Annotated in this window: 48 protein-coding genes (1 of these 48 only partly in view); 23 read left to right on the top strand and 25 right to left on the bottom strand. The window is 51.1% G+C overall.

Annotation, left to right across the window (positions count from 1 at the left end):
* Positions 1-27 precede the first annotated feature (27 nt).
* The gene (locus tag AC6I8J_RS21750) at positions 28-501 is read right to left on the bottom strand and encodes a WbuC family cupin fold metalloprotein (protein ID WP_222925700.1); all 474 of its coding nucleotides are present in this window, start codon (positions 499-501) and stop codon (positions 28-30) included.
* 323 nt (positions 502-824) lie between these two features.
* Between AC6I8J_RS21750 and AC6I8J_RS21745 the strand changes: the two genes are divergently transcribed.
* Positions 825-1,049: a FeoA domain-containing protein gene (locus tag AC6I8J_RS21745; protein ID WP_222925701.1), complete on the top strand. Its 225-nt coding sequence runs from the start codon at positions 825-827 to the stop codon at positions 1,047-1,049.
* Entirely contained in the window at positions 1,049-3,376 is a 2,328-nt protein-coding gene (gene feoB / locus AC6I8J_RS21740) for a Fe(2+) transporter permease subunit FeoB (protein WP_253418483.1), read from the top strand. The genes AC6I8J_RS21745 and feoB overlap by 1 nt, the downstream gene beginning before the upstream one ends.
* A gap of 114 nt (positions 3,377-3,490) precedes the next feature.
* Here feoB and AC6I8J_RS21735 read toward each other — a convergent pair whose 3' ends face one another.
* Positions 3,491-4,522: an alpha/beta hydrolase fold domain-containing protein gene (locus AC6I8J_RS21735; RefSeq protein ID WP_497825876.1), complete on the bottom strand. Its 1,032-nt coding sequence runs from the start codon at positions 4,520-4,522 to the stop codon at positions 3,491-3,493.
* Positions 4,523-4,843: 321 nt separating this feature from the next.
* Here AC6I8J_RS21735 and AC6I8J_RS21730 point away from each other — a divergent pair, with 321 nt between their 5' ends.
* The gene (locus AC6I8J_RS21730; protein WP_285088921.1) at positions 4,844-5,341 is read left to right on the top strand and encodes an amidohydrolase family protein; all 498 of its coding nucleotides are present in this window, start codon (positions 4,844-4,846) and stop codon (positions 5,339-5,341) included.
* A gap of 349 nt (positions 5,342-5,690) precedes the next feature.
* Here AC6I8J_RS21730 and AC6I8J_RS21725 read toward each other — a convergent pair whose 3' ends face one another.
* The gene (locus AC6I8J_RS21725) at positions 5,691-6,728 is read right to left on the bottom strand and encodes a tyrosine-type recombinase/integrase (RefSeq protein WP_253418477.1); all 1,038 of its coding nucleotides are present in this window, start codon (positions 6,726-6,728) and stop codon (positions 5,691-5,693) included.
* 936 nt (positions 6,729-7,664) lie between these two features.
* Between AC6I8J_RS21725 and AC6I8J_RS21720 the strand changes: the two genes are divergently transcribed.
* Positions 7,665-8,135 (top strand): SgcJ/EcaC family oxidoreductase, encoded by a 471-nt coding sequence (locus AC6I8J_RS21720; protein ID WP_161736457.1) that lies wholly within the window; start codon positions 7,665-7,667, stop codon positions 8,133-8,135.
* 304 nt (positions 8,136-8,439) lie between these two features.
* Here the strand turns inward: AC6I8J_RS21720 and AC6I8J_RS21715 are convergent, their stop codons facing one another.
* The 5 genes from AC6I8J_RS21715 to ssuD all read right to left on the bottom strand — a co-directional run bounded on the left by AC6I8J_RS21715 (position 8,440) and on the right by ssuD (position 15,459).
* Positions 8,440-9,651: an acyl-CoA dehydrogenase family protein gene (locus AC6I8J_RS21715; protein ID WP_253418475.1), complete on the bottom strand. Its 1,212-nt coding sequence runs from the start codon at positions 9,649-9,651 to the stop codon at positions 8,440-8,442.
* Entirely contained in the window at positions 9,644-11,104 is a 1,461-nt protein-coding gene (locus AC6I8J_RS21710) for an MFS transporter (protein WP_161736464.1), read from the bottom strand. Before AC6I8J_RS21710 ends, AC6I8J_RS21715 begins: the two co-directional genes overlap by 8 nt.
* Positions 11,105-11,366: 262 nt before the next feature.
* A complete protein-coding gene (locus AC6I8J_RS21705) occupies positions 11,367-12,779 on the bottom strand; it encodes an LLM class flavin-dependent oxidoreductase (protein ID WP_222925706.1) in 1,413 nt (470 codons plus the stop codon).
* 68 nt (positions 12,780-12,847) lie between these two features.
* Positions 12,848-14,260: an FAD/NAD(P)-binding protein gene (locus AC6I8J_RS21700; RefSeq protein WP_497825875.1), complete on the bottom strand. Its 1,413-nt coding sequence runs from the start codon at positions 14,258-14,260 to the stop codon at positions 12,848-12,850.
* Positions 14,261-14,286: 26 nt separating this feature from the next.
* Positions 14,287-15,459, bottom strand: coding sequence for an FMNH2-dependent alkanesulfonate monooxygenase (ssuD, locus tag AC6I8J_RS21695; RefSeq protein WP_497825874.1), 1,173 nt, complete (start codon positions 15,457-15,459; stop codon positions 14,287-14,289).
* Between the two features lie 274 nt (positions 15,460-15,733).
* Here ssuD and AC6I8J_RS21690 point away from each other — a divergent pair, with 274 nt between their 5' ends.
* The 4 genes from AC6I8J_RS21690 to AC6I8J_RS21675 all read left to right on the top strand — a co-directional run bounded on the left by AC6I8J_RS21690 (position 15,734) and on the right by AC6I8J_RS21675 (position 20,701).
* Entirely contained in the window at positions 15,734-17,623 is a 1,890-nt protein-coding gene (locus tag AC6I8J_RS21690; protein WP_497825873.1) for a sigma-54-dependent Fis family transcriptional regulator, read from the top strand.
* A 95-nt stretch (positions 17,624-17,718) separates the two neighbouring features.
* Positions 17,719-18,666 carry a sulfonate ABC transporter substrate-binding protein gene (locus tag AC6I8J_RS21685; RefSeq protein WP_497825872.1) on the top strand — a complete coding sequence of 316 codons (948 nt, stop codon included), beginning with the start codon at positions 17,719-17,721 and terminating at the stop codon, positions 18,664-18,666.
* 357 nt (positions 18,667-19,023) lie between these two features.
* Positions 19,024-20,157 carry a glutathione-independent formaldehyde dehydrogenase gene (locus AC6I8J_RS21680; RefSeq protein ID WP_497825871.1) on the top strand — a complete coding sequence of 378 codons (1,134 nt, stop codon included), beginning with the start codon at positions 19,024-19,026 and terminating at the stop codon, positions 20,155-20,157.
* A gap of 337 nt (positions 20,158-20,494) precedes the next feature.
* Positions 20,495-20,701 (top strand): type II toxin-antitoxin system Phd/YefM family antitoxin, encoded by a 207-nt coding sequence (locus tag AC6I8J_RS21675; RefSeq protein ID WP_253418652.1) that lies wholly within the window; start codon positions 20,495-20,497, stop codon positions 20,699-20,701.
* 144 nt (positions 20,702-20,845) lie between these two features.
* On the opposite strand, the gene AC6I8J_RS21670 is transcribed toward AC6I8J_RS21675, so the two are convergent.
* Positions 20,846-21,040: a HigA family addiction module antitoxin gene (locus AC6I8J_RS21670; protein ID WP_309568533.1), complete on the bottom strand. Its 195-nt coding sequence runs from the start codon at positions 21,038-21,040 to the stop codon at positions 20,846-20,848.
* 270 nt (positions 21,041-21,310) lie between these two features.
* Between AC6I8J_RS21670 and AC6I8J_RS21665 the strand changes: the two genes are divergently transcribed.
* On the top strand, positions 21,311-22,006 hold the full coding sequence (locus AC6I8J_RS21665; RefSeq protein WP_161736626.1) for a haloacid dehalogenase type II: 696 nt from the start codon (positions 21,311-21,313) through the stop codon (positions 22,004-22,006).
* 37 nt (positions 22,007-22,043) lie between these two features.
* Here AC6I8J_RS21665 and AC6I8J_RS21660 read toward each other — a convergent pair whose 3' ends face one another.
* The 8 genes from AC6I8J_RS21660 to arnB form a co-directional block, all read right to left on the bottom strand.
* Positions 22,044-23,573, bottom strand: coding sequence for a Fic family protein (locus AC6I8J_RS21660; protein ID WP_497825870.1), 1,530 nt, complete (start codon positions 23,571-23,573; stop codon positions 22,044-22,046).
* Positions 23,574-23,719: 146 nt separating this feature from the next.
* On the bottom strand, positions 23,720-24,085 hold the full coding sequence (gene arnF / locus AC6I8J_RS21655; protein WP_161736624.1) for a 4-amino-4-deoxy-L-arabinose-phosphoundecaprenol flippase subunit ArnF: 366 nt from the start codon (positions 24,083-24,085) through the stop codon (positions 23,720-23,722).
* The gene (arnE, locus tag AC6I8J_RS21650; protein WP_222925711.1) at positions 24,082-24,402 is read right to left on the bottom strand and encodes a 4-amino-4-deoxy-L-arabinose-phosphoundecaprenol flippase subunit ArnE; all 321 of its coding nucleotides are present in this window, start codon (positions 24,400-24,402) and stop codon (positions 24,082-24,084) included. The genes arnF and arnE overlap by 4 nt, the downstream gene beginning before the upstream one ends.
* Entirely contained in the window at positions 24,402-26,069 is a 1,668-nt protein-coding gene (gene arnT, locus AC6I8J_RS21645) for a lipid IV(A) 4-amino-4-deoxy-L-arabinosyltransferase (protein ID WP_161736622.1), read from the bottom strand. Before arnT ends, arnE begins: the two co-directional genes overlap by 1 nt.
* Entirely contained in the window at positions 26,069-26,971 is a 903-nt protein-coding gene (gene arnD / locus AC6I8J_RS21640; RefSeq protein ID WP_161736621.1) for a 4-deoxy-4-formamido-L-arabinose-phosphoundecaprenol deformylase, read from the bottom strand. The genes arnT and arnD overlap by 1 nt, the downstream gene beginning before the upstream one ends.
* Complete coding sequence (gene arnA, locus AC6I8J_RS21635; RefSeq protein WP_161736620.1) at positions 26,971-28,950, bottom strand: bifunctional UDP-4-amino-4-deoxy-L-arabinose formyltransferase/UDP-glucuronic acid oxidase ArnA; 1,980 nt, start codon at positions 28,948-28,950, stop codon at positions 26,971-26,973. The genes arnD and arnA overlap by 1 nt, the downstream gene beginning before the upstream one ends.
* Positions 28,947-29,930 carry an undecaprenyl-phosphate 4-deoxy-4-formamido-L-arabinose transferase gene (gene arnC, locus AC6I8J_RS21630; protein ID WP_497825869.1) on the bottom strand — a complete coding sequence of 328 codons (984 nt, stop codon included), beginning with the start codon at positions 29,928-29,930 and terminating at the stop codon, positions 28,947-28,949. Before arnC ends, arnA begins: the two co-directional genes overlap by 4 nt.
* 1 nt (position 29,931) lies before the next feature.
* Positions 29,932-31,068, bottom strand: a complete 1,137-nt coding sequence (gene arnB / locus AC6I8J_RS21625; RefSeq protein ID WP_285088938.1) for a UDP-4-amino-4-deoxy-L-arabinose aminotransferase — start codon at positions 31,066-31,068, stop codon at positions 29,932-29,934.
* Between the two features lie 693 nt (positions 31,069-31,761).
* Here arnB and AC6I8J_RS21620 point away from each other — a divergent pair.
* Positions 31,762-32,340, top strand: a complete 579-nt coding sequence (locus tag AC6I8J_RS21620; protein ID WP_222925720.1) for a YceI family protein — start codon at positions 31,762-31,764, stop codon at positions 32,338-32,340.
* 26 nt (positions 32,341-32,366) lie between these two features.
* Here AC6I8J_RS21620 and AC6I8J_RS21615 read toward each other — a convergent pair whose 3' ends face one another.
* The 4 genes from AC6I8J_RS21615 to AC6I8J_RS21600 form a co-directional block, all read right to left on the bottom strand.
* Positions 32,367-33,152: an anti-sigma factor family protein gene (locus AC6I8J_RS21615; protein ID WP_161736617.1), complete on the bottom strand. Its 786-nt coding sequence runs from the start codon at positions 33,150-33,152 to the stop codon at positions 32,367-32,369.
* Positions 33,149-33,625 carry a sigma-70 family RNA polymerase sigma factor gene (locus AC6I8J_RS21610; RefSeq protein WP_497825884.1) on the bottom strand — a complete coding sequence of 159 codons (477 nt, stop codon included), beginning with the start codon at positions 33,623-33,625 and terminating at the stop codon, positions 33,149-33,151. Before AC6I8J_RS21610 ends, AC6I8J_RS21615 begins: the two co-directional genes overlap by 4 nt.
* 60 nt (positions 33,626-33,685) lie before the next feature.
* Positions 33,686-34,222: a tetratricopeptide repeat protein gene (locus tag AC6I8J_RS21605; protein ID WP_497825883.1), complete on the bottom strand. Its 537-nt coding sequence runs from the start codon at positions 34,220-34,222 to the stop codon at positions 33,686-33,688.
* 143 nt (positions 34,223-34,365) lie between these two features.
* A complete protein-coding gene (locus AC6I8J_RS21600; protein ID WP_497825868.1) occupies positions 34,366-35,379 on the bottom strand; it encodes a Gfo/Idh/MocA family protein in 1,014 nt (337 codons plus the stop codon).
* Positions 35,380-35,486: 107 nt separating this feature from the next.
* Here AC6I8J_RS21600 and AC6I8J_RS21595 point away from each other — a divergent pair, with 107 nt between their 5' ends.
* The 3 genes from AC6I8J_RS21595 to AC6I8J_RS21585 all read left to right on the top strand — a co-directional run bounded on the left by AC6I8J_RS21595 (position 35,487) and on the right by AC6I8J_RS21585 (position 38,006).
* Positions 35,487-36,497 carry a LacI family DNA-binding transcriptional regulator gene (locus AC6I8J_RS21595; RefSeq protein ID WP_161736614.1) on the top strand — a complete coding sequence of 337 codons (1,011 nt, stop codon included), beginning with the start codon at positions 35,487-35,489 and terminating at the stop codon, positions 36,495-36,497.
* 628 nt (positions 36,498-37,125) lie between these two features.
* Complete coding sequence (locus AC6I8J_RS21590; RefSeq protein ID WP_222925648.1) at positions 37,126-37,557, top strand: PACE efflux transporter; 432 nt, start codon at positions 37,126-37,128, stop codon at positions 37,555-37,557.
* A gap of 245 nt (positions 37,558-37,802) precedes the next feature.
* Positions 37,803-38,006, top strand: a complete 204-nt coding sequence (locus tag AC6I8J_RS21585; protein WP_150015823.1) for an Hha/YmoA family nucleoid-associated regulatory protein — start codon at positions 37,803-37,805, stop codon at positions 38,004-38,006.
* 188 nt (positions 38,007-38,194) lie between these two features.
* Here AC6I8J_RS21585 and AC6I8J_RS21580 read toward each other — a convergent pair whose 3' ends face one another.
* Positions 38,195-42,328 carry a S6 family peptidase gene (locus tag AC6I8J_RS21580; RefSeq protein ID WP_497825867.1) on the bottom strand — a complete coding sequence of 1,378 codons (4,134 nt, stop codon included), beginning with the start codon at positions 42,326-42,328 and terminating at the stop codon, positions 38,195-38,197.
* Positions 42,329-43,020: 692 nt separating this feature from the next.
* Positions 43,021-43,269, bottom strand: coding sequence for a putative hemolysin (locus AC6I8J_RS21575; protein WP_161736942.1), 249 nt, complete (start codon positions 43,267-43,269; stop codon positions 43,021-43,023).
* A 619-nt stretch (positions 43,270-43,888) separates the two neighbouring features.
* Between AC6I8J_RS21575 and AC6I8J_RS21570 the strand changes: the two genes are divergently transcribed.
* On the top strand, positions 43,889-46,816 hold the full coding sequence (locus AC6I8J_RS21570; RefSeq protein ID WP_497825866.1) for an autotransporter outer membrane beta-barrel domain-containing protein: 2,928 nt from the start codon (positions 43,889-43,891) through the stop codon (positions 46,814-46,816).
* A 40-nt stretch (positions 46,817-46,856) separates the two neighbouring features.
* The gene (locus AC6I8J_RS21565) at positions 46,857-47,171 is read left to right on the top strand and encodes a NirD/YgiW/YdeI family stress tolerance protein (protein WP_222925650.1); all 315 of its coding nucleotides are present in this window, start codon (positions 46,857-46,859) and stop codon (positions 47,169-47,171) included.
* Positions 47,172-47,718: 547 nt separating this feature from the next.
* Here the strand turns inward: AC6I8J_RS21565 and AC6I8J_RS21560 are convergent.
* Together AC6I8J_RS21560 and AC6I8J_RS21555 are read right to left on the bottom strand one after the other, a co-directional pair.
* The gene (locus AC6I8J_RS21560; protein WP_161736945.1) at positions 47,719-48,354 is read right to left on the bottom strand and encodes a helix-turn-helix transcriptional regulator; all 636 of its coding nucleotides are present in this window, start codon (positions 48,352-48,354) and stop codon (positions 47,719-47,721) included.
* Positions 48,355-48,390: 36 nt separating this feature from the next.
* A complete protein-coding gene (locus AC6I8J_RS21555; protein WP_161736946.1) occupies positions 48,391-48,981 on the bottom strand; it encodes a helix-turn-helix domain-containing protein in 591 nt (196 codons plus the stop codon).
* A gap of 1,047 nt (positions 48,982-50,028) precedes the next feature.
* Between AC6I8J_RS21555 and AC6I8J_RS21550 the strand changes: the two genes are divergently transcribed.
* The 8 genes from AC6I8J_RS21550 to AC6I8J_RS21515 all read left to right on the top strand — a co-directional run.
* Positions 50,029-50,346: a hypothetical protein gene (locus tag AC6I8J_RS21550; RefSeq protein ID WP_161736960.1), complete on the top strand. Its 318-nt coding sequence runs from the start codon at positions 50,029-50,031 to the stop codon at positions 50,344-50,346.
* 9 nt (positions 50,347-50,355) lie between these two features.
* Positions 50,356-50,577 (top strand): hypothetical protein, encoded by a 222-nt coding sequence (locus AC6I8J_RS21545; RefSeq protein ID WP_161736961.1) that lies wholly within the window; start codon positions 50,356-50,358, stop codon positions 50,575-50,577.
* Between the two features lie 104 nt (positions 50,578-50,681).
* On the top strand, positions 50,682-51,212 hold the full coding sequence (locus AC6I8J_RS21540; RefSeq protein WP_161736962.1) for a fimbrial protein: 531 nt from the start codon (positions 50,682-50,684) through the stop codon (positions 51,210-51,212).
* Positions 51,213-51,273: 61 nt separating this feature from the next.
* The gene (locus AC6I8J_RS21535) at positions 51,274-52,011 is read left to right on the top strand and encodes a fimbrial biogenesis chaperone (protein ID WP_161736963.1); all 738 of its coding nucleotides are present in this window, start codon (positions 51,274-51,276) and stop codon (positions 52,009-52,011) included.
* A 26-nt stretch (positions 52,012-52,037) separates the two neighbouring features.
* The gene (locus AC6I8J_RS21530; protein WP_497825865.1) at positions 52,038-54,623 is read left to right on the top strand and encodes a fimbria/pilus outer membrane usher protein; all 2,586 of its coding nucleotides are present in this window, start codon (positions 52,038-52,040) and stop codon (positions 54,621-54,623) included.
* A gap of 12 nt (positions 54,624-54,635) precedes the next feature.
* Positions 54,636-55,697 (top strand): fimbrial protein, encoded by a 1,062-nt coding sequence (locus AC6I8J_RS21525; protein WP_161736965.1) that lies wholly within the window; start codon positions 54,636-54,638, stop codon positions 55,695-55,697.
* A gap of 56 nt (positions 55,698-55,753) precedes the next feature.
* Positions 55,754-56,416, top strand: coding sequence for a response regulator (locus AC6I8J_RS21520; protein WP_260059703.1), 663 nt, complete (start codon positions 55,754-55,756; stop codon positions 56,414-56,416).
* A gap of 39 nt (positions 56,417-56,455) precedes the next feature.
* On the top strand, positions 56,456-57,671 hold the 5' portion of the coding sequence (locus AC6I8J_RS21515; RefSeq protein ID WP_161736323.1) for a TolC family outer membrane protein. Its footprint extends 107 nt past the window's final position; the window shows 1,216 of its 1,323 coding nt (coding positions 1-1,216); the start codon lies at positions 56,456-56,458; the stop codon falls past the right edge of the window.

Below are 57,671 nucleotides of genomic sequence, written 5' to 3'. Positions count from 1 at the left end.
TACCGTCTACTCCGCGTAAAACAATAATTATCGGATAAAAGAATCCCCTACTTGTGCCTGAGCATACCATTCCATTAACTCCCCAGCACCCGGCTCATTTTCGGCGGGTGCCCATGGTGCTGAGTCTTGTTCAGTCACAGGCTGGTAACCTCCGTGTTTAACCTCAAAAATAACGCCACCTTTATCCATCGATAACACCGCATGCCAGGTGCCGGCTTCCGTTTCCATGACCTTGCCCCCCTCTCCTAACATCACCCGTTGGGTCACATACCCATTTTCATCAAAATGTAATACCTGAAACCGCCCACAGAGCGAGGTCAGCAATTCAAAAGTATGCGGATGTCGGTGAGGGCGGACATAAGTGCCCGGCTCCATCGCGATGGCCAGCCGCTGCACCGGATCGCTCAATTCAGGGTGTAAATTACGATTGGCTCGTAAGCGAGGGGATTTCGCAGCCTCTTCGCTGAGATGCCGGAGGTCAGTAACAGTAATTTGTTTCATATAAGCCTTCTGGATTTTGGACAACTTACGACAATCAGGTTGCCGTAAGGCTTTTGCCATTCTCAACGGATGAATAACCTCTGCATTCGCGGAGCAGATTGTTGTCGGGATTATAGATGCTGCTCAAAGCTATAAAACTGACGATGAGAGTTCTCACAAACATCGCCTGTATCGCGTGATACCAGGTTACAGAAAGATGTTCTCTGTTTCCTAAACGAAAGCCATTCAGAGCACTTTTCCACTGTCTGCCTGAAGCCAGATCAAAAACCGAAACGCTTATCATTTATAGAATGAGTGTCTCTTACTCAAAGGCAGAGCGTGGTATGGCAATTAACATGGGCAGTACCTACCGAATTCTTGGTTATAAGCCATCAGTAAATTTCGCCTGGCGCCAGAAATTACTGACAATGGGCATGCTTCCAGGTGCTGTTATCGAAATCATTCGAGTAGCGCCAATGGGCGATCCGGTTCATATTCGTACCCGCCGTGTCAGCCTGGCGGTGCGACAGCGTGATCTGGCCGACATCATTCTGGAGGAAATCGCCTGATGAAAAAGATCACCATCGGATTGATAGGCAATCCCAACACCGGCAAAACCACACTGTTTAATCAGCTGACCGGTGCCCGCCAGCGGGTCGGTAACTGGGCGGGTGTCACGGTTGAACGTAAAGAGGGACAGTTCTTTACTGCACAGTCTGACGTCCGGCTCATCGATCTGCCCGGCACTCGCTCGCTGACTACGCTATCCGCTGAAAGCTCGATTGATGAGAGCATCGCCTGTCAGTATCTTTATCAGGATCATGCCGATGTAGTGATCAACGTCGTCGATGCTTCCAGTCTGGAAAGTAACCTGTTCCTGACCTTTCAACTGCTTGAGCTTGGCGTACCCTGTATTGTCGCTCTGAACATGCAGGATATTGCCGCAAGCCAGAACATCACTATTGATGCCGCAGCGTTGTCAGCCCGCCTGGGATGTCCGGTGGTTTCACTGACTTCAACCAAAGGCGACGGTATCGCTCAGCTAAAAACACTGATTGACCAGCCACATATTTATCGCGCTCCAGAGAAGGTGCCATATCCGGCCGCGATTGAAACCGCGATTGAGCAGCTCAGCCTGCAGATGTCCGGGTCTCTGACCCCGCAGAAAAGGTACTGGCTGGCATTGCAGTTGCTTGAAGGCGATATCAACAGCCAGAAACTTTGCCCGGAACTACTTCCAACCTTGCCTGAGATTATGGCGCGAGCGGGTGGCGATACGGGCGTGCAGATAGCCGATTATCGCTATCGTGCCATTAATGCGGTTTGTACGGCCGTCAGTAACATTCATCAGGCTATCCCGGCCAGTCTTACCCGCAGGATTGATAACATTGTGCTGGACCGCTGGCTGGGCATTCCGATATTCCTGGCCGTGATGTATGTGATGTTTGTTCTCTCGATTAATATCGGCGCGGCATTGCAGCCGCTGTTCGACGGCAGTTCGGTGGCGATATTCATTCATGGCGCACAATGGCTGGGATATGTCTGCCACTTCCCGGTTTGGCTGACGGTTTTTCTGGCGCAGGGGCTGGGTGCCGGTATCAATACCGTGCTGCCAATCATTCCACAGATTGGCCTGATGTTTCTGTTCCTCTCTTTCCTTGAGGATTCAGGCTATATGGCGCGCGCCGCCTTTGTGATGGATCGGCTGATGCAGTCACTGGGCCTGCCGGGAAAATCCTTTGTGCCACTGATTGTCGGCTTTGGTTGTAATGTGCCGGCGGTGATGGGTACAAGAACGCTCGACACGCCGCGTGAGCGTCTGCTTACGGTACTGATTGCGCCTTTTATGTCCTGCGGCGCGCGGCTGGCAATCTTTGCGGTGTTCGCCGCAGCATTCTTTGATGCTCACAGTTCCAGCCTGGTATTTTCACTCTATCTGCTGGGCATTGTAGTGGCGATTGCGACCGGACTGGTGCTCAAGCATACCCTGCTGGGTGGCGAAGCTTCACCGTTTATCATGGAATTGCCGGTCTATCACCGGCCTCATCTTAAAAGCCTGCTGCTGCAGACCTGGCAACGGCTGAAAATGTTTGTGGTGCGTGCCGGTCAGGTCATTATCCTGGTGAGTATGCTGATTGGTGTGCTGAGCAGCTTTGCATTCAACGGCCAGCTGGTTGATGACATAAACCACTCTGCGCTGGCGGCGACCAGCAAAGCAATCACGCCCGTGCTTTTGCCAATCGGGGTGACGCAGGATAACTGGCAGGCGACAGTGGGGCTGGTGAGCGGCATTATGGCAAAAGAGGTCGTGGTCGGTACGCTCAACAGTCTTTACACCACGGAGGCGATTCAGCGCAGCGTGTTTGACCCGCAGGCTTTTAACCTGGCAGATGAACTAAAAGAGGCGCTGACGGAAACCTGGGCGGGCCTGACCGCTGCATTCAGAATTGATGCACTGGCGCATCCCCTCGATGCCAGTAAAGGCGATGGTGAGATGGCATCCGGTTCTATGAGTGTGATGGCTACCAAATTTGGCAACGGCTTTGCCGCTTACAGCTACTTAATCTTTGTTCTGCTCTACGTTCCCTGCGTCTCAGTCATGGGCGCGATCGCCCGCGAGGCCGGGAAAAAATGGATGATGTTCTCATTCTGCTGGGGGCTTAACATCGCCTATACCATAGCGACATTCTTTTATCAGACCGTCACGTTTAACGAGCATCCTGTATTCAGTGCAGTCTGCCTGATAAGCGTTCTGTTGCTGAATGGAATCATCCTGCTGACACTGCGTAAAGCGGGAAATAGGGTGCTGGCAATACCGGTTATGCCTGATGAGGAAAAGATGGGGTGTCACGGCTGCCATGGAAATTGTGATAAACAGAAAAGCTACGCGCAGTGATCGCAAAACCAGACTGGTACGCTGAGGGACCATCAAGACGATTACATACAGGCGCGTGAAAGGACTGTGCTCCTTGCCTGTGCAGGTTGACAGGCAAGGAGACATCACCCTGAGTCAGAGGCTGGCATCAGGATCTGCTGCTGACTGGCTCTTTGATTTGACTGGCTCACCCAGCACCTGCCGGAACCAGTGAGTCACTCTGGTAATAACCTCAGGCTGATACCAGCGGTAATCACCATGTTCAGCCCCTTCGATCAACACGTAATCAGCACGATTACCCGCTTTTTTAAGGGCGTTATAAAGATTTGCACTTTGTTCAGGAGAGACCAGCGTATCGCTGCTGCCATGCATAATTAAAAATGGCGGTTTAACGCCTTTCAGGTGACCCACTGGACTCGCATAAAGCGCTTTCTCAGGCTCATCGGTCACTGATGCCCCGGCGAATTCGCGGAACGCCGCACCATTAATCAGCAGCGCTTCGGTGACGGCAGGGGATTGATGCACTTTTTGTATCGCATCCGGAAAGCCTTCTCCGATGCTACACAAATCAGAAATGCCATACAGCGTGGCCACAGCCTGTACATCTGAAGACTGGTCAGTGAAATCGCCTTTATCAAACGATTTATCCCCATTGGTGGTTCCCATCATCTGGGCGAGCCATCCCCCCGCCGAATCACCCAGAACCCCTATACGCGCCGGATCGATACCATACTCAGAGGCATGCTGGCGCAGAAATCGGACTGCCGCCTTAGCATCAACAACCGGCGCCGGAAAAATATCAGGAATAGTGCGATATTCAGCTGCGGCGACCACAAAACCCGCCTCTGCCAAGGCCAGCCGCATTGCAATAAACTTGTCACGTTCCGCTGACAGGAAACCCCCGCCGGGAAAATAGATAATCGCTGGTTTCAGATCATTGGTTCGTGGCACCAGCAGTGACATGTGCAATTGCCTGACAGAACGCACGCTTTTCACCTGGTGGTAAACCAGATCTCCAATATTGTCGATCTCGTCCTGACGGGTGTTAACCTGGAGAATCTCAGCACCCTGAGCATGACCTGGAAGCTGATCCTGACCGGATGCGATGGCTGTAGTAGCGACTGAAAGCATAACGACTCCCGACATTAAGAGGTGCCAGTTTCTCATATTTTTTGTCCTGTAATCGTTTAAATGTTAATGGGATGCTTTGTGTAAGTGTCAGAATAAAGATTCTGGCTTATCAGACATTAGAAACAATGTGAATAAATTATTATTAACAGACTAAACCTGCGTTAATTTTAACGTCAGGCATCATTGATGATAAGGATAAGACAACCACAAAACGGATTAATTTCAGTAATTAAGCAATATTTCCAGGTTAATAATGTCATCGCATTTTTAGTATCGGCCATCCTTATCATTTCACCTATCATTCCCGCGCTGAAAAGATAAGACGGATTTTATTAAAGATACTAAATGGAGGTGTAAATGAAACTTACGTTTATGGCATTGTTGTCTCTTTTCTCCTGTTGTGTAGCCGCGGAAACGGTTGGATACCGGGCTGAAATCGTCTATTTTAAAGCCGTTCCAGCAAAAGAAAAAGAAGCTAACGTGCACTATGAAGATGGCTATCTTATTGTTAAAGATGGCTATATTTTAAAATCAGGTGATTATGCGACCATAAAGGACCAGCCTGTCGACCAGCTGATTAATTACAGCGGAAAAATTATCACACCCGGATTCGTGGATACGCATGTTCATTATCCTCAAATCACCATGATCAGTGAATATGGTAAACAGCTTAATGGCTGGCTCAATACCTATACCTTTCCAACCGAAATAAAATTCCGCAATCATCACTATGCGCAACAACAGGCATCTGAATTTCTTGATCAGCTTGTCAACAATGGCACCACCACGGCACTGGTGTTTGCAACCAGTTCGCCAGCCTCCGTTGATGCATTTTTTGAGCAGGCAATAAAATGAAGTGATTGATAGCGTGAAGTCACGTCTTCAGGTGCAGAAAAGGCCGAGGGGCAGCGGCCTTTTCAATAATAATCAGCAGAAGACATCATCGCCGGTATAGACCGCTAACCGCCAGTACAAGGGTCATCACTGACCGCAATAATCCACGCATTACTGACTAAAAGGTCTGATTTTTTGACAGAGTCGCAGCAAGTTGTAAGGGAGTAAAAAGAAATCAATCATATCAGCGGGATGAACGCGTCGGAGGACCGGCACCCTCTCATTCAGTACCGGCTTACACACAGGCTGTCCACTTTTTCTGTGGATAACTTGAGCCCGAATCATGGGCGTTTCGTTTTTTATCATTCTATCAGCCAGCAACATCCGGGGCCGCGTGCTGCTCCATAAATTCCACCATCGCACCTTTATGCGCATCCACATGACGGATATAACGCATCAGTGTCTCCGGTTTTTTCCAGGTGCCTTCCTGCATGATCCGGGCGATAGGATAGCCTTTATCAGCCATATCCTGAGCTGCGCCCACCCTGGCGCTGTGGCCGCTCCATCCGGTATAACGATTTTTGTTAGCCTTCACTGCGCCGCCTTTTCCAGCAGTATGCCATGCACGGTCAAAGATCTGTTCCAGTGCCCGTGTGCTTATCGGCTTTGCTGAAATCATTGCCCGGCCAGATCGGTGTACAGCAGTAAACAGAAAGGCATCAGGCTGGCCGGATAGCCCGGCTGCATCGATCCACTCTTCCAGACGCTGAGTTGAACGGGCACTGAGCGCCTTGATCAATCCGCCGGTCTGCACAATCGTTTTTGTCCACGCCACATCCAGTATGATACGACCATCACCGGCACGCATCACATCACGCACCCGCAACCGTGACAGTTCACTGATACGCAGTAGCGTTGCATAGGCGACATGCAAAAAAGCCAAATCACGAAGTGCCTGAAGGTTATCAGAACCTGACCACTGTTTATCCAGTGCCATCAGGTCGGACAGCCTGAAAGGCACGGCCTGGCCAGCGCGCTCACCCTCCATCACGGCCACACGATTTATCTTCTTCATCGTACGATAAACCAGTGGCGAGAGATTGGGCACCGGCAACCCGGCGTTACGGTGTAACATCGAGATTAACGCAGCGTGTGAAGTGATCGTCGAGGAGGCACGGCCGCTTTCAGCCAGAAAAGAAAGATAGTCGCGCAAATCCTCTGCACTCATTGGCAGGAAAGTACGCTGATTATCTTCTGACCACTGATTGCAGATTCGCATGACGCTAAGCAGCTGTCGCCAGGTATTGGGGGAAAATGCCTCTTTGTCCTGAACGAACTGCCTGAGCCGTTCGGTGATATCACTATTCCGGGTCACCGTCAGATGGGTTAACGGCACTATCTCGCTCATTTTTGCTCACTTATCAGTCAGAAAACGCGATGATCGCGCTACGTGAATTCTGAGAATTCATCAGGGGGATAACCGGTCAGAATTTACGTAGCGTTGCCATTTTGCAGGGTGATCTTTGCTGCTCTATATCATAACCCGACGACTTTCCTGTGTCATGACTTCGTATAAGAACAATTATACGAAGCCAGGTTAAGGTGCCGGATTCAGCCCGGTTTTGACCTGATTGACAGACGCTCAAATGGGTAGGGCAGTGAGACGTCCGGAACAACAGCCCACCCTGGGTTGATGAAGAAGCGGTTATTTCTGGCAAGGCATAAAATGAATAATTGAAGGAAAGTCTGAATAATGATTCAGTGAAATGGTGAAATAGTGACCTGATAAATACAATTTGATTAAAGTCAGCACTTCCAGTGCGCGGAGTATGGCGAAAAGGAAAGAACGTGAAGTGAAATTAACAGACCATTGAAGGTTGAAACTTTTATTATGTAAGCAGCCAGTTTAATTTAAAGATAATTGAAGGACCCTAAATGAAAATACTGTCTACCAGATCCGTTTTAGAACGCTTTGCTTACTGAATTTCTGGAATGGAATCTCCACATGCTAACCCGGCTATCATCCTATGAACAGTTCTTATTCACGTTCTCCGGGAGCATATCTGCATCCTGAATCAGAATAAAAAACTAAATACTGACTTCGCAAAGATTTAAATATCAACTATTGGCGATTATACGTTATCTTCCAGCCTGAATAAAAAGCAACGTTGATGCTTTATGTCAGATAATTTATCGGATGAGACTGATAATTAACTTATTATCGAAAATTAATTTCTGGCAAGGTAACGGGCATTTCTTCCTGATGCGTTATTAAATTTTTCATGACTGCGTCTGAGTTAAGTCACAGAACGCTGTCATGACCAGGATAAAAAGAGGATATCTCATGAAAAAAACGTTATTGTCACTGTGCCTATTTGGCCTGTCCTGCGCACCGGCTATCACGCTGGCTCAACAGCCTGTGACCTGTGTTAAAGCATCTGAACAGGATGTTGCCAGCCTGTTTGATACCTGGAATAATACGCTGGCAACCGGCGATGCCACTAAAGTCTCTGAATTATATGTCAGCGATGCCGTGCTGCTGCCAACTATTTCAAACCATGTGCGCCTGACAGACCAGGAACGTATTGATTACTTTAAAGACTTCCTGAAAAAAGGCCCGAGCGGTAAAATTGATTCCCGCACCATCCGAATCGGCTGTAATAAAGCGATTGATGCCGGCGTTTATACTTTTACCTTCAAAGATAATTCGCACGTCACAGCACGTTATACTTTCACCTATGTCTGGGATGGCAAGGGCTGGAAGATCTCCACTCACCACTCTTCAGCTATGCCAGAGCCAGTAAGCCAGCCTTAACAACCGGTGTGGCAGGATGAAAACCAGCTTCACAATGCGAAGCTGGTTTTATTAATTCCGCCATTTCAGAATTTTAGATAACTGCCGATTTTTCCTGGCAAAAAATTATTTCATGGTGTAATCCCTTAAAAAAATTTCACACCTGAATTCTTGTGATTACCTTATAAGGCTCATTGGTACTAAAACACGTAACCCCATTATCATGGTTCGGTTAACATTAATAAATGTTATCGCCAGACGGCGCTCGACTGCATTATCAGCCTGAACACCGCCGCTGCGTCATATTCATCTATCATCAATATGCTTAATCACCGTTGCCGATCTGCCAGATAAATGTCGGATCGTTGCCATTTACCTCCCAGTCACCCACATTGCGGATTTTGTAGATCACCGGGTTGTGTGATGACACTGTGCGGGCGTTGCGCCAGTGCCGATCCAGCGCCTTGCTGACGCGGGTATCGGACGCGCCCAGCGCATTGAAGAACTCCGTGGCAGCTCGCGTCACTAGCTCCACCGCGACTACCTGCGCCCGGGCGGACTCCACCTCTGCCTGAACGTTCGCCGCGTGAAGCTCCGCTTCATTCGCACCGCTCAGTTGCAGTTCAAATGCCCGTTGCAGTGAGTGGGTCGACCGATCAACGGCGGCTTCAACGGCCCAGATCCAGCTGCTGATCTGACCGACCACCTGCAGCACCTGCACATCCTGCTTAACCTGAGGCGCATTGCCGTGGCTGTACATCCGTTTACGCTGCGCGACCCCCTGTGACGCATCGCGTACTACGGCCCGGCCTATACCCGCCAGCGTGGCTAATAACACATGCTGATAAAATGCGGTCTGATAGCGAAAGCGCTCACTGAAATCATAAACATGCGGCTGCTCCACGCGGGCATGATGAAAGCGTGTGGTGCCACTGCCGGTCAGCCGCTGCCCGAAACCATCCCAGTCATCATCACGTTCCACCTCTTTCTGATGCGTGTTCACCAGCGCGATGACGTCGCGGCCGTTGTCAGTCCGCTGTGCATAGACATCAATCCAGTCCGCATAGAGCGTGCCGGTGCTGTAAAACTTCTCACCGCTGATCCGCCATTCTCCCTCTGCCGGTGAGACCTGGGTGTTGACCTCACCCAGCTTAACCGCTCCGATTTCACTCCAGCCACTGCCCACCAGCTCACCATCTACGAAACGGCGGAACCAGCGCCGCCGCTCTTCACTTTCTGGCTGGTTCAGGCGATCCTCAATAAAAGCGAAGTGCGCACGCAGCGCCTGTGGCAGATTCGAATCCGCTTCAGCCAGCGCGGTCAGCAGGGAAAAGAGCTGCGGCAGCGAGACGCCGAATCCGCCTTCTTCTTTAGGGATACGCAGGGTGCCAAACCGCGCCTCCTTCAGCCAGCGGATCGGCTCATGCAGCAGAGTACGGTTGATTTCACGCGCGGCGGCACCTTCAGCAATACGGTTGAAGAGGGGCCGGAAATGTTCGGTCAGCGCGGCAAATTCAGTATGGGTTAAGTCAGACATGTTCTTCTCCTGTTGCAGGTTGTTCATCAATGTCCTGTCGGGTCGGTTCAAACCGGATAATCAACAGGAAAATAATGGGGATAAGGGCGGCGAGAGAGACGATCCAGAACATGTTGGTGCCATAACGGGCCTGCAGAATGGGCAGGATAAATAGCGCCAGCGCACTGCCGATGCCGGAGAGCGAGCGACTAAAGCCCACGCCGGTTGCACGAATGTGGGTCGGATAGGATAGCGCCGGATAGATCATCAACTGCGCGCCGGGTCCAAATCCTTCGGCGAACAGCCAGAGTCCCAGCATCAGTACGGCAAATACCACGCCGATAGTCGCCTGCGGATGACCGATCAGCGCCAGCGAGATTAGCGCGATAAACTGCAGCGCAAAACCCGCAATCGCCACATGCCTGGAGGGAAATTTCCATGCCAGTCGCATCCCCAGCAGACCGCCGGTAAAGGCGAACAGCGCGTTCAGCCCCAGTGAGGCCGAGATGGTTTCAAACACGCCCGCGCCCAGAAATTGCGCCAGGATAGAGGGCAGGAAGAAAGCAATGGCGGTGTACTCAAAGGCGATACAGACGTTCATTACTGCGCTGACGATGGTGCGTTCAAGGTATGGCTTCTGAAACAGCACGCGGAAACTCACCTTCGGGGCCGCTTTCACGGTTTCGGTTTTTTCGGGCTGCTCTTCATGCGCAATAATGCCGTAGGAGTCGCGCAGGATACGAACTGCTCCGCTCAGGTCTCCCTGATTGGCTGCCCACAGCGGTGACTCATTCATAAACTTGCTGCGTACCGCGATAATGAGCAGGGCCGGTACCGCGCCAAACAACAGCGAGGCGCGCCACAACCAGTCGATGTGTTCTGCAGGTAGCAGGAAATAGAGCGCAAAAATAATAAAGAAGCAGGCAGATGACGCGGCATACCACATCGGGCACCAGGCGGCGAGGCGCGACGCTTTGTTCCCTTTGCCGGAGAATTTAGAGAACTCCGCCAGGTAGGCCATGGCAACCGGCAGATCGATTCCTACCCCGATTCCCATCAGAAAACGCGCGCCAATCAATACCCAGACGTTGGGCGCCAGACCCGCAGCTATCGCAGAGACCACAAAGAACAGCATGTCCGCCATAAACACCGAGTAGCGGCCATATTTATCGGTCAGCCAGCCGCCAACCAGGTTACCGACGATGGTGCCGATCATAATTGAAGAGGTCACCAGTCCGGTCAGCACCGGGGTTAAGCCAAACTCTTTCACCACATCGTCAATACCATAAGAGAGCGTGGTGAGATCGTAGGCATCAAGAAATACACCGCCCAGCGCCAGGAACACAATCCAGCGGGCGTAGCTGTTTTTCTCGGTATTACTGTTGATCAGCCGGGCTACATCACTCACCGAACGAACCGGCGTGGAGTGGGGCGGCGGGGCGGTCAGGGTGTTGTCAATCTCTAATGTACTCATCATATCCTCGTTATTATATTCAGCAGGTAACGAGGGTTTTATAGGCATTCCCGGCTCAGTAAACAACCAACAAATAACGATAACTATTTCAGTATATTCAATAAGTTAATCATTAAAACACGACCACGACAGACGCCGGATGAATAGCAGGATTCATCCGGTACGAATTAAAGCATTACTCTTTTCCTGACCTGAAATCGGCGCTTTTCTCAGCCGTTAATAAATCTGTTAAGCGATGACTGAGACTATTAACCGGCAGATTTCATCCTGATATTTCAGCGCTATTTACCCGAGTTTCTGCGTCAGCGTTACGACGATAACCGGCACCCGGGTGCGGCAACGCCAGCCGCGGCCCCTGGCCAAATAACTTTTCACGCAGCGTACCGGGCTGATACTCCTGCTTGTAGACGCCACGCTTTTGCAGTTCCGGCACCAGCAGTTCCACCACGTCAGTAAAGGTTTCGTGCGTCACGGCGTAGGCGAGGTTAAAACCATCGACGTCTGTCTCTTCGACCCAGCTTTGCAGCTCATCGGCCACCGTTTCGGCGCTGCCCACCAGCAGCGGACCAAATCCGCCAATGCCCACCCAGTCTGCCAGACCCTGCACCGTCCATTGGCGGTTGGGGTCGGCGGTCGAGAAGGTCTCAACCGCCGACTGAATCGCATTGGTGTGCAGATGTTTTAGCACCTGATCCGGCTGATACTGCCCGAAATCGATACCGGTCCAGCCTGAGATCAGCGCCAGCGCGCCTTCGTAACTGACATAGCGTTTGTACTCCTGCCATTTCGCCTGCGCCGCCAGGTCGGTTTCACCCACAATCGCCGTCTGCAGATTGAAGATCAGGATGGAACGGGGATCGCGTCCCGCCTCAGCGGCCCTGCGGCGAATATCTGCCACAGTTTTCTTCAGCAGTACTTTCGACGGTGCCGCGACAAATACACATTCAGCATGCTCTGCTGCAAAGGCTTTACCGCGGCTGGAGGCTCCGGCCTGGTATAGCACCGGCGTGCGCTGCGGTGACGGCTCGCAAAGATGAATGCCCGGCACCTGGAAAAACGTTCCCTGATGGTTAATCGGATGGATTTTATTGGGGTCGCTGAAAATATGACGTTCACGATCACGCAGGACAGCGTCGTCTTCCCAGCTTCCTTCCAGCAGCTTATAGATAACCTGCAGATACTCATCGGCGTAGTCGTAGCGCGCATCGTGGTCGGTCTGAGCCTGATGCCCGATATTGCGCGCACCACTTTCCAGATATGAGGTGACAATATTCCAGCCAATACGGCCTTTGGTCAGATGATCCAGGGTCGATATTCGCCGCGCAAACGGGTAGGGGTGTTCAAACGACAGCGAGGCGGTCAGGCCAAAGCCCAGGTGTTCCGTCACCATGGCCATCGGCGTGATTAACGCCAGCGGATCGTTTACCGGTACCTGTGTAGCCTGACGGATGGCGGCATGGTTATTACCGTTGAGCACGTCATAGACACCCAGCACGTCAGCAATAAACAGCCCATCAAATTTACCGCGTTCCAGCAGGCGGGCTAAATCGGTCCAGTACGCCAGGTCTTTGTACTGCCATGAGCGGTCGCGGGGATGCGCCCATAAGCCGGGTGACTGATGACCGACACAGTTCATATCGAAAGCATTCAGGCGAATTTCACGTTGCGATGACATAGCGACTCCTGAGCGGATACGGCAATCGCTTGCCGCCCACCTTTTAATGTGTGTTTTATAAGGAAGATTCAGTAGGTGAGTGAGTCGGGACATCGCTCGCTGAAGGGTAGCGGCGGGGCGGCGAGGAGCTGTCGTGCAACGGACTCGGCATGTTCCGCCACCTGCGGTAATCCCATCAGCTCGCCAAAACGACCCCGTGCGGCAGGCCCGGCAACATACAGTCCGGGATTAGCTTCACCGTTCACATTCAGCGTCTGAGACAGCGCATTAACCTGGATCCCCAGCGCCAGCGAGTCAGGCTGGATCACGCCATCGCCATGGAGCTGACGCAGCAGCGCATTGCTGTTAAGCAGCGCATTGTGTGCAGGGCCGGTGGTGACAATGACTTTCTCCACCTCCAGCATGTGTGATTGCGCACCACGCAGGCGCAGCGTCAGCCGGAGCGTTGCGCCACCCGATTCAGCGGCGATAAGGCGCGCCGCCAGCAGATTCAGCTGACCGCTGGCCTGCTGCTGGCTGAGAACCTGGCTCACCTGTGGCGCAATACGATAGCGATGAACATCCCACCAGGGACGGAGATGATGCAGAAAGCGCTGCTGCTCGTGCAGCGACAGACTCTGCCAGATGCGCTGACCGTTACGGCGAATATCATCCAGCACCAGCTGCCAGGGCAGATTCAGCGCCGCCGCCTGTTTAACTTCCTGTCGCACACGATGCAACCAGCCGCGCGCGGTAGCAGGTTGCGGCTGACTGAAATCCAGGGCGTAAGTCTCATTGTTGCCACTCAGATTGGCACGCGGCAGCTGGCCACGACGGGAGAAGACGGTAATCTTTCCACGGTGCTGCTGGCGATGCAGCGAGGCCACCACGTCAGACATCGTCAATCCTGAACCGATAATCGCGACCCTGTCGTCAGGAGCCACCTGAGCCAGCGCATCGCGCTGCCAGGGATTAGCAATCAAAGCCGGATGGCCCTGTAGCGGCTTCAGCAGAGCAGGCAGATCCGGTGGGGGATGGCTGATCGCCAGCACTACCTGATCGGCATGAATTTGCTGCCCGGAGGCCGTGGTCACCACGCCATTCTTAAAGGCAACCGCACTGTCACGCAGATGACTCAGTTTTACCGGCGAATGCTGCTGCTGATGCACAAACTGCGCATTGACCCAGCGCCCGAACTCACCACGCTGCGGGTAGACGTTGTCGTCATGCCACAGTGCCTCCGGGTCGTTGTTAAAAGCAGGAGAGGCGCGATAGTCGCAATCAAATGCCCCTTCTTCATCACCGGCAAGCTGCATTCTGGTGGCAGGCACATTAATGCGGTGAGCTGGATCGGTGGTGCCGTATGCCACGCCCTGCGCCAGCTGCGCGCGGGGTTCAATTACCGTCACCTGCAACCCCGCCTGGCCAGCCCGGGCCAGATGGATCGCCAGCGCGGTGCCGGTGAACCCGCCGCCGATAATGACAATCTGCTGTTGTGACATAAGCGAGCCTTTTTCCTGTTAACTGACTAGCTGGCGCTGGTCTGTTTAGCCGGGCGACGGTCGCCGCCGATGGTTTCACCAAACGGACCGGTGTTGACGCTGCGCTGTTTCTTTTCGGCGTTGGCGGCCAGCGGCAACAACGGCATTACCAGCTCAGCAAAGCGGTGTGCCTCTTCAAGATGCGGATAGCCGGAGAAGATAAAGTTCTCAATGCCCAGTGCCTGATACTCCCGGATGCGATCGGCAACCTGCTGCGGATTGCCGACCAGCGCAGTTCCTGCACCGCCGCGCACCAGGCCAACGCCCGCCCAGAGATTGGGACTGATGCGCAGGCTCTCACGCGACCCCTGATGCAGGGCACTCATCCGCGCCTGACCGGTGGAGTCCATGCGGGCAAAGATTTTCTGCGCGGCGGCGATAGTTTCTTCATCCAGGTGAGAAATCAGCCGATCGGCCGCCGCCCAGGCTTCCTCTTCCGTTTCACGTACTATGACATGCAAGCGGATGCCATAAGAGAGCGTACGGCCCTTCTCCTGCGCCCGCTGACGAACCACCGCCAGCTTCTCCGCGACCTGTTCAACCGGCTCGCCCCACGTCAGATAGGTGTCGATCTGATTTGCCGCAATGTCGATAGCTGCCTCCGACGAACCACCGAAATAGAGTGGCGGACCGTCTTCCTGCACTGGCGGGAAGAGGATCTCAGCGCCTTCCACGCGAATATGCTCACCTTCAAAGTCTACCTTCTCGCCTTTCAGCAGGCGGGAGTAAACCTCAAGAAACTCTTTGGTCACCTGATAGCGCTCTTCATGACTCAGGAAGATGCCGTCACCTTTGTTCTCCACCGGATCGCCACCCGTGACCACGTTGATCAGCAACCGGCCGCCGGAAAGACGGTCCAGCGTTGCCGCCATGCGCGCCGCCAGGCTGGGCGGTTGCAGGCCGGGACGCACGGCCACTAAATAGCGCAGCTTTTTGGTGATCGGTGCCAGTGCCGAGGCGACCAGCCATGAATCCTCGCAGCTTTTACCGGTCGGGATTAACACACCGTAGTAGCCCAGATTATCTGCCGCCAGCGCAACCTGCTGTAAATAGGGTAAATCGACTGCTCTGCCGCCTTCGGTGGTACCCAGATAGCGCCCGTCGCCGTGAGTAGGCAGAAACCAGAAGAGGTTGGGATTTTCCTGTGTCGCATGGCTCATTAGCAGATTCCTTTATAACGATATTCGAATTTATCACATAGGGTTAATCCCTTTGGTTATATATCCCTTAGCAGGATGCGTGCCAGTGCGGTTAAATAATTTTATTTTTAAAATTCAATGATTTATCATTTTGATGGCAGATGTTAATCTGCTGCATTCGCAACAGAAGGAGTTGTACTCTGCTGCATCGGCAACAACCTGGTGTGTTTCAGCTCTCGTTTCAGCGTCAGCGGCGCGGTATGGTCATGACTTTCCTGCTCACCCGGTAAAAAAGATGCAGATAGCCAGCCCTGAGTTAATTGACCCCGCATCACGCGCCTTTAAAAGCGTGCTGGATCAGCTCGCGCCCACCGATGCAACCGTATTAATTATTGGCGAAACCGGCACCGGCAAAGAGGTGATGGCGCGCTACCTGCATCATCACAGTGCGCGCAGCCGACAGCCTTTTCTGGCCGTTAACTGCGGCGCACTTACCGAGAGCCTGGCGGAGTCGGAGCTGTTTGGTCATGAGAAAGGCGCCTTTACCGGCGCACAGGATAAACATCGTGGCTGGTTTGAGGCGGCAGAGGGCGGCACGCTGCTGCTGGATGAGATTGGTGAGCTAAGCCCGTCGCTGCAGGTGAAGTTGCTACGCGTGCTGCAGGAGCGTGAGATCACCCGCGTGGGATCCTCCAGGCCAGTAAAAGTCAATGTGCGGGTCATTGCCGCGACCAACCGGGATCTGGTGATGGCAATTCGTGAGCGGCGATTCCGGGAAGACCTTTACTATCGGCTGAATGTGGCCAGCGTCACACTGCCGCCGCTGCGTCAGCGCTGCGAAGATATTCCGGTGCTGGCCAGTCACTTCCTGCAGCTCTATGCGCGCCGTCTTGGTCGTCCTCAGCTTCGCCTCAGCGATGAAGCCATGACGGTGTTGATGAACTACAGCTGGCCGGGCAACATCCGTGAACTGGAGAACACGCTGCACAACGCCGTGCTGCTCAGCAAAACCTCACTGGTCACGCCCCAGCAGCTGCGGCTAAGCCCTCTTGCGGGGAGCGATCTGCCGCAGGGAGAGGAGGCACTGGATCAGTTTTTACGCCAGCAGATGCAGCAGAGTGACACGCCGCTCTATCCGCGGGTAATTGCTGCGCTGGTAAAAAATGCGCTGGAACTCACCCAGGGTAATCAGTTACAGGCGGCCGCGCTGCTGGGTATCAGCCGACATACATTGCGCACGCAGCTGGGGCATCTGGGGGTGATTAAACCGCGCCGCGGTTCAGTGCGTCAGCGCGATGCTGCTCCTGGTCAGCAGCCTGAGCGGGAACGGGAACTGCGTATTGGTTATCAGAAATTTGGCAACCTTGGCATCCTGAAAGCCCGCCAGTCGCTGGAACAGCAGCTGGCCGGGCAGGGCGTCAGCATCATGTGGAGTGAGTTTCCTGCGGGTCCCCAGCTTCTGCATGCGCTGAGCAATAAGGAGATCGATTTCGGAACTACTGGTGAAGTCCCCCCCTTGTTTGCACAGGCCAGCAATAGTCCGATGGTCTATGTCGCCTGGGAACCTGCCGCCCCGCAGAGCGTGGCGCTGCTGGTTCCGAAGAGCAGCCCGGTTCAACAGATTGGCGATCTCCGGGGCAAACGCATCGCCGTGAATCGCGGTTCCAACGTTCACTATCTGTTATTGCAGATTCTGGATGAGGCGGGTTTAGCGCTGGATGATGTGCGCATTGTCTATGCCCCACCTAAATATCCGCTGACGCCCAGCGATCTCAACGCGGTGGATGCCTGGATGATGTGGGATCCGTTACTCAGCGATGCGGAGAACAGCGGAGAGTTCAGGGTAATTGCGGATGGCACTGGCCGGGTCAATAACCATCAGTTTTACCTGGCTGAGCGCGGATTTGCGACGCACTCTGGCGATCTGTTACAGGTTCTGCTTAACGCGCTCGAGCAGACCGGCCGCTACATTGATGCGCATCGTGCTGAAGCTGCCGGGCTGCTCTCCACGGAACTCGGCATCTCTGCCACCTCACTGATGCACGCCTTAGCCCGGCGCAGCCATCAGACCCAGAGAATGAACCTGGCCATTATCCGGGAACAGCAGACCATCGCGGACCGCTTCTATGCGCTGGGGTTATTCAGTCGCGCCATTCGCGTACGGGAGTCGGTCTGGCATCCATAGCGTTTTTTTAGCTAAGCATCGAACATTTCATCGCTAAGCGCTTCAACCCGCGTTTGTTATGTTGCGCAGACAACAACCAGACTCAGGAATGAGAGATGAAAAAAGTTTTACTCAGCGCTTTGATTATTGCCGCCCAGGCGGGTTTCGCGTTCAACACCCAGGCAGCAGAGAAACCCGAGACAGTGAACATCGGTTTTCAGAAAGCCAATATCTTTGCGCTGCTGAAGTATCGCGGCACGCTGGATCAGGAATTAAAAAAGCAGGGTATTGCGGTGCACTGGATTGAGTTCCCGGCCGGACCGCAGATGCTGGAAGGCTTAAACATCGGCAGTATCGATCTGGCCGCTACCGGCGACGCGCCACCGACATTCGCTCAGGCAGCGCAGGCCGATCTGGTTTATCTGGGACACTCGCCTGCTAACCCTAAAACCGAAGCGATTGTGGTGCCCGCAGACTCGCCAATTAAAAGCGTGGCGGATCTCAAAGGCAAGCGTGTGGCGCTGAATAAAGGTTCTGACGTTAACTATCTGCTGGTCACCGCGCTGGAGCAGGCAGGGCTGACTTATAAAGACATTACGCCAGTCTATCTGCCACCTGCGGATGCGCGCGCCGCTTTCCAGCGCGGCGCGGTAGATGCCTGGGTCATCTGGGATCCCTACTACGCCGAAGTGGAAACCAACGCCCATGCGCGGCTGCTTAAAAATGCCGAAGGGCTGGTGCCGCACTACACCTTCTACCTTGCCAGCCGCAAGTTCGCAGAAACTTATCCTCAAATCGCCACTGAGGTGGTGGATGAGCTGGGTTCGCTGAGTCAGTGGGCTAATCAAAATCAGGAAGAGGCAGCAAAAATCATGTCCACCTCAACCGGTCTGCCGCAGCCGATCTGGCAGCGCGCCCTGGCAAGGATGCCGTTTGGCGCAGAGCGGATGACGCCAGACGTCTTCACCCAGCAGCAGGCGCTGGCAGATACCTTTACCCGGATTGGTCTGTTGCCGGTGAAAGTCGATATCCGCAGCGCGACGTGGTCGCAGGATAAGAAGTAGGCAAGCATCAGGCGAATATTTATCCGGATAAGCTTCGTCTGACATCTGATAATCAGTCTCTCTAAATAGCAACAGGCGGCCTTGCTAATCTCTTTCCGGTAATAGGTCCGTAGCATTACAGCAGGGTGAGGATAAGCAGAAAGGTGGGGAAGACAAAAGGGAATTTAGCGAAGCGGTGTTTATATTTCATAGAGTTACACGATGTTAATGTTAGCAGCCTGCTTCATAATCTGTTCTACACTTACGCATTCAATTACGCCCGTTGATTGAAAAGCAGCATCACGAAGAGGGTACGCGTCAGCAATGCATCATGCAGTCGCCACCCTCAAAACTGATCATGCCCGTGAGGTAAACATTATGAAAGCAGTTGTCTATAACGGACCTTTTGACGTTTCAGTCAAAGACGTTCCGGATCCGAAAATCGTTCGTCCCACCGATGTGATTGTCCGTATTACCACCACCAATATCTGCGGTTCTGACTTACATATGTACGAAGGGCGAACCAGCTTCGAGCAGGGTCGCATCTTCGGCCATGAGAATCTGGGCCAGGTTGTTGAAATCGGTAGCGGTGTAGAGCGGATTAAAGTCGGTGATTATGTCTGCCTGCCCTTTAATATCGGCTGCGGCTTCTGTGAAAACTGCGAGAAAGGGTTAACCGGTTACTGTCTCACGGCAAATCCGGGTACGGCCGGTGCCGCCTATGGCTTTGCGGAGATGGGCGAATGGGAGGGTGGTCAGGCGGAGTTACTTCGTGTTCCCTTTGCTGACTTTAACTGCCTGGTACTGCCGCCGGATGCGGCAGAAAAGGAGGAAGACTACGTTATGCTGTCCGACATCTTCCCTACCGGCTGGCATGCCACGGAGCTGGCAGGATTACGCCCTGGCGAGAGTGTTGCCATTTACGGTGCTGGCCCGGTCGGCTTAATGGCGGCACATTCGGCCATGATTAAAGGCGCATCACAGGTCTTTGTGGTCGATACCCATCCTGACAGACTGGCGTTAGCCGAACAGATTGGTGCAGTGGCGATCAATGGCGTGGGCGATGAGGCGGTCAATAAAATCCTCGAACTCACCGATGGGCGCGGCACGGATTGCGGTTGCGAGTGCGTGGGTTATCAGTGCTGCAATAAACATGGCCATGAGGACAACTCCGCCACGCTGAACAGCCTTGTTGCATCAACTAAGGCCACGGGCGGGATTGGTACGGTAGGCGTTTTTGTTCCTCAGGATCCCGGCGGTGCAACTGAGCTGGCTAAAGAGGGTAAAGTGCCGTTCGATTTTGGTACGTTCTGGTTTAAAGGTCAGTCAATGAAAACCGGCCAGTGTAACGTGAAAGCCTACAACCGCCAGCTCGCCAGGCTTATCCATCAGGGCAGAGCCAATCCGGCGCAGATCATCTCACATCGTCTTGCACTGGCAGATGCTCCCGAAGGCTATAAGCATTTTGACGATCGTGATGATGGCTGGACAAAAGTCATTCTGAAACCCTGAATCGTGAGCCATAGCCGCATAAGCCACATTCAGGCGGAAATGAGAAGGAGAACTAAAAGCCTGTCTGTGGTTTGATGCTTTCAGCGTGTGTTATGACTCTTATGAGAAAGAGGCGAGGTGAAAGCGCCGGGGCGTTTTGCAAATCAAATCGAACGGCTCTTTGCAGAATGATTTAGCGTTTAGCTTTTTTGATAAAGAACACATCAGTTTCAACGGGTTCTGAACATGCCGTGGCTGAATAACAGTGCCTCATGCTGATACGATAAAACGCTGTCAGGTAGCCCTGGAGGGGTTATGTCATACATAGTTTTGCGATACCCGTGCCCGCACAGAGGCGCTGAAAAGCGATCCCATTGCCATTGTTAAAGCAGGGAAGGGTTATCCGGTCGCAATACTCCACCACAATCAGCCTGCATTTTATTGCGGCCCGGCTGAGCTTTACGAACTGATACCTGATGCCCTTGACGATAATGAACTGGTTAAACTGGTCCACGAACGCAGCAACCCGCCTCTGCTTGATGTCGTTCTGGATCAGCTTTTGTGAGTTATATCTTCGATACTCAATCGCATCAGTAAGATACGGCTGGTTCGTATTTTGCAATGGTTCGGGCTTGTAACTGCTATTCAACACCGACAAATCCACTGGTTTAGCCGTCCGATCAAGGTCATAGGCAGCCTGAATTCGAAGCTACATCTCAGGTGTACTGCCGATAACAGCAGCCAGTTTGATAGCCATCTCAGGCGTTGCAGCGGTGATACCAGAAACCATTCCTGATGCTGTAGAGGGTGCAATAGCCAAAGCACGAGCCAACTCCCTGATTCCATTGTCGAGATCTTCCATGATGTCGGAAATAACTTCACCTGCGTGTGGGGGATTAGGCATTGTCTTTAGCGATAGTCCTCATAATTTAGAATCCAGGCGTCACCGTTTTTAAACTAAAAGTAATGCGCCCGTTTCCCGTAACAATTATGTATTATTTAACATAATTAGTATTATGCGCTCTGTTTTCAGGCTTGAATTACATCTGGCTTTGCTAATCTACCTTCAACCCTATCGCTGCCTCCACACCTTGAGCAATCTTCCTCAATGTCCTACCTTCAATCAGCGCCCAAACGCCTCACAATCACACTCGTCCGATCTACCGGAGGCCCAATGAGCAACATTAGCAACCCCAAACCCTATAGCGGCACCCTGTTTTTCGATGTGAATGAAACCCTTTTGTCCACTACCGAACTGAACCATGCTGTCGCGCAGCGGCTTGGCAACAGGCCGGAGCGCGCCGAGGCCTGGTTTACCTCACTGTTGCATCATTCACTGGTCGAGTCAGTGACCGGCAGCTGGCACAGCTTTGGTGATATTGCCGAAGCAGTACTGAAGATGACCGCTGCGCGTTACGGCGTCACTCTGCCAGCTGACGCGACGCCGCTGGCTGACATTATCGCCGCCATGCCCGCCCATCCTGACGTTGCCGCAGGACTGACGGCCCTGAAGCAGCAGAGTTTTACGCTGGTTGCGCTGACCAACTCCTCTGCCGCGCTGGCTGAAAAACAACTCAGCTCAGCCGGACTGGGACCGCTGTTCACTCGCATTCTCAGCGTGGAGGAGGTTCAGATTTATAAGCCCGACCTGAGAGTTTATCAGTGGGCAATGGAGGAGATGGGCAAACCCGTGTCTGAGTGCATGATGGTGGCGGCGCATGGCTGGGATGTGGGCGGCGCAAAACGGGCAGGCATGAAAACAGCCTTTGTCAGGCGTCACGGACAGGTACCTTATCCGCTGGCACCTGCACCTGATTTGATCGTCAGCGATATCCAGGCGCTGGCCGCACAGCTTAAACTGCCCGGCTAAGCATAGTGCTCAGTGATTCCCGGTAAAACCCAGGCAGTCAGTCTGCCTGGGTCTCAAACGCCGCTCTGACCGCTTCCACGATGCGCCCGGACAGCGTCGTATCGTCCAGCACCGGAAACGCTTTTTTAAGCTTGCCAGAGATCTGCCAGCCATTTTCCTTCAGCGAACGAATAATGCGACTCGCGTCCTGATCGGGCATTTCAACGACGTCCTTCAGACGCTGCTGTGCACGCTGAAATATCACCAATACGCGCGCTTCATCAGCCATCTCTTTTCTGACGGTATGCTCTATAACTTTGCAGGTATAAAGCACATGCTCGGTTAAGTCGGGATAGCGCCAGGCGAACCGGGCATCCTCATACTCGCTGAAACTGAAGTTGCTCAGCGTGTCATCTTCATAGGTTTTCAGTTCGCCAAACCGATAGCAGCCCGCATAGCGCCGCATCAGCCGTTTCGAGAACACGTCCAGCGTGCGATCGTAGCCGACCCGAGAATCCATCGAACTGGTGATGGTGGCTGAGACCGGCAGGATGACCCCATCCGGTATCGCTCCGTCACGAATCAGCGTGTCATTGATTAAAAATCGGTGGATGCGGCCATTGCCATCACGCATCGGGTGGATATAGACGAAGCCAAACGCAATAACCGCGGCACGGGCCAGTGGCGCGGCACCCCGCGTCGCCAGGTCAAAGGCTTTCAGGCCCTGCATGAAGCGAGGAACATCATCATAGTGCGGCGCAATATAGTGGACGATATCCTCACGCATTGTCGACTGCCCGACAAACACGGGTGAGCGGCGCAGGCCCAGTCCCAGTGCGTCCTGGCCAAGAATGCCCTGCTGTATGGTATGCAGGCTGCTATCACTGAGCGAATCGTCAAGCTGTCCGCAATACTGCGCAATAACGTGAGCAAAACGCTGAATGCGGTCGCCCTGATCCGACTCTTTCTCAATGAGAAAACTGGCGCGCGACTCTTTAAATGTCAGCCAGCTGGCAGTGCGCATCAGAATGTCTGCGCCAAAGGCGTTATCCAGATCGTTTAAGGCATCATTGAGATCGAACGTAAGCGCCTGCTCAACGGCCGCGGTCCTGCGTACCAGCGGGCAGAAATCCACCGATCCTGGCAGGTTATCATTGATGCGCCAGCGTCTGACGCGCTTTACTGTCGTTCGGGTCAGATAGGCTTTGGATGAAATGGCCTCAATATAACCTCCATTGGTGACATCCGGTACCTGCAGCGTGTTGCCGGTCAGCCATTCATAGAGAAAGCCAGCCCGTCGCGCATACTGTCCGAACGGCTCCTGACGGCACCACGCCTCCAGCGGTTCCGGGCCGACAGCGGTAAACAGGCGGGCAAAAAACTCCAGGTGAATCTCTTCGTACTTGAGACCAAAGGCAAAGTGACCGGCAAAATCATCTTCCGGTTGATAGCCAGGTGGATAATGATTTTCAACCTGGCCCTGGCTGTCATGATGAGAGCGTACCGTTCCAATAGCTGACTTAACGCGTAATGGCTGCGCCAGTTGGATAGCATAACGTTCGCGCAGTGCGCTAAAGCCGACCAGCATAGTGAATCCTTTATCCGTTGCCCGAAAACGATAACAAAAAGGATTTTTAACACTAAAACGCTAATATGCCTATCATGGCGACATTAATTTTTGCCCGAAAACGGTAATAACAATGATTTATGATGCGAAAACGCTAACTTATCTGTTCAGGGCTTAACCACAATGCACAGCAGCCCGATAACAATAATCGCTACGCCCGCCAGGCTATGCCAGCTGAACGCCTCATGGAATACCGGCACGCAGACCGCCACCAGCCAGACCAGCACGTAACTCAGGCTGAGCAGCGGATAGACCCGATTCAGCGGAAAATAGTGCAGCGCGCGAATCCAGCAAAGCATCGAGACACCATACGCGCCCAGCCCGGCCAGCAGCAGCAAGGCGGGCAGTATGGCAACAGCAGGCAGAGACACAATGCTGCTGGCATCGGGCAGCCGCGGCATCGCCCAGCGCATCATCAGCTGTGCCGCTGAGACCAGCAGCACGCTGCAGGCGACCCATCCATACCCTTTCATAGCTGACTCGCCATCAGCGCCACACCCGTCACCACCAGCAGCGTGCCGGCAATCTGGCGCAGCGTTAACCGTTCGCGCCAGAGGATGCGCCCGGCCAGCGCAACGAAAATGAAGTTCAGGCTCAGCATGGGATAGGCCTGACTCACCGGCACCCGCTGCAGTACCAGCAGCCAGAGGAGCATCGCAACGCCTAACAGCAGCACGCTCATGCCAATCCAGCTTAAGCGAATTCGGCGCGAAGTCGCGTGGGTCGCCTGTTTCTGGCACAGCTGCGCGCTGCAGCTGAGCAGACTCACCAGCACAATCAGCAGCAGCATTACTTCATCTGACCGTAATAGAGGCAGACCAGCCTGCCCTGACGATAGACCGCATCGGGCACCGGCACATCCTCACCGATATCGCTGTGCACCGAGTCGACCAGCAACATCAGCGACACGCTTCCGATACGGCGATGGTCAGCAAGCCAGCCGCCAAAGTCAGCCTGAGAGACAAAGCGGGACTGCGCATCCGGGTAGCTCAGCCCATATTCCAGCTCGCCTTTAGTGTCATAGAAACCGATATCGCTGCGTTGCAAATGCCAGGCTGCCGCAGAGGCTACGCCAGGATTGTCCGCCAGGATAAAGCGGCTGGAGGCCAGACGCGCGCTAATCGTGGCAACAAAGTGCTGCGGCTGTTTAGCATCGCGGATTTTATCCGGGATCGCAGCGCCAATAAGCAGTGCGACCCCCAGCGGGCAAAGTGCGGCCGCCAGCCAGCGGCGTTGTGAAGATCGACAACTGTATGCGCCCACCAGCCCCCAGATGAGAAATGCCATCGCGCCCAGTACCAGCTTCAGCATCTCATGCGTAGCGAACAGCGGATGATGCGTCACGCTCCAGGGCGCCAGCACCAGCAGGACCGTTGCCAGAGTAAGGATGCCGAAAATCAGGTTAAGCCAGCCATTGACCGTTAAAGCGCGCCCTGCACGCTGGGCGGCGTTCAGCCCATAGTGCGCCATCAGCAGCGACAGCGGCACAAAACAGGGCAGTATATAAGTCGGCAGCTTGCCTTTAGCCAGGCTGAAAAAAAGCAGCGGCATGACCGTCCAGCTCAGCAGATAGAGCGCGCCCGGATGGTGCTGACGTTCGCGCCAGCCGGTCATTAATGCACCCGGTAACAGCGCCAGCCACGGCAGCGTGCCCAGCAGCAGAACCGGCAGGTAATACCAGAACGGCGCCTTGTGTTGTGCATTGTCCTCAGCAAAGCGCTGAATATGCTCAACCCAGAAGAAGTAGTGCCAGAAATCCGGTGCCTGATGATAGATCGCCAGCGCCCAGGGTGCGCTGATCGCCGCGGCTGAGAGCAGCGCCACTGGCCCGAAGCAGAGCAGCTCCGGAAGTCTCTTTCGCCAGATCGCCCACGGCAGAATCGCCAGCACAGGCACTGCCAGCGCCAGAAAGCCTTTGGTCATAAATCCCATGCCGCAGGCGAGACCCAGTAGCAGATAGCCGCCCGCGCGCCCGGCGCGTCCGCTGGCCTCCGTCGCCAGCCAGAAGCTGCACATCCCGGCCGCCAGCCAGAGCATCAGCATGGGATCGAGCACTGCATAGGTGCCGACGCCATAAACCAGCAGCGAACTGAGGAAAATCAGGCTACTGACAGCGGCGGTGCGCGCCGAACCAAATATCCGCCTGCCGAGCCAGAAGATCAGCGCGGCAGTAATCGCCGTTGAGAATATCGCTCCTGCCCGCACGCCAAAGTTGTTATGACCGAACAGCCACTGACCCAGCGAATTGACCCAGTAGCCAGCAATCGGTTTTTCAAAATAACGCAGGCCGAAGAAGTGCGGCGTGACCCAGTTACCCGTGGCCAGCATCTCCCGACTGATCTCCGCATAACGGGTTTCATCCGGTTGCCAGAGGTCGCGGAACATCGGTGGGATCAGGTAATAGAGAACAAAAAAGCCGAAAAAAAGTAGCCACTTCGTGTTGTTATGTATCCGCACTAGTTCGCCTCTTCAGTCAGTTTCTGGCAACCCAGCCACCCTTCCCGTCCGGGAATTTCGCCTCTGACGACCCTGCCCACCGGTAACGTGCTGAGATCATCGGGCAGCAGCTCGCCTAACGGACAGAACTGAATGCCGTTACGTTCTGCGGCATCCAGCAGCTGGTCAAAGTCCGGGTAGCCGATGATCCCCTCGACTTCGGCATGTATGGTGTAAACCGCGCCCTCATCAGACGCGAGCATCTTCGCCAGAATGTAGTCGTTATAGCCTGCTGCGCTGACCTCGCGGCCAACCACTTCATCCCATGTGGGCAGCGTCACCGGAATCTGTACCGTGCCGATCTGCCCATCCGGCAGCAGAGGCCGGAACGGGCCGCTGCCCCGACAGTCGCTGTTGTAGTGAAAGCCAAAGTCCTGTTTGGCAGCGATGACCCGGCCATCAGCGCGCCAGCCCGCAACGGCCGAGCAGCTGACCGGGTGACCGAGGATTTCACTCAGCGTTTCGGTGCCGCGCGCTATCTGCTCAACCAGCTTGTCCTGCGGCCAGACGCCCGCCCAGGTCTGCCAGGCAAAGTGGTCCCAGGCATGCAGGCCGACCTCATGCTGACGGGTGGCGTCCTGCATGATTTGCCGCAGGCCGCGTCCCATCTGCTTTCCCGGCCAGGCCGTGCCGGCGAGCAGAATGTCCCAGCCATAGAGCGATGCAGCACGGGAACGCAGCATCTTCATGAGAAACGCCGGTTTCACCAGCCGCCAGAGATGACGGCCCATGTTGTCTGGTCCCACGCTGAAGAAAAAGCTGCCCCGCACCGCATGACGCCGGAACAGCTCAAGCAGCGCCGGCACACCCTGCTTCGTGCCGCGCCAGGTATCTACGTCAATCCGCAGACCAATCTTCTTCATCACTTATCAGCCTGTTGCTCGACGGTGCGCAGGAAGAAGTCGAGGGTGTTGTCGATAGTGACATCCATCGTGACGGTCGGTGTCCAGCCGAGCAGGCGACGCGCATTACGGATAGCCGGTTTACGGTGCTCCACATCCTGATAGCCTTTGCCGTAGTAGCTGCTGCTCTCCACTTCCCGGAAACCGGCAAACGGCGGAAACTGGCTGCGCAGCGGATGACGCTCGAAACTTTCCAGCAGTTGCTCGGCCAGCTCTTTGATGCTGGCTTCGTTGTCCGGGTTACCGATATTGATGATCTGACCATCACAATTCTGCTGCCTGTTTTCGATGATGCGGAACAGTGCTTCCACGCCATCCTGAATATCGGTAAAGCAGCGCTTCTGTTTGCCGCCATCGATCAGCTTAATCGGCGAGCCTTCTACCAGATTGAGGATGAGCTGGGTAATTGCGCGTGAACTGCCGATGCGTGCCGCATTGAGGTTATCCAGACGCGGTCCCATCCAGTTGAAGGGACGGAACAGGGTAAAACGCAGCCCCTCTTTTTCACCATATGCCCAGATCACGCGGTCCAGCAGCTGTTTAGATACGGAGTAGATCCAGCGCTGTTTGTTGATCGGCCCGACCACCAGATTTGAGCAATCCTCATCGAAGCTGGCATCGGTACACATGCCGTAGACCTCAGAGGTGGACGGGAAAATGATGCGCTTCTGATACTTCACACAGTCGCGAATGATTTTCAGGTTCTCTTCGAAATCGAGTTCAAACACGCGCAGTGGGTTACGGGTGTACTCAATCGGCGTCGCGATCGCCACCAGTGGCAGGATGACGTCACATTTTTTGATGTGATACTCGATCCATTCGGAGTGAATAGCGATATCGCCCTCAACGAAATGAAAACGCGGATGTTCCAGGAAACGGCTGATAGCGTCTGAACTGATATCCAGGCCGTAGACTTCAAAATGTTCATCCTGTAACAAACGCTCGGTGAGATGGTTACCGATAAAGCCGTTAACACCGAGGATCAGCACGCGGGTACGGCGTTGCAGCGCCGACTGCGGCTGTGAATAGAGCAGCGCACCTGGCACCATGCCCAGGCTCTGCGCCAGCTGGCTGCCGTTCATATAGACGCCATGCTCAGACTGTCCGGTCTGGATTTCCAGTGCGCCTTCGCCACAGGCGATCAGGAATGGCTGTTTAGAGATGACAGTGCCCGGTTTTGCCTGCTGCTGCTGCGGATGAACCCTGCTCTTCCAGACGATAAATTTAACCGAACCGGCAAAGGCGAATGCCCCAGGCCAGGGATCGGTGACCGCTCTGACCAGGTTGTGAATTGTCTCAGCAGGCTGATTCCAGTCAATGCGGCCATCTTCGGCCGTGCGACCGCCCACGCGGGTTGCCTGGCTCTCATCCTGTGGCCACTCACTGACTTCACCCTGACGCAGGCGAGGCAAGAGGTCACTCAGCAACTGCTCCGCGGCCTGGGTCAGCTTGCGATGCAGCGTCAGCGCGTTGTCCTGAGCGTCAATGGCCACTTTCTGCTGCGCCAGAATATTACCGGCATCTGCGCGCTTCACCATGCGATGCAGCGTGACGCCGGTTTCGCGCTCGCCATTGACCAGCGCCCAGTTCAGCGGTGCCCGGCCACGGTATTTTGGCAGCAGGGAGCCATGCAGGTTAAAGGCCCCCTTCTGAGCGCATTGCAGGATCTCATCGCTCAGCAGATGGCGATAGTAGAAGGAGAAGATCATCTCTGGTGCCATGGTACGGATGCGGTCAAGCCAGATCGGATGATTCGCCTCATCCGGCGCATAGACCGGAATGCCGTGTTCTGCCGCCAGGCGGGCTACCGAGCCGAAAAAGTTATTTTCGGTCGCCACGTCGTTGTGCGTAAAAATGGCGGTGATCTCATAGCCTGCATTCAGCAGGGCATTGATGCCGACACAGCCCATGTCGTGATAGGCGAAAACAACGGTCTTCATGATTGAGTATCCTGTACTGAAGGCTCTTCAGGAGCCTGAACAATGCGTTGAACGAAATAGCGCGGACGCGCGCGAACGTCGTTATAAATGCGCCCGATGTACTCCCCGAGCAGTCCCATACCCACAAACTGGGCGCCGATAAACATGAACAGCACGGCAAACAACACGAAGACACCGTCACCCGCCCAGGCCGCACCAAAAAAGAGTCGCAGTACGATGAGCACCAGCGAGAAGGCAAAGCCGGAGAGCGCAATCAGGCTGCCGACCACGCTGAGCAGTCGCAGCGGCGTGGTGGTCAGGCAGGTCACCAGGTCGTACATCAGATTGATCAGCCGCATAAAGCTGTATTTCGAATCGCCAAAAGCCCGTTCGGCATGGATCACCGGCAGCTCGATGGTGTGACGGGCAAAGGTGTTGGCCAGAATCGGAATAAAGGTGCTGCGTTCGTGGCAGTTGAGCATCGCTTCGACGATATGGCGGCGATAGGCGCGCAGCATGCAGCCGTAGTCTCCCATCACTTTGCCGGTAACCCGCTGAATCAGGCGGTTAAGCGTGCGCGAGGCCTTGCGACGGAACCAGGTGTCCTGGCGCTGTTGCCGGACGGTGCCCACCACGTCATACCCCTGACGCGCAGCCTCGACCAGCCGCGGGATCTCTTCCGGCGGGTTCTGCAGATCGGCATCAAGGGTAACAATCAGATCGCCACGGACCTGGCTGAATCCGGCCATGATGGCGGAGTGCTGCCCGTAGTTGCGGTTGAGCAGCACGCCGGTTATCCGGCTGCCGGGAACGGTGGCGGCCTGTTCAATCAGTTCGGCAGAGCGGTCACTGCTGCCGTCATCCACCAGCAGAATTTCATATTCAAGGTTGAGGGCGTCGCAGGCGGCGCAAGTGCGCTGCAGCAGCTCAGGCAAACTCTCCTGCTCGTTATAGACCGGGATCACCACGGACAGCACATTGATCGGTTTGATATCGCGCATCTCAGGCTCCGGCAATGTCATGTAAAGCCTGAATCACGCGTTCTGCATCCTGATCCGTCATGGACGGAAACAGGGGAAGTGAACACATCTGCTGGCTGTTACGTTCACTGGCGGGCAGACGCAGATCGGGATAGCGCTCGCGGTAATATTTGTGGGTATGCGCTGCACGGAAATGCAGGCCGCTGCCGATATCTCGCGTCTTCAGCGCCTGCATAAAGGCATCACGGGACAGCCCGCAGCGTTGTTCATCAATGCGGATAATAAACAGGTGCCATGCATGCTGATGTGGCCACTCTGGCCGTGAAAGCGGTGTAAAAGGTAGCGAACGCAGCGCCTCAAGATAGCGTTCGGCAATCTCACGGCGGCGTGCAATAAAGCCCGGCAGTTTCTGTAACTGCACCAGCGCAATCGCTGCGCTGATATCGGGCAGATTGTATTTGAAGCCCGGCATCATCACTTCCGCCTGCGGCAGACGCCCCTGGGTCTGGCGATCAAACGCATCCACGGCAAGGCCATGAAACTTCAGACTGCGGATACGATCGGCGAGAGCAGCGTCATCGGTCACCACCAGACCGCCCTCCGCGCAGGTAATATTTTTGATGGCGTGAAACGAGAAAATTACCGTGCCGCGATGCCCGACCGGTCTGTCTTGATAAGTCGTGCCCACCGCGTGAGCCGCATCTTCAATAATGGCAATGCCATGCTGCTCAGCCAGCTGATAGATCGGTGCGATATCGGCAGGCGCACCGGCGTAATGCACCGGAATAATGGCGCGGGTGCGTGGCGTAATGGCCTGAGCTATCTCTTCCGGCGTCACCATCAGGTTATCCGGGTCGACATCAATCATGACTGGCGTGGCACCCAGCAGCGTAATCAGGTTAAGGGTTGAAACCCAGGTCATGGACGGCGTGATCACCTCATCGCCAGGCCCGATCCCCATCGCCATCAGCGTGACATGCATCCCGGCAGTGGCAGAGCTGACTGCAATGGCGTGCGGGTTGCCGGTCAGCTGAACAAAGGCCTGTTCCAGTTCGGCGCATTTCGCCCCGGTTGTTATCCATCCGGAGTCGAATACCGCTTTAACAGCAGCCAGCTCCTCATTGCCGAATGAAGGGCGGGAAAATGGCAAAAAATCCATGCTAAAACTCCTGCAAATCAAACCCATAAACTGTCGCGCGTTGTTAATCGGATACAACGCCGGAAAGAACTGAAATAGTGATTTATCAACACCCGGCAGGCAGATAAGACATAACAGGTTTCCCGTTATGGAATTAAGGTTACCGGACTGCTAATACAAGCTAACGTATGAAAGTTAACTGAACATTAAATGAAGAGGTTTAATTACAATAAAAACAACGAGGATTGAGTTAATGGATTTCTGAAAAGTTCACTATCATTTCAATAATACCGCCCCGGAACTCAACTCTTTTTGAGTTATTGATATTGTGTTTAAAAAACAGGAAGCCCAGCCTGTTATCAGCTCCGATGAAGCTCGCCTGACATAAATTTCCTTTAACGAGAAAACCTTAAGCCACTGATTACGATAAGCTAATTTCATATCGCAAATTGCCCCCTTAAGGGTGTCAAATACCTCCACTCAGGATTTCAGTAAAACGAAAGATTAATAAAGTCGACTTAATGTATTCTTAATATTTCCTGGGGTTGATATTCTGCCCGCGGAATAATAATTACATTTTGGTGAATTTAAGGTGGCAGTCAGTTAATATCTTTAAGATTATCTGTGCCTCTGTGGTAAAAGCAGTGCTAATAAAAGCGAATAAGATCGCGGTTTCAGGCGTTAACGTTTGGTCTGTCTAAAAGAGAAAAAGTGATGATACGTGCCGCCTGTTTATGCACTCTGTTTGCCCTGATCAGCCCGGTGATCTGTGCCGCGCCGGTAACCTATGCCATTACCCCCGATAAAACGTCGATTGGCCTTTCGTGGCGTGCCTTTGGACATGACTTTTCGCAGGCCAGACTGCAGGGCGTGACCGGCACGGTTACGCTTAATCCGGATCAGGATCGTGACGATCGTATTGAAGTGAATATTCCGGTGGGAACGCTGGTGGCCTCGAACAGCCTGTTAACCTGGCAACTGAAAAGTGATCTGTTTTTTGACGCAGAGCGTTACCCGCAGATTTATTTCGTCAGCAGTCGCGTGGCTGCGTTGGGTGACGGTAATTACCGGATTTTTGGCACGCTGACGGTTAAAGCTGTCAGCCGGCCTGTCGTGATGCTGGCCTCGCTGGACAGTGGGAACACCCTCGATCCTGCCTCACGCTTGCTGGCGCTGCATGCCTCCACCGCCATCTCCCGCTCCGCCTTCGGTATGGACCGGCTGGTCGGGGTGGTGGACGACCGGGTAAATATTGCGCTAAAGATTGCAGCGCAGGTCAGAGAGCCGCGCTGACCGTCACCGCTGCGCGTGCTGCCGGATTACGTGAGCGCTGCCTGTAATGTTTCAGCGGTGGACGCCAGCTGCGCTGAGGGGTTGCGGCCAATCAGCACATATTGATAACCGTCGCGCGTCCACCAGGCCAGCTGCATGCCGTGGCGCTGTTCGCGGGCAATCGGGTTCGTGTTGTGCGGTGCGGGCGAGATACAAAGCGCCATCGGGCCATAATCTGCGTGCAGCCAGGCGATCTGCGCAATTGACGTCCGTTCGTAGCGCAGGATACGCACCATTTTCAGTTCAGCCCCCGCTACGTGCAGTTGCTGGGGGTGCAGCTGCAATCCTAAATCGAGTCGGGTGCGGTCCAGCCCCTTTTTCAGCGAAAGAGCATCACCGGGCATGTCGGCAAGCGTTTCAGCACTGTAGAGCGACATATAACGTGCTTCAAGATCGCGGATGGCCTGGCTTTCATCCTGCTCATCATCTGACGGTCTTGCCAGGAAACCGATACTGCTGCCCACCAGCAAAAAGCTGACAGACGCGGCAATCAGTGCCCGACGGCTGTATCCTTTGGCTGGCGGGGACTCGGGTGCGGTGATGGCCGCCAGCTGCTGTGCCATTCTGGCCTGTGGAGCCTGTTCCAGCAGCGGTGCAAAAGCCTGTTCAAAATCGAGACTGCTTTGCCGGAAATTCGCGGCCCTTGCGGCCAGTTCGGGATCTTCAGCCATCGCCTGCTCAAACTCTGCAGCTTCCTGTGGCATCATCTCACCATCCAGCCAGGCAACAATCGCCTCATCGCGCCACGGTGGCGTAAAAGTTTCCCTGTTCATTTCCGATTCTCCTGCGGTACGGGCGAGGCCGCTGTCTGCCTGGCCAGCGTGGCACGCGCTGCGGCCAGACGGCTCATAATGGTGCCAATCGGAACAGCCAGCGTTTCTGCCGCTTCCTGATAGGTCAGTCCTTCGACATAAACCAGAAACAGCGCATTACGCTGCGCTTCGGGCAAGGCGTTAACCTGTTGCATGATGCGCTGGTAGTGCCGGTTGTCGTCGCTGAAAGCATGGTTATCCACGGCCAGCAGTGCATCGGGATCAACGAATTCCTGGCCCTGTCTCACCTTTCGCGCCCGTAAGTCGCTGATCCAGATGGAGTGGAGGATCGAGAAAAGCCATCGGTCAATGCGTGTGCCCGGCGTGAACTGTGCGCTGCGCTCCAGCGCGCGCACGCAGGTCGACTGTACCAGCTCTTCTGCCATGTCACGGTTGTGCGACAGCACATAGCCGTAACGCCAGAGTCGCGTCAGGTGTTCTGCAAGGTGCTGACGGATGTCGCTGTGAGTGATTTTTCGCTCCTCCGTGCCGAGTCACACCTCGGGATGGCCATTAATTGCGGCCTGCAGATCGCGGTACTCCTCGCAATCGGTGCCACAAATCCCGGCAATGGTTTTTAACTGTTCGCGCGCCAGGTCGGGTCGCCCTTTGATCATCCAGGCTTCACCAAGATATTCACGCACTTTAGCGTAACGGGAATCGAGCGCAATGGCGCGCTGATAATAGCCAATGCCCTCATCTGTGCGGCCCAGCTTGCGGGTAGCATAACCACGATAATTCCAGGCTTCGCGGGTATCCGGGTTTTTCAGCATATCCAGCAGGTTCAGCGCTGACTGATATTCACCTTTTTTCGCCAGATGATAGGCGTAGCGCGTTTTGTCTTCGTCACTCAGCCTGCTGGTCTTCTCCGGTACACAGCTTTTGGTCTGACTGTCATAGACCTGACCTTTGGGGCAGTCAGGCGTCTTTTTCTCACTGTCATTGTCACCCATCGCCATACTTAGCGGCGAGTGCAGCAACAGTAACAGGGCCGGAACGGCAAGCAGAGGAATACCAGAACGTGTTGTCATCATTTATCCTTATCGGGTCGGGGAGGCAGTTGATGAAACCTGCCAGAGGCACTCCGCCAGCGCAGCGCTATACGGTAAACAGCTCAGCACCGGTTTCTATTCGATAAAAATAAACTTATTTTCTGGCCGCCAGCCATGCCTGATCAGATCAGCTCGTTTTCCACCTTACTGAAGTGTCTTTCCGCCAGAGAGATCACCGCAGCTTCCGCAATCGCCTGTGCCCTGAGACCATCCTCCAGGCCAGGCAGATCGCCAACCTGCTCCCCGTTCAGCGATCGGATAAATGCATCAAGATGAGCATAATAGGTTGGCTGCACCCGGCTGAACCAATCGGGCAGCAGACCTGGCTGCTGAATCTGCGCGCCCTGATAACAGCTGACGCCGCGCTGCGGCTGAGAGGCCGATTCCAGCATGCCGTCTGACCCCATTACACTGATACGCTCGTCATAGCCATAGCCGGTACGGCGGGTATTATCGAGCTGTGCCAGCGCCCCGTTCTGCAGCCGCAACAGCAATATGCTGGTGTCCACATCACCAAATTCACTGATAGAAGGCAAAGCCAGTGCTGATCCCATCGCTGCGACTTCTGTTACCTCCTCTTCTGTCAGCCAGCGCAGCAGGTCAAAGAAATGGATAGCCTGATCGCGCATCTGTCCCCCTGACGCCTGAAGATAGGCCAGCGGTGGCATAGCCGAGGAGCGGCAGACCATCTGAATCAGTTCCACCGGGCCAATCCGCCCCTGACGGAGTTGCTGCTTCAGCTGCTGATGGCTGACATCGAAACGGCGATTAAACCCCACCGTGACCGGCACGTTGTAAGGGAGAACGTTAGCCACGGCCTTACGGGCACGCTCAAGAGAAAGATCGACCGGCTTTTCACAGTAGATAGCTTTACCGGCGCGCGCAGCGGCTTCCAGCAAATCCGCATGTGTCGGCGTCGCGCTGGCGATAAGCACCATGTCAATTTGCGGATCGTTTATCGCGTCTGTGACAGATGCGACCCGGGCACCATAGCGGGTCGCAAAGTCGGCAGCGCGGGCGGGTTCCGCATCCGCCACCCACACCAGCTCTACCCCGGGATGCGCCTGAAGATTCGCGGCATGAACTTCACCAATAAAGCCACACCCCAGAAGGGCAACACGTTGCTTTTTATTCATTATTTGAACTCCATCATAGTCCGGCAGAAAGCTGCATCAGCAGAATAGCGCTGCGTTTTACACTCACAGCATGATGTTTTGAGGTGTTTACCTCAGAGGAGAGCGGCATGTCGCTGAAAGAGGTCGCCCTGCGGGCAGGTGTAGGGCTGGCAACCGTGGATCGGGTGCTTAATGAACGGGGTGGCGTTGCACCGGAAACGGTTCACAGGGTGCTGCAGGCGGCACGGGAAGTCGGACTCAGGCGAATTTTACCTGAGGAGCATCGTCATCCGTGGCAGATAGAACTGTTGCTCAGCAGCAACGATTCGTTTTTCTTTAAGCAACTGGCACAGGATTTTACGGAGGTCGCATCCCATCTGGGCTATCGCCGGTTGACGCTGCATCGCACTTTTGTCCCGGAGGCGCAGCCTGAACGACTGGCAAAGCTTATCAGGCAAGGCAGTGAATTGCGGGATGGATTAATCGTTTTTGCCCATGAACATCCGGCGATTTATGAGGCGCTGGAAGATTGCCGGGTGCGTGGTGTACCGGTGATCTCGCTGGTCACCGATTTGCCCGGTGCCGCCCGGCTCTGTCATGTCGGGATCAACCAGTTGCAGGCAGGACGCACCGCCGCTCAGCTTATGGGTAAAATGCTGCATCAGCCCGGTGAGGTATTGATGGTCAGTGGTCACAGGGACTACAGCGCGCATCGTCAGCGCATTGAAGGATTTTGCACGCTGATGACTGAACGCTATCCCCATCTTCAGCTATGTGAAGTTCTGGCGGCTCAGGAAAATAGGGACACCCTCAGTAAGTTGCTGGAGAAGCAGCTGGTTCAGAGCAGAAATCTGCAGGGAATTTATAATACCGGCCTGGGGAACACTGAAATAGGCCAGACGCTGGCACGTCATCGTCGGCTGAATCAGTGCGTCTGGATCACCCATGAGCTTTACGCCACGACACGCACGCTGATGGCGCAGCAGAGCGTTGCGCTGACGCTGGATCAGAATACCCGGCAGCATGCTCAGCTTGCGGTACAGCTTATGCTGAATTATCTGGAGCAGAAAGTGAAACCCGATGAGTATGCCAGTGGAAAAGTAGACTTTATGATTTATACAGCCGAGAACGCGATATGAAGTAACCATCACGTCATACTCTCCACCGAGGACTGCATTTTCGTTATAAATGCCAGACGTTGAATCTGTTTAGGCTATTGATAATGGCACAGTAGGCAAACCACTTTTCACCTCCTGCAGCCTCACCTTTACGCTGTACTTCTGTATCGCAATCGCTTCAGAACGGTAAATGACGCCGACATACAGTTTTTAAACCTGCTTATCATCTAAATATTAAAATATAAATCTATATACGCTCAATTTTCTATTTTAATATTTCACTCCATTTCAGAGTTGCTATCATCGCCTCGAATCCGACAGGCCATCACCGCATGCAGTGAAAAACTTACCAGATTAACCATTCTGGACCCGGGTCGTTGAACAGAAAGAGTAATTCAGGAGCAGGTATGCTAAGGCGCATCGCTGATAAAGCACGTTTTGTGTAAGATTTGATAAATATCAAGCCTGCCTGGATTTTTATTGGTAGTTACCCGTTACGCTTTCACTTTATGACGGTGCGATGCTAAATTCTCATCCGTTTAAGGCAGGTGAATGCCCAGCGCTTTGAATATAATCGGACTGAGCAGAAGATTATCCTGAATTTTATCTTCACCGGTAACGGTGCCTGACGGATTAATGAGAGTGTGATTTGGAACAGTGTTTATCTCCGGTACGCACCACCACAGAAAGAGTGCTGCACGCAGTTATTTTCGAAGTCGTTGCTAATGTCCTGGTTTTCATCATTCTGATTATTTTTGCCTCGGCAGCACCTTCGCAGTCGGCACTGTTGACTATAGTTTCATCAACGCTGGCGATGGGATGGAACTATCTGTTCAACCTGATGTTTGACAGCGTTCAGCTGCGAACCGGATTTAAAAAAGACTGGCGAATAAGATGTCTCCATGCCGTTTTATTTGAGGCAGGTCTGTTATTCGTATTGATACCTTTTGCAGCATGGTGGCTGGATATTACGCTATTCGCAGCGCTGAAACTGGAATGTGGGTTAGTGCTGTTTTTTCTGGTTTATGCTTATCTTTTCAATCTGATATGGGATTACGGCAGGGCTGCACTTAAAAAATAACTTTAGAAACAACAAATTAAAAATACATTAAGATAAAAGCTGATTTTTAATCTTCCGTTTAGCCAGGCCAGTGAAGCGTCAGAGGCGACGCGGCGCATCTGAACGTATCCAGTGCGTAAGGACACACGTATATCTGTTGTCAGGTTTTTATCTTCCTGGCAGCATCGATAGCACAGCGAGTCAGCTTAGATAAAGTTAAGACCGCGCATAAGCTCATTTTTACAGGTTAACTTCAGCAAAAAATTATGAACAAAGTCTACTATCTGAATAAGTTAAGAAACTGCCCGTCAACCGATATCCTGGATATCGTGACAAGCTATATGCGGAAAAAACTTCCTTCTGACGATCTCTCTTCTTTTGAGGGCGCATACGATCATCGTAAAGCTGAACTAATAATGAATGAGACTTACAACGAAGTGCCTGCGGAAGTCTGGCGATTAGTTTGCTGACGCTGAAATAAGGAGAAAATATCAACATTAATACATTATCCTCTGAAGATTTACTGCTCTGCAGATTATCCTTTTTCGTCTTACGGCTACGTCCGCAGACTGATATTTTCCAGCAGGAATAATGTATCGATAAGTCAGAGCATCACCCCTTCATGAAGTGATGCTCTGATATTATTCCGACACGGATATCAGAAGTGATATGACAGGCCGATTAAACCACTGTAATCCGTTTTAAATTCACCACCAAAACTGCTCTCTACTTTCGCATTTAGTGAAAGGCCGGGCGCGATAATGCCTTCCAGCCCTACACTGCCACGATAACGGTTATCTGACCAGGCGCTGTATTGCCGGTTTGACTGACGATCGGAGAGCGTGGTTGTGGAGCCATTTTTACCAGGTGAATACTGATAGGCCAGACTGGCGCTGACGTTAATATTCGGCATTAATGCGCCCAGACCGCGTTTCTGCACCATGAACCCGCTGCTGGTGAAGTAAGGTGTGGATGAACTTAACGAAACTGACGCATCCTCCCCTTTCAGGGTATAGCCGGACATGACACCTGCGGTCACACCAACAAACGGTGAGATAAACAGAGTATCGTCAGCGAGCGCAAACTGATAGCCAGTGCGCAGGCTGCCTGCCAGCATATGGCTGTCCTTTTTCATGCCATTTATATTTAAAGCAGGATCCAGCGTTATCTCCTGATTCAGATACATATAACGACTGGCCGCATCAAAGAACCATCCGGCATCAGCCTGCCAGGAATAAAATGCACCGACAGTAGCCAGTCGATGTTTTTCATGACCCTCCCCTTTTACCTCACCCTGCGTATAACTGGCGCTGATACCGGCTGTTTGCTTGTCGCTGCGGCTATCCCAGCCCACGTTCAGTGTTTGCTGGTTGACGTCGAGTCCAAGAAAATGCCCTTTTTTCTGCTCTATTGTTGCCCATGATCCGCTGCTTTCTGGCGAAGCGCGCAGACTGTCAGTGCGGTTATGCAACTGGCTGACCGCTTCACTGAAAATGTACTGCCGCGAGGCGATTAAGGCACGCGTGCGCTGGATCAGTGGCAGGTTGTCGTAAACAGAGAACCAGTCATCCGGATTGAACGCCGGTTTTTTGGCTTCCTCTTCTGCTTTTGCGGCTTCCTCTTTCGCTTTTTCTTCAGCTTCGGCTTTCGCTTGTGCCTCGGCCTCTGCTTTGGATTTGGCGTCTTCCTCTGCTTTCTCCACAGCAGCTTGCTCAGCAGTGGCATTATCCGCTGACGAAGCGTCTGGAACAGGCGCTGGCTCAGGGGTAACTTCCGGCGCTGGCGTCGGTTCCGGCTCAGGGGTAACTTCCGGCGCTGGTGTCGGTACCGGCTCAGGCGTGACTTCCGGCGCTGGTGTCGGTACCGGCTCAGGCGTGACTTCCGGCGCTGGCGTCGGTTCCGGCTCAGGGGTAACTTCCGGCGCTGGCGTCGGTTCCGGCTCAGGGGTAACTTCCGGCGCTGGCGTCGGTTCCGGCTCAGGCGTGACTTCCGGCGCTGGCGTCGGTTCCGGCTCAGGCGTGACTTCCGGCGCTGGCGTCGGCTCTGGCTCTGGGGTAACTTCCGGGGCTGGCGTCGGTTCCGGCTCAGGCGTGACTTCTGGCTCAGCCGACTTGTTACTTTCCAGCACCCACAAAACACGGTTGTTATCGTCTTTCACCTGATAATTGGGGGTGTAAACGCTAAATCCGCTGTAGCTGTCTGCAAAAGAGAAATAGCTGTGAGACGTGCCAGCAGGTGCATCAACCATCACCAGATCCTGGGTCAGCGCAACGTCCTCTTCACTTCCGATTAGCAGACTTACGTCCAGCAGGTTGTCGCCACCACTCACCGAATTTTTTACAATCAGTTTGTCGCTTTCCAGTGTGGAGGGTTTAACGCCTAACATCAGATTTAACCCGGTCGCATTCAGCGTATCGACATTCAATGTTTTGGCGCTCCAGTTGCCCGAAGGCACCATTGAAAGTGTCGAACCACGTTTCGCCAGAAGTGAACTGACATTACTGTTGCCGGTCATCGTCCAGTTCGCAGTGGCATCCAGCGTCATAAGGTTGCTGCCCGTTGATGTCACGGCCCCCTGATAGTTAACCTTCCCAAGATAAAGTGAGGCGTTGTTCGCCAGCTGAACATCACCTTCCACTTCACTGGCGGGCAGCAGTGCCAGTGCATCCGCGCTTCGCAATGGCTGACTGCAGGAAACATCATCAGAATAGATGGCAGAATAGCAACGCCAGCTTTTCTCGCCTGCCAGCTCGCTATCGTTATAGCCAAAAGAGAGCGTTGACGAATCAGCAGCAACAATGTTGGCTTTCACACCAGCGTATTCTCCCACCTGGAAATGCGCACCAGTACCTACATTGATCTGATCGGCTTTAAACAGTGAAGTGTTCCAGTCGTCATCAATGACAACGCCTCCCGCATGTGGAACCGGCTGACCAGATAACACCACCGTACCGCTATCAACGTTGAGATTGCCGTTCAGGTTCATACCGCCGGTCAGTGCGGTAATCGCGGTGGCGTTACGCGGTAGAATGTTAACGTTCATCACGCCATTCAGCGCATTTTCCAGCGTTTCACCCAGAAAACCGCGGAACACCTGAACGTTCAGCTGTGTCAGGCGATGATTGATGGCTTCATCCGCATCGGTACCCAGATACGTCCAGATAGAGGTTGAGCTTTTATCAGTAGGGAAATAACCATAAGAGGTCGTATTTAACTGAAAATACTCCGTATCTTTAGTGTAGGGATTTTTGTAAACATAAACAGATCCCGGCGTACCTGTACGATTGCTGCCGGTATAGCTGTAAAAAGGAACATCTGCGGCGGTATAGCCGGTAATATTGAGCGTTGCTTCATTATCACTGTGGTTAATCAGCGTAGCGCCACTGTCGGTATGGTTGATCTTTTTAAAACTCAGCGCGTTACCATTTAAATCTAAACGACCACCGCGGTAACCAAAGAAAATCTGGTCAGTCGCGACCTGATTTTCATCGTTCAGTATAACGGTTGGCCGCCCACTCACTAAAGTGACTGACGAAAACGCCTGTTTATTGCCCGAGGCATCAGCTTGTTGATCGAGGATAACGGTACCCTCTCCCACATTCAGCGAACCCGGGTTTGTACCTACAGCATTGATATGTAGTGTACCTGCGCCGATTTTATGCAGCGCATCGCTTGCCAGGCCATTAACCTGCCACAGGACTTGTTTGTCTGCGTCAACTTCAACACCGCCGCCTGCCCAGGTTGCATTCACGCCCTCTTCTGAAGCCACGGTATAGTTATTAGAAAACTGAAGTTTACCTGCGCCCATATTGATTGGTGTATTCAGCGTAATCAGGCCGCCAGCGCCGTTGAAGCGCAGATCTTTGGTGGCATCAAGTTCTTCATTAGTAGACTGAGAAGGGGCAATACTCGCATATTTTTTATCAAGGCCACTCCATGACCAGGATGCATTATTTTGGGTTATGCCCTGGGCGTCCCAGAGAATGGAGCCTGCACCGGCAATGTCTGTAACATCTGGCGAGGTATTGATAGCGCTAATGGTCTGAATATACCCATCAGGGATATATTCCCACATAATAGTACTGCCATAACCTGCCGCAGTGGTTCCACCATGTAATACGCCCGCCACTTTCCATTTCTGATCAAATTCGTCAAAGGCTAAAATCGGGCTGCCGCTATCACCGCTCAGGGTACCAATCGCGAGCGGCGAAGTAAGTGGATTGTCTGGACCGTAATTAATCGCGCGCAGGGTTCCGGACGGCGTCGTTATCGTATCCGCATTAATGGTGCCGCCGCTTACCCAGTTGTAGGCACCGCTCAGCGTAATCTGTGTTGTTTGATCCTCACTGACCTGACTTTGTGTCCCCCCCCCGGTTCGGGTATACCAGGAAAAGCGTGACTTATCCGCAGTGCGCATAGTCGTCTTATCGAGCACTTCTGCTGGCGCGGCCTCTGTAACAACTTTATTTAAACGCGGGAGGTGAAAATCAACATCTGAGATCGTTGATTCATTGCGGTTAATTAGCTTATAGGTGGCGCCATACTGTGCACCGTTGCCAAATTTCAACGACTGATAGCCGGTGTTGTGACGGGCACTGGCAACATACGAGGGTGCTACCAGCGTGCTGTAGCCATAGGTCGCTACCATACCGAAATCAGGCATGGCGAAATCAAGATAGCCTGATAAAGAACCATCCATTTTATAGACAGGTATATTTGTCAGACCAACCGAATAATTTCCCAGGTTTTCAGCGAAATCACGATATTCCTGTACATCAATATCGTGTCGCATTATGCCCGCATAAGATTTGGTGCAGATAAAGAAGGTGCAACATAACGCTGCGCTTCCAAAATGTTTCAATGGATTATCCTCATGAGGCTATTATTATTTAAGAGAAACACCTTAATTAATGAAATAGTATCATTATGACAATCGGTAACAGAATCTGAGTTTTATATAGATATTGATTCAGATCAAATAAAGGAGGCAGGTTAGCGTAAAATTTGTGATAACTCATTGTATTAAAAGGCTATAAAAACCCATTATCAAATTGGATTACAAGCTTCAGATTTAATATTTTTCTTGAAAACCATGTCAGGACAATTGCCAAATGAGATCAAAATAGATATAAAAAAACACTTACTGATAAAAAATAATTTATTAATTCAGAAAAGTCACTTCCTCTACCTTGATATTAATTCTTACCTAAAAAATCTTATAATACTTTGTAGAAATAATATTCATTATCATTCATGGGATTAACCAATTCAGTGTCTGGTGTACATAAAACACGCGGTTAACCCCATTCATGGAGTCAGAACGACACGAGACATCCGTAGCAGTCCACAAAAAAGGACTGCGATAAATGATCGGGTGTCTTGCAAAGATTTAGCCAGCATTGAGCTAAGACAGAGCCTCAGGTTAATTATCTTTGCATTTCAATGGCTTTCGTTAACCCTACTGGCGGAAAAATTGAAAAGTGATTATTGCGGATGATCGCGATGATACAACGCCCACTGCTCAATCCTTTCTCCTGAAGGTAACAGGCAGTAGAGTGTGCTGGTGCTCAATGATTCATCCTTTACCTGCTGTCCGCCACGCTGCAGGCACCATTGACTTGCAGGATTTTGCATTACCAGGCGCTGTGGCTCAGCATGATGGGGCGTGCAGGCACTAATGTGTAGCGTGGCCAGCATCAGGGAGCCAACTGTTATTCTGTTTATGATTTTCATATAACCCTCTCTCAGCATCAATTTCAGGTCGGTGAGACTTCGCTTCTCATGCTTACAACGCTTATGGCACAAAGCGCAATAACGATTAGCGCATTAATTAATTCGCTCTTTGTCATACGTTTTTCATCGGCGATGGCTTCAGATTCCTTTCTGACCAGTTTATGGAAAAGTCTGGTATGTATCTGAGCGTGTAATAATGATAGCACCCACGCGCTAAACCCTCTCTTAACAACACCTATTGCTACCAGCATTCTCATTACTGACCTGCGAAACACAACAAATAAACACCAAAAGAGAATGACTGTAATAATAAATAACAAGACTTCCCGAGTGACAGTTAGCACATAATCTTAATTTTCAATGGAAATTCCTTTGTGGTGCTTCGATTCTTTTAACCTGTTGTCAAAAGACGCATACTTTCACTCTCTTTACATAATTAACGCCTGACCTGCATAATCCTGCCGCCCTAAGTAAAAATGCTGTTATTAATGGATTCTATTAACAAGACATTTAATTCGTATCGGGCCTGAGAAGCGTATGAAGTGCGAAATGGCATGCCTGTTTAACACTTTCAGAGTCCCCCGGCCCTTTAATAAAACCTTAAGGAAGAGTCACAGATATGAATAATAATACTGACTTAAATAAACGCGTAAAAGCGATGGTACTGGCGGGTGGTATGGGTATGTTGCCTCTGGTCAGTCCGGCGGCTATTGTCGGAAGCCAGAGAGGCGGAGATATTACGCTGGCAGATGGCACCACATTAATCGCCGATCAATCATCTGGCGATGGTTATTATGGCATTCTTGTAACAGGTGCAACCGCTGCTGAAGTGACAGCCGGTTCGGGCAGCACAGTTACGGTGAAAGACCCTGAGCATTACGCTAAGGGAATTTTCATCCAGGCTGCGAACAGTCACTTTACTGCTGATAAATTAATTCTCAATGTTTCAGGAATATCCGCAGTGGCGATGGAGCTCAGTGGAAAGCAGGTTACTGCCAATCTGGGATCAGGTAGCTCCGTCACATCGATTGGATCAGGTATTGCTTACGCAGAGGGGGTGGTTGTAAGCAATCAATCCTCGTTGCAGGCCGAAGCATCGAGTATCAGTACCCAGGGCACCAACGGTATTGCACTGCGCGTCAGCGGTTACGGGTCAAACGTTGATTTAGGCCGTGACAGTAGTATACAGACCAACGGGACCAACAGTCATGGCGTACAGGTGGATACACTGACCGGTGATGCGATGAATGGTGCCGCAACGCTTAAAGCGGAAGCGCTGACCATTAATACTCTTGGCGACACCTCGCAGGGCATCAATATTCAGGATAATGGCTCGGTTGATCTGGGCAGCCACTCAACCATTATCACCACAGGTCAGACTTCTGCAGGCATCTGGAGCCTGGGTGAACTGACTGCCGATCATCTGACAATCAGCACATCTGGCACGACTTCTCCTGGCATTTCAGCCAGAGAAAATAGCCTGATAAATGTCGGCGCAGGCAGCGTGATCTCATCAGCGCAGACTGGCGGCCTTGTTGCAATGGATAATAATGCCATCCTCAACTTTTCAGGCAGTGAAGAGGAACGCAACACCATTCAGTCTGGCGGTTATGGCGCATCCGCGCAATCGACAGGTGCAGTGATCAATCTGGCAAACACAGATATTGTTCTTAAACAATCAGATATGGTCGGCAGAGGCCTTTGGTCTCTGGGGGGAGGCGTGATTAATGGCGAAGACATCAGCATCACCGGCCCTGATACAGGAATCGGTGTTGTCGCCTGGAATGGTGGCCAGACCAATCTGACAGGCGATCTCTCTATCAATATGGCCTCTCCGGACGGAGTAGCAATAGCAACACTCTACGCCGAAGGGTTTGCCCCGGGCGTTATTACTTCTCAGGGGAAAGCGGAAATCACCGGCAGCGTGGTATCGCTGGGGGGCCTGATCGATCTTAATTTAGAGCCGGGTTCACTGTGGTCCGGTAGTGCTACCAGCGATAATGTGAATGGCGGTCATTTAAACGTCAGCCTCACTAACAGCACATGGAACGTTAGTCAAACATCTAATCTTGATAACCTGACATTAAATAACTCACTGGCAGACCTTTCAGCAGCAACAGACGATGCGACCTACTCCACTCTGACCATTGCTAACCTGAGTGGTAGCGGCAACTTTACCCTTCGTACCAATCTGGTCGGCGATGGTGAAGGGGTAAATAATACTGGCGACAAAATCGTGGTGACCGAAAGCAGCGCAGGTGAATACGGTCTGAATATTCTGAACCGCGGCAGTGCCATTACCACAGGAAATGAAGTGCTGACCGTTGTTGAAACTACCGATGGTATCGCGACGTTCAGGGGCAACACCGACGTTGAACTGGGTGGCTATGTCTATTCGGTCAACAAACAGGGAACTAACTGGGTTCTCTCATCGCCAAAAGCGCCTGAAGCGCCTGCTGCAGATGAGCAACCCACTATTCCAGCGGATAACAACATTCAACCTGCTTCTGATGAGAAACCCTCAGCAGACCAACACCCCGTAGCCCCAACGGATAACAACATTCACCCTGCTTCAGATAAAGACATTAAAGAAAATGGAAATCCTACACAGCCAGCAGAACAAAATCACAATTCAACAATCACCACCACAGCGAATGCAGGCGCCAACTTCCTTAACATCGGTTATCTGATGAATTATGCCGAAATGCAGACTCTGATGCAGCGTATGGGTGATGTGCGCCAGGGAAAGACGAGCGGCAATGTCTGGCTGCGCGGAATGGATGGGCGTTTTAGTGGTTTTGCCAATGGCAAGCTGAGCAACTTCAGCATGAATTATTCAGGCTATCAGTTTGGAGTAGATAAACGCCTGTCCGATGATCTGCCGATTTATCTGGGCTTGTTTATGGGAGCAACAGAGGGCTCGCCTCATTATCGTGCTGGCGATGGCACGACTAAATCTGAACATTTTGGTATCTACGGCACATGGCTGAATGATGCAGGCTTCTACCTGGATGGCGTACTGAAATTCAACCGCCTGAGAAATCAATTTGATGTCAGCGATACGCAGAATAATCGCGTATCCGGACATGGTGTCTCATCAGGCCTGAGTGGATCACTCGAAGCCGGCAAGAAGTTCAGCTTCTCTGACGACCTTACTGGCTTTTACCTGGAACCACAGCTTCAGCTTACTGCCGGTCATCAGGATGGAACCTCTGTACAGGCGTCGAATGGCCTCAACATTAATCTCTCAAGTTACAAATCCATGATGGGAAGAGCCAGCGTACTGGCAGGTTATGAAGTCAATCAGAGCAACTACAAACTCAATGCTTATGTCAAAACAGGTGTTTTGCGCGAGTTTGACGGGGATGCTGCTTATGCTCTGAATGGTTCAGATGAGCGCCTCTCGTTTAAAGGTAATGGCTGGAATAACGGTATCGGTGTCAGTGCGCAAATCAGTAACCATACCCTTTTTATTGAAGGAGATAGGGTAAATGGAAATCGCTTCAACCAGCGCCAGGTTAACGCCGGTTATCGTTTTAGTTTTTAGTCAATAAACCAACAAATGATGGGTATTAAAGGAGACGTAAATGAAGAAAATATTATGGATGATCCTGGCCTTCATCACTTCAGGCTCGGCATATGCCCGGCAGGAAGTCACGGTCGCAGTGGCGAAAACCCTGCGCGACGATCGTCAGGTTACGCTCACGGGAACGATCACTGGCAGGGCCGATGATGATCACTACTGGTTAAAAGACCCGACTGGCCGCATCCGTGTCGATATAGACGATGATGATGACGATGATCGCTATCTGATTGGTAAAAAGGTACGGGTCAGCGGTGAAGTTGACCGGGATGATGGCTACAGCGAAATCAACGTAGATCGTGTTTATATTCTGAAATAAACATCTGAAAAAAAAGCCAGTGGCAGCACTGGCTTTTTACTTGTCTTAACTTATCAGAAGCTTCAGGTTCCTTACCGTTTGTAAAAGTAATTAGTACAAACAGTGTACCCATGTACCGATAGCGCCTGAACGTCATTATTTCTCAAAACCATTGATTTCAAATGCTGGTTAGCCATCCGGCTGAGCATTCACGCGTTTGTCCGGAAGATTTCTGTGTACTTATGTGCGTTTCTTTGAGTGTCAGCGCTGACTAAGAAGGATAACGGCTTCCCACGCCTGACTGAAACGCATCGGGAAGATGAAGTACGGGTGCAGCAACCACATCGTTACTGTAAATACAGATAACCTTCCCTGACATGAGTGCCGTTACCCTTTTAAAAGGGATGACCAGGGATTGATTTTTTCGCGGTTCTTTTTTCACATAAACCTCTCAACCCTTAACGACCAGAAGACAGCCTGTGAATGCCGTTATGCATCACAGAAAACCCGGACATCAGAATTAACGCTGTAATTTGCAGGATCATGGACATATGAGATGCATAAGGAGTTAAAATTTTGCAGACTCAATAACCCCCTTATAAAGCTCAAGCAGCGTCAGATCATTGATGAAGGCGTTAAAGGCCATATCACCACTTAGCGAAAACTTCTTCATGACATTGTATTTATGTGCATAAATTGTTTTAGCGGAGAGATTCAGCCGTTTAGCTGTCTGCCCTACGCTATACCCTTTCTTAAGAAAACTTAGCACCTGCAGCTGGACTACTGTAATACGCGCGAAATCGCAATGTGAGCAATCCGTGGGTACAAATCCTCTGGCGCTCCCCTGATTTCCCAGCCAGAACCGGATGATTTTATCAGCAATATCGCGAACAGAATCCCTGCGCGAAATGATAATCAAAGAACGATAGCAGAGAGGCAAATGCTCAGGAGTGATGTCTTCAATATCGTCAACAAAGACCATTAAAATGCTACCGGGCTTCCGATCCCGGTAGGCAGGCTGACACATATAAAGGCGCCACTGTGCAACACTAATCAGTATAAAGTCCGCCTGACATAAATTTTTCGCGTCATAGGCGGGTAAGAATTCTACTGACGTATCTGATAACAGTGCCTCCTCAATAATTTTGGAGATGCCCAGCCGAAAGAAGTAGTTCTCATTTGTACAAACGACTTTAAAATGCATTTTTCCCTTAAGCATCCCAAAAGTTAAATAAAAAAATCAGGTAAACTTGCCATTAACCAGGGTCAGTTCACCTTTCTCTTTTAATTCTTTCAAAACCCTGCAAATGGAGCTTTTTGAAAGATGAGAACTGTTTTCAATCAGGTAAAGTGCCGAAAAGCGCTTCTTAAGATGCGGTGGCAATTTTTCCCAGCGACCAATTAAAGAAATCACTTCATCATATGAGTTATTCTTGGGTAGCTGAATGTAGTTCATCAGGTCTGAGTACTGGCCCGAAAGAATGGACATGGCATCGTTAAAGAGGTCTTTCTCAAATACCAGTCGCCAGAACACATCGTAATCAATGAAACTGACCTTCCCATAATCGATTCTTTCCAGATAGACAGGAGGTTCATCGAGTGCCGGTGTGACACCGACAACAAAGGGAGCAGACAGAATATTTAAGACCTTATTTTCACTCTTTAATTTCAGTAAGAAGTCACCATCAAGAATGAACATTACACGGCGTACATTATCTTTAGTGAGATGATAACGACGCTTACCGCGTGAAATCTCATCTGGATTAGCAACCTGGGTGTACCCGGCCAGCGCATCGATGATCCGCTCATGATTCTCAGTCACTCTATACATAATAATTAACTCAATCTAACTAACACGAAGTTAGTGATTAGTAGAAAAATTAGTAAAAATCCGTTTGTTATAGTCTCTTTTTTTCGCCTGGTGTATTTCTGATCTCTGGCCTTCCCCCGGATATAAGCCATAGAAGAGGTCGTTATTGGTTTCACTATAGTAAAACCATTGCGATAAAATTCAACACCACAAACATGCAAAAAGGAAGAGCATTAAGCCAGCGAATGGCATAACAACCAGATATTTCACCGCTTTAAAGTCATTTAATCAGTAATTCAAACTAACAAGTAGAGACTTACTGATAGGGTTATAACTTTTTTCTTAAAAAAGGAATCAATCATAACCATATGGAAATTAATGTTATAAAAACACCGTATTAAAAAAACAAGTACGCAGTGGCATTTTAAAAACCTGTAATAATCTTCACATGGTTACTCATAATAGAATCATTGTTAATTCCTCCGTAAAAATAAAAAAAACCAACACAGCACCTGATGGCATAAATTAAACCATAGCATTCCCATAACAGACATTTAAATCGACAAATTATTAATATATAGATTTAAATTCTATTTTTTTATATTTTTTAAGCATTATACTCCATTAATGGATAAGGCTCTAAGCGCCAGGATTTTACCTTACGCTTCATATGAATCTCACTTACTCAGAATCAGGCTGTTTTAAGAAACCCCTATAGATTATTCTCAAAGCCTTTACATCGCAGAATGTGTACCATTCTCACCGCCTGAAATTGATAGTGCCGCCTCAACGCAAGACACCTCAACAAATATGAAGAGAAATAACTTATCCATAATATGAACAACCTCACCCCACCCGTCCAAATTATAATGAATGTAAAAAAAATGTAATGAATTCAAACTTTATATAGCCAGTGAAAACCGCACCAAAAATCAATTATGGATACTTTACTATTTTATTTTTTATGGCCTCCGAATCTAATAACGCCGTTCGCTTGAAGCGGAATTTTAAAAAATTCATTACTGAATAACTGAATAACTGAATAATTGATTAATCGTGGAGATATAAATGAGAGAGTTAACATCTGTTGAAATGCAGACCGTTTCAGGCGCAGGTTTTTTTGATTTCATCGGTTCAGTCGTTGTAGGTGCAGCTGCAGGTATTACTGCTTTCGGTCTCAAATGGGCCATGAGTGGCGGTAGTGCGGGCGGCTTATTGGGCGTTGGCTTAGTTTCAGGAGCTGGCGGCCTGGTTATCGGTGCCGTTGTAGGTCTGGTTGATGGCGCACTTTATGGTGCAATGAATGGCTGGGAAACAACTGCAGGCTGGTTCAATAACATCGTGGAAAACCAGTTTGACCTGGGCACGCCAGTAATTACTGCATAAGGAAAAATCATGCGTGAATTGAAAACTAATGAAATTGAAGGCGTCAGTGGCGGCTCATTAACTTCCGTAATTTTAGATTTCTTCAAACAGATTGGCGGAAGCTCCAAAGAAAAAACTGAGTGGGTACGTCCGGAATCAATACCAGAAGCTAACCCGGTTAGCGGTACTGCTTTTGGCATGGGTATTGTCGGTGTTGCTGCGGCCGTAGTTTTCGGCCTGCTGATGTTCTGATTTACCAGGAAGGCGATAGACTTCCGGAAAGGAATGGGCGCTTGTCATAAAACTCAATCGCTCATAATTAAATGTTGTTCACTATTTTATACAAAGGAAAGTATATGAAAAAGGTATATATGGTTGCTATGGGTCTGCTGCTGACAGCGGCGCAGGTTAATGCAGCAGAAGCTTCAGATGGCACCCTTAACTTCACCGGTACCATTGCATCTCAGACCTGTACCGTAAGTGTTAACGGCGGAAGCAGTACTGCCACAGTTACCCTGCCGAAAGTAGCAGCCGGTGTATTAAATGCGGCAGGTGCCGTTGCGGGCAACACTCGCTTTACTCTGGCGCTGAGCGACTGCTCTGCAACAACGGGCGATGTCTACGCTTACTTTGAGCAGGGCGCTGGTGTGAACGCCAACGGTCGCCTGACTAACACGGGTACCGCTACCGGTGTTGATCTGCAACTGCTGGACAGCGCCAACAAAGCCATCAATGCAGGCAGCACTGAACAGTCTACCTCTCCTGCAACTGTCGCTCTGACAGCAGGGGCTGGCACCCTGTCTTACTCAGCTCAGTACTATGCAACTGCTGCTGCAGAAGCGGGTACCGTTGCATCAACAGTAAACTATTCAATCAATTACCTGTAATTGATTATGGTGAGGGCAGTGCCCTCACCACTCTTCCCCTTTCATCACTTCAGTTAATATCATGAAAAAAAAAAGTTTTAAATTTTTAATCTCCTGCTTGCTCACTTGCGCAATGACTTCGTCTGCCTTTGCCAGTGTGACCATTATTGGTACCCGGGTAATCTACCCTGCCTCCGAAAAAGAGGTTACCGTTCGTCTGGATAACCGCGGCGATCGTCCCGCACTTGTTCAGGCATGGGTTGATAACGGCAACCCTGACGAAGCAGTAGATAAGATAAATGTTCCTTTCGTTTTATTACCTCCGGTTTTCCGTATGGAAGCGAATAAAGGGCAAACGTTACGTATTGTTTTTACGGGCGCCAATTTGCCAACCGATAAAGAATCTATCTTCTGGCTTAATGTCCTTGATATACCTCCTCGAGATAAAAGCCTGGCTAACCAGAATCAGTTGCAAATGGCGATCCGGAGTCGCATCAAGATTTTTTATCGTCCAGTTCAGTTTGATACAGCGCAGGCCAATAAAGCTGCGTCAGGGCTGGTATGGCGCCACGGTCAAAAGCCTAATTTTCTTTCCGCAACTAACAACTCACCTTTCTACGTTAACGTCTCACAGATTAATGCAGAAGATAACTCAGGTCATAAATTAGCCAGTGAAAAAGGGGAAATGCTGGCACCAGGCGAAACAAAAGAATTCCCGCTGAAAGGCATGAGCACAAGTCAAATAAAAACAACATTTAATTATCAGTATCTGGACGACTTTGGTGCAGCACGTAAGGTTGAAAGCAAAATAAACGAGTAGCTTTTGGTAATTATCCAGGGGAAATTATGATGGCAAGGACGGTATTTTTTAATAAATCAACTGGCAAAATTTGTTATCGCTCTTTTTTGGCGCTGTTTCTGACCGCAGCAACTCAGTCAGCGTTTGCTGAAACTGCTTATGATTTCGATGAATCATTTGTAAAAAATTTAGCTGGCGTAAAAGTAGATGTTTCCCGCTACGCAACAGGTAACCCCATTGATCCCGGCGTCTACACGCTGGATATCTTTTTAAATGGCCGTCAGATTAGTCGGGAGAATGTTCAGGTTGTACGTGAGGGAGCAGGTACTAAGGCCTGTCTTTCCTATGATCTGGTAAAAAGCCTTTCCATTAAAGATACGGTATTCAGCTCTGAGCAAGCTGAAGAGTTACGTTCAGGTAAGCAATGTATAGCACTGGAAGATGTGGTTAAGGAGAGTCATGCCGCAATCAACTCCGCTGATATGCAGATGGACATCTCAATTCCACAGATTTATCTGCTGCGCTCAGCACGTGGCTATGTCGCTCCAGAATTCTGGGATAAGGGTGAAACGGCGTTAACACTTAACTATGATACCAACTATTACCGCTCTGTTAACGACGGACGTGAATATGACTCTTTTTATGGCAGAGCGCTGGCAGGTTTTAACCTTGGCGGTTGGATGTTTCGTCATGATGGCTCATTAAGCTGGCGACGCCAGCAAGGTAAGGAGTCTCATCATTATAATGCCATCAACACCTATGTTCAGCGTGATATCCCGCAACTGAAATCACGCTTACTGTTAGGTGAAGGTAATACGAGTGGCGAGCTCTTTGATACCCTCTCATTCCGCGGTGCACAGATATCGACTGTCGATCAAATGTGGCCTGATTCACAACGTGGTTACGCACCAGAAATTCGTGGCGTTGCGCGTACTAATGCTCAGGTAACTGTATCGCAAAACGGCAGTAAAATTTATGAGACAACCGTTTCGCCAGGCCCCTTTAACATCTCCGACCTCTACCCTACCGGCTACGGTGGCGACTTAGATGTCACTGTCAAAGAAGCTGACGGCAGCGAAACGCGTTTTTCAGTACCTTATGCAGCTATGACAAGACTGAAGCGCCCGGGTATGACGTTCTACTCTGTAACGGGAGGTGTGTCGCGTAAAGACAACATGGCTTATACGCCTTCTGTTTATCAGGGCACCCTTCAGCATGGCTTTACCAATAGCCTGACCGGTTATACCGGTATTCTGGGATCAGATAACTATATCTCAGCGCTGTTAGGCGGTGCATTTGGGCTACCGATCGGTGCTATCTCTCTTGATATCACCGGTGCTCAGACAAAATATGGCGATGAGAAAAAACAGGGTGTGAGCTATCGTGCAACCTACAGTAAAAAAGTTTCTCAGACTGACACCAACTTTACCCTCGCAGCGTATAGATTTTCGTCATCAGGCTATTACAGCTATGACAATGCACTGCAAATTAATAACTATTATAAAAAGAATAAAACTAACGGAGCACAATATCTCTCCCGGCCTAAACAACGCTTTTCACTGACTGCCAGCCAAAATTTTGGAGAGTCATATGGGAATATCTATCTTACTGGTTTCGTTCAAAATTACTGGAACAGTACCGGTACAAACACCCAATTTCAGTTAGGCTATAATAATAGAATTGGTCGCGTGTCCTATACATTATCAGCAAACCGATTATTATATTCAACCGGTGGGCATGACACGCAACTCTCACTCGACTTCTCTATACCACTTGGTAGTGAAAGTAAAAATTATGTAACCGGAAGCGCCACACATAATAAAGATGGTGTAACTGCGCAAACTGCAGTTAATGGCGTACTAGGGGAGAATGATCAATATAGCTATAACGTAGGTGCTGCACGCGATATCGATAATAAAAAATCAGGTTCGATCGGTGGTCAATATCGTTCACCTTACAGCATGCTGACAGCGTCATATACCAAGGGAGAGGACTATTATTCAGCCTCAGCAGGTGCCAGCGGAACTGTGGTTGCCTTGCCTGATAGCATTAACTTTAGTGCCTATCAGTCAACTACGTATGCTGTAGTCAGTGCCGCTGATGCGGAAGGTGCTCGGGTGCTTGGTTATCCAAATATAGTGTTAAACGGAAGCGGCAGAGCAATAGTACCTAATCTTAACCCGTACAGGATAAATGAACTGGCGATTGATCCGAAAGGTATTCCGCTTGATGTTGAGCTGGAGTCAACTCAACAGCGAGTTATTCCTGTTGAAGGTGCTGTAGTCAGACTGGACTACAAAACCACTAAGGGAAAACCACTTTTAATAAGGGCAAATCAGCCTAATGGCAATGCCTTACCTTTTGGTGCATCAGTTAATGATGAAAATGGCAATCTGGTAACTACTGTTTCACAGGGTGGTCAGATTTACGTCAGGCTGAATAAAGATGTCAGCCGTCTGCATGTTTCATGGGGAAAAACGGCAAATGACAATTGCCTGGTTAACCTTGAATCCGGTGCCGTTCAGTCCAGTGAGAATCAGACACTGGCGAGACTGACGACAACCTGCAGTAACGATAAAATGCAGCCGGTACGGTACGCTGCTAATACTGACAATAAAGATACACAGGGTTAATGAGGTAACATCATGTTTTTAATTTCAGGAAAGAAAATAATTCGCCTCATTGGCTCAGTTTCATTAATGTTAAGTTTGATGCTGATGGCTACTTTTAATGTTAATGCAGCGGGCACATCAACGGATGTCACACTGACGTGTAAAATGACCAAATCCCTTTCGGTGGTCGACGTTATGTCATTAGGCATTAATATTTCAGCAGCTGTACCGGTGGGTACGATCGTTTACAGCGGCACGGCAACGGCTAACTTCAAATGTGCGCTGGACAATTTGCAGCAGTTCGTAGATGGATTATCCGGTGAAGTCTATTTTAAGCGCAAAGCGATTGACGCGGATGCACTGGGCTATGGATTGACATTATATACCGGCTATGGCGGTGACATGGGTACCGAGGTGGCAAACATTCCAACCGGGATAATGATCAGTACTTATGCTTTAACCAGCGGTGGGACCGTGGGCGCCTATACGGATGTTTCTCTGGACGTGCCTTATCAGATCGTTAAGACATCTAATTCTATGACACCATCAAAGTCACTCAAAAACTATGTAAACCCCTTTGATGTCGGTTCGTTAGTATCTGGAAGAGATGAGACATTCCAGTTTACCAATATTAAAACAGGTATCACAGTTAAAGATCAGACTTGCTCAGTCGCCGGTGATACCAATCTGCCTGTACCATTAGGTAGTTACACGACAAACCCCAGTAGCGGTTTAGGATCAGGAATCGGCCAGACTAGCGCTACAACCGCGTTTAATATTCAGCTTAACTGTGAAGCACTTCTTTCGGGTTCGTTTGATGTGATGATGCAGTTGGATGGTGACGCGTCTGGCGGATTATCCGATTTGGGTGTGGTAGCACTTAATTCGACCTCAACAGCGAGTGGTGTCGGTGTACAAATCCTTAATGAAAATCAGCAGCCGATTGCACTTGCTACTCCATTTAACATTGCGACTTATCCGCTCTCATCTGCATTAATCACGGTGCCACTCTATGCACGTTATTATCAGACGGCTGCGAAAATAAATCCTGGCACGGCCAATGCAGTAGCAACGTATACGCTTAGTTACCAGTAATCAGCAGGGCTCTGCGGAGCCCTTCTTCATGTTTTATCTACAGAAAAGGATTATCTGTGAATAAACCCAGAGAAAAAAACAAGCTCAGACTTGGTGTATCAGATGAAAGCCCATTTATTCTTTACTCCATTCAAAACATACTCGTAAAGGAGTTTTTAGAACTTGATATTGTTGCTTATCCGGTTGAAGCTTATCATTTACTGTCTGTTATCAGAGAGGATATGCCAGATATATTAATAACGGACTTTTGCTTTAATTTTGAGCGTAATGATGTCAATGGCGTGAGGAAAATAGAACAGATACATAAGCAAAATCCGGATTTAAAAATTATCATTTTTACTGCACAAAACAGTCAGGCTATTTTGAAAAGTATATTACAAATCCCGGTCAATGCCATTGTGCACAAACGAGATGACATTCGTGATTTGGTCAAGGCATTCAATTGGGTTTGCTCATCCAATTCCGGAATATACTACTCAGAACAGATGAAGAATTTAATGCTCTCTGCACCCGCAGATCCGACACAAACACTTTTATCGCCTTCAGAAGTAGAGGTTATTCGATTGTTCGCCATTGGATATAGCCTGATGGAAATAGCAAAAGCGCGTAAACGTAGCATAAGCACCGTTGCAACACAGAAATACAATGCTATGCGTAAGCTTCAGCTGCAATCAAATACAGATTTGATTAAGTATGTTTTTGCACAGGAACTCATTTAACTCCCCTAGCACAAAAAAATTTTATATACAGCGAAAATCATGAACTTTCATAATCTGAATATAGCAGTACTGGCACTCACCTGTGCTCCATTTTGTACATTCGCAACTAACCTGCAGCAAGCTGCTCAGGCTGCATTGAGCTATGACTCTGCACTACAATCCAGTCAGATGACCAGTGCAGCAGATAAACAAAAATACTGGCAAGGCATGGCCGGAATGCTGCCAACATTAACCCTGGAGGGAAACTGGGATCGTCAGGAACAACCTGATAAGAAATATCAGAGTGGGGTAACCAACCACAGCTACGATCTCAGCGTCAGACAACCGCTGTTTGATATGAGCAAGTATGCCGGATGGCGTAAAGGTGTTGCTATTGCCAACACGGCTGAAGCACAGGCAAAACAGGCTGAAGAGAAGTTACTTAGCGCTATCAGCAATGCTTATTTTACGGTGCTTTATCAGCAGGAAGTTTTGCAGGCCGCAAAAGCCGCCAGTCATAACTTTAAGCAACAAGAGCAAAAACTTCAGACCGGCTTAATCAATGGACAGAATACCCGCACTGAACTGGACGAGGCAAAAGCTAACTACGCTCTGGCACAGGCTAAGGAAATAGAAGCTGGCAATCAGCTATTGCTGGCAGGCGAGGCATTTCGCCGTTTATCAGGTATCAGTCCGGATACTGTAGAACCGGTGAATTTTCAGTGCCTGAAAGCATCGCCCTATTCTTCTCTGACCGATGCAATTAATGCCAGCCAGCAGCGTAATACTGATATTAAAATTGCGCTTTTTCAGAATGATCAGGCAGATGCAGATGTTCTTGCGGCTGACGGCGCACACATGCCCGTGGTCTCGCTCTATGCGCGATACGGCAAGAACTGGAGTCGTAATGACGACGACGACAATATTCTGTATGACGCAATCTTCGGGACGAACTCAAAGAGTAATAACCTGCAATATGGCGTAAACGTTTCTGTTCCGTTGTTTGCCGGCGGCAGTCAGGTTTCACAATCTTTTGAAGCAGCTTATCGTCGTCAGGCAGCAAAGTATTCCACGATGGAAGCACAACGCAAAGCGGCAACCGATACCCGTTCTGCCTGGCTTAGCCTGACCAATGGCAAAGCCTTAATCAGTGCTCAAAAGAATGCCGTCGACTCAGCACGTGAAAAAGTGGTGTCGGTCCAGTATGGCCGTGAAATGGGCTTTCGCACCGTTAACGATGAACTGGATGCTCAGCAAAAATATTACACCGCACTCA

Source organism: Pantoea sp. X-Soil-ISGK-355 (assembly GCF_059730805.1).
Note: the sequence above shows the minus strand (reverse complement) of the source record. Positions and strands in the feature narration are given on the sequence as shown.

Bases quoted from the DNA above. Each gene is read 5' to 3' on its own strand.
- AC6I8J_RS21680 (WP_497825871.1), top strand. From the start codon at position 19,024: ATGAAAGCAGTTGTCTATAACGGACCTTTTGACGTTTCAGTCAAAGAC.
- AC6I8J_RS21725 (WP_253418477.1), bottom strand. From the start codon at position 6,728: ATGAGCGAGATAGTGCCGTTAACCCATCTGACGGTGACCCGGAATAGT.
- AC6I8J_RS21560 (WP_161736945.1), bottom strand. From the start codon at position 48,354: ATGCATTTTAAAGTCGTTTGTACAAATGAGAACTACTTCTTTCGGCTG.
- AC6I8J_RS21585 (WP_150015823.1), top strand. From the start codon at position 37,803: ATGAACAAAGTCTACTATCTGAATAAGTTAAGAAACTGCCCGTCAACC.
- AC6I8J_RS21545 (WP_161736961.1), top strand. From the start codon at position 50,356: ATGCGTGAATTGAAAACTAATGAAATTGAAGGCGTCAGTGGCGGCTCA.
- AC6I8J_RS21555 (WP_161736946.1), bottom strand. From the start codon at position 48,981: ATGTATAGAGTGACTGAGAATCATGAGCGGATCATCGATGCGCTGGCC.
- AC6I8J_RS21665 (WP_161736626.1), top strand. From the start codon at position 21,311: ATGAGCAACATTAGCAACCCCAAACCCTATAGCGGCACCCTGTTTTTC.
- AC6I8J_RS21565 (WP_222925650.1), top strand. From the start codon at position 46,857: ATGAAGAAAATATTATGGATGATCCTGGCCTTCATCACTTCAGGCTCG.
- arnD (WP_161736621.1), bottom strand. From the start codon at position 26,971: ATGAAGAAGATTGGTCTGCGGATTGACGTAGATACCTGGCGCGGCACG.
- AC6I8J_RS21730 (WP_285088921.1), top strand. From the start codon at position 4,844: ATGAAACTTACGTTTATGGCATTGTTGTCTCTTTTCTCCTGTTGTGTA.
- AC6I8J_RS21710 (WP_161736464.1), bottom strand. From the start codon at position 11,104: ATGAGTACATTAGAGATTGACAACACCCTGACCGCCCCGCCGCCCCAC.
- AC6I8J_RS21580 (WP_497825867.1), bottom strand. From the start codon at position 42,328: ATGCGACACGATATTGATGTACAGGAATATCGTGATTTCGCTGAAAAC.
- AC6I8J_RS21715 (WP_253418475.1), bottom strand. From the start codon at position 9,651: ATGTCTGACTTAACCCATACTGAATTTGCCGCGCTGACCGAACATTTC.
- AC6I8J_RS21570 (WP_497825866.1), top strand. From the start codon at position 43,889: ATGAATAATAATACTGACTTAAATAAACGCGTAAAAGCGATGGTACTG.
- AC6I8J_RS21745 (WP_222925701.1), top strand. From the start codon at position 825: ATGGCAATTAACATGGGCAGTACCTACCGAATTCTTGGTTATAAGCCA.
- AC6I8J_RS21530 (WP_497825865.1), top strand. From the start codon at position 52,038: ATGATGGCAAGGACGGTATTTTTTAATAAATCAACTGGCAAAATTTGT.
- arnF (WP_161736624.1), bottom strand. From the start codon at position 24,085: ATGAAAGGGTATGGATGGGTCGCCTGCAGCGTGCTGCTGGTCTCAGCG.
- arnE (WP_222925711.1), bottom strand. From the start codon at position 24,402: ATGCTGCTGCTGATTGTGCTGGTGAGTCTGCTCAGCTGCAGCGCGCAG.
- AC6I8J_RS21525 (WP_161736965.1), top strand. From the start codon at position 54,636: ATGTTTTTAATTTCAGGAAAGAAAATAATTCGCCTCATTGGCTCAGTT.
- AC6I8J_RS21595 (WP_161736614.1), top strand. From the start codon at position 35,487: ATGTCGCTGAAAGAGGTCGCCCTGCGGGCAGGTGTAGGGCTGGCAACC.
- AC6I8J_RS21600 (WP_497825868.1), bottom strand. From the start codon at position 35,379: ATGAATAAAAAGCAACGTGTTGCCCTTCTGGGGTGTGGCTTTATTGGT.
- AC6I8J_RS21540 (WP_161736962.1), top strand. From the start codon at position 50,682: ATGAAAAAGGTATATATGGTTGCTATGGGTCTGCTGCTGACAGCGGCG.
- AC6I8J_RS21700 (WP_497825875.1), bottom strand. From the start codon at position 14,260: ATGTCACAACAGCAGATTGTCATTATCGGCGGCGGGTTCACCGGCACC.
- AC6I8J_RS21615 (WP_161736617.1), bottom strand. From the start codon at position 33,152: ATGAACAGGGAAACTTTTACGCCACCGTGGCGCGATGAGGCGATTGTT.
- AC6I8J_RS21575 (WP_161736942.1), bottom strand. From the start codon at position 43,269: ATGAAAATCATAAACAGAATAACAGTTGGCTCCCTGATGCTGGCCACG.
- AC6I8J_RS21535 (WP_161736963.1), top strand. From the start codon at position 51,274: ATGAAAAAAAAAAGTTTTAAATTTTTAATCTCCTGCTTGCTCACTTGC.
- ssuD (WP_497825874.1), bottom strand. From the start codon at position 15,459: ATGAGCCATGCGACACAGGAAAATCCCAACCTCTTCTGGTTTCTGCCT.
- AC6I8J_RS21620 (WP_222925720.1), top strand. From the start codon at position 31,762: ATGATACGTGCCGCCTGTTTATGCACTCTGTTTGCCCTGATCAGCCCG.
- AC6I8J_RS21550 (WP_161736960.1), top strand. From the start codon at position 50,029: ATGAGAGAGTTAACATCTGTTGAAATGCAGACCGTTTCAGGCGCAGGT.
- AC6I8J_RS21670 (WP_309568533.1), bottom strand. From the start codon at position 21,040: ATGCCTAATCCCCCACACGCAGGTGAAGTTATTTCCGACATCATGGAA.
- arnB (WP_285088938.1), bottom strand. From the start codon at position 31,068: ATGGATTTTTTGCCATTTTCCCGCCCTTCATTCGGCAATGAGGAGCTG.
- AC6I8J_RS21735 (WP_497825876.1), bottom strand. From the start codon at position 4,522: ATGAGAAACTGGCACCTCTTAATGTCGGGAGTCGTTATGCTTTCAGTC.
- AC6I8J_RS21705 (WP_222925706.1), bottom strand. From the start codon at position 12,779: ATGTCATCGCAACGTGAAATTCGCCTGAATGCTTTCGATATGAACTGT.
- AC6I8J_RS21605 (WP_497825883.1), bottom strand. From the start codon at position 34,222: ATGACAACACGTTCTGGTATTCCTCTGCTTGCCGTTCCGGCCCTGTTA.
- AC6I8J_RS21690 (WP_497825873.1), top strand. From the start codon at position 15,734: ATGCAGATAGCCAGCCCTGAGTTAATTGACCCCGCATCACGCGCCTTT.
- AC6I8J_RS21750 (WP_222925700.1), bottom strand. From the start codon at position 501: ATGAAACAAATTACTGTTACTGACCTCCGGCATCTCAGCGAAGAGGCT.
- feoB (WP_253418483.1), top strand. From the start codon at position 1,049: ATGAAAAAGATCACCATCGGATTGATAGGCAATCCCAACACCGGCAAA.
- arnA (WP_161736620.1), bottom strand. From the start codon at position 28,950: ATGAAGACCGTTGTTTTCGCCTATCACGACATGGGCTGTGTCGGCATC.
- AC6I8J_RS21685 (WP_497825872.1), top strand. From the start codon at position 17,719: ATGAAAAAAGTTTTACTCAGCGCTTTGATTATTGCCGCCCAGGCGGGT.
- AC6I8J_RS21720 (WP_161736457.1), top strand. From the start codon at position 7,665: ATGAAAAAAACGTTATTGTCACTGTGCCTATTTGGCCTGTCCTGCGCA.
- arnC (WP_497825869.1), bottom strand. From the start codon at position 29,930: ATGCGCGATATCAAACCGATCAATGTGCTGTCCGTGGTGATCCCGGTC.
- AC6I8J_RS21660 (WP_497825870.1), bottom strand. From the start codon at position 23,573: ATGCTGGTCGGCTTTAGCGCACTGCGCGAACGTTATGCTATCCAACTG.